The 57,671-nt window shown below is 69.4% G+C and carries 47 protein-coding genes (2 of these 47 only partly in view); 7 read left to right on the top strand and 40 right to left on the bottom strand.

Features of this window, described 5'->3' with window-relative positions; all coding sequences use genetic code 11:
* From P8T65_RS47005 to P8T65_RS46940, 14 genes are all read right to left on the bottom strand, one after another.
* Positions 1–1,771, bottom strand: the 5' portion of a protein-coding gene (locus P8T65_RS47005; RefSeq protein ID WP_316732100.1) for a hypothetical protein. It extends 2,291 nt beyond the left edge of the window; only the first 1,771 of its 4,062 coding nucleotides appear in the window; the start codon lies at positions 1,769–1,771; the stop codon falls past the left edge of the window.
* Positions 1,764–2,045, bottom strand: coding sequence for a hypothetical protein (locus P8T65_RS47000; RefSeq protein WP_316732099.1), 282 nt, complete (start codon positions 2,043–2,045; stop codon positions 1,764–1,766). Before P8T65_RS47000 ends, P8T65_RS47005 begins: the two co-directional genes overlap by 8 nt.
* Positions 2,046–2,047: 2 nt before the next feature.
* Positions 2,048–2,587 (bottom strand): hypothetical protein, encoded by a 540-nt coding sequence (locus P8T65_RS46995; protein ID WP_316732098.1) that lies wholly within the window; start codon positions 2,585–2,587, stop codon positions 2,048–2,050.
* A gap of 190 nt (positions 2,588–2,777) precedes the next feature.
* Positions 2,778–3,725, bottom strand: a complete 948-nt coding sequence (locus P8T65_RS46990; RefSeq protein WP_316732097.1) for a hypothetical protein — start codon at positions 3,723–3,725, stop codon at positions 2,778–2,780.
* On the bottom strand, positions 3,722–4,612 hold the full coding sequence (locus tag P8T65_RS46985; RefSeq protein ID WP_316732119.1) for an AAA family ATPase: 891 nt from the start codon (positions 4,610–4,612) through the stop codon (positions 3,722–3,724). Before P8T65_RS46985 ends, P8T65_RS46990 begins: the two co-directional genes overlap by 4 nt.
* Positions 4,613–4,842: 230 nt before the next feature.
* Entirely contained in the window at positions 4,843–5,439 is a 597-nt protein-coding gene (locus tag P8T65_RS46980) for a hypothetical protein (protein WP_316732096.1), read from the bottom strand.
* Positions 5,440–5,519: 80 nt separating this feature from the next.
* Positions 5,520–5,912, bottom strand: a complete 393-nt coding sequence (locus P8T65_RS46975; RefSeq protein WP_316732094.1) for a hypothetical protein — start codon at positions 5,910–5,912, stop codon at positions 5,520–5,522.
* Entirely contained in the window at positions 5,909–6,349 is a 441-nt protein-coding gene (locus tag P8T65_RS46970) for a hypothetical protein (RefSeq protein WP_316732093.1), read from the bottom strand. Before P8T65_RS46970 ends, P8T65_RS46975 begins: the two co-directional genes overlap by 4 nt.
* Positions 6,346–6,594: a hypothetical protein gene (locus tag P8T65_RS46965; RefSeq protein ID WP_316732092.1), complete on the bottom strand. Its 249-nt coding sequence runs from the start codon at positions 6,592–6,594 to the stop codon at positions 6,346–6,348. Before P8T65_RS46965 ends, P8T65_RS46970 begins: the two co-directional genes overlap by 4 nt.
* Positions 6,595–6,635: 41 nt before the next feature.
* Positions 6,636–7,166, bottom strand: coding sequence for a hypothetical protein (locus P8T65_RS46960; RefSeq protein WP_316732091.1), 531 nt, complete (start codon positions 7,164–7,166; stop codon positions 6,636–6,638).
* Positions 7,166–7,495 (bottom strand): hypothetical protein, encoded by a 330-nt coding sequence (locus tag P8T65_RS46955; RefSeq protein WP_316732090.1) that lies wholly within the window; start codon positions 7,493–7,495, stop codon positions 7,166–7,168. The genes P8T65_RS46960 and P8T65_RS46955 overlap by 1 nt, the downstream gene beginning before the upstream one ends.
* Positions 7,496–7,514: 19 nt before the next feature.
* Entirely contained in the window at positions 7,515–8,381 is an 867-nt protein-coding gene (locus P8T65_RS46950; RefSeq protein ID WP_316732089.1) for a hypothetical protein, read from the bottom strand.
* Positions 8,382–8,390: 9 nt separating this feature from the next.
* Positions 8,391–8,903 carry a hypothetical protein gene (locus P8T65_RS46945; RefSeq protein WP_316732088.1) on the bottom strand — a complete coding sequence of 171 codons (513 nt, stop codon included), beginning with the start codon at positions 8,901–8,903 and terminating at the stop codon, positions 8,391–8,393.
* Positions 8,904–8,979: 76 nt separating this feature from the next.
* On the bottom strand, positions 8,980–9,462 hold the full coding sequence (locus P8T65_RS46940; RefSeq protein WP_316732087.1) for an IPT/TIG domain-containing protein: 483 nt from the start codon (positions 9,460–9,462) through the stop codon (positions 8,980–8,982).
* Between the two features lie 86 nt (positions 9,463–9,548).
* Between P8T65_RS46940 and P8T65_RS46935 the strand changes: the two genes are divergently transcribed.
* Positions 9,549–10,202, top strand: a complete 654-nt coding sequence (locus P8T65_RS46935) for a hypothetical protein (RefSeq protein WP_316732086.1) — start codon at positions 9,549–9,551, stop codon at positions 10,200–10,202.
* A gap of 3 nt (positions 10,203–10,205) precedes the next feature.
* On the opposite strand, the gene P8T65_RS46930 is transcribed toward P8T65_RS46935, so the two are convergent.
* The 12 genes from P8T65_RS46930 to P8T65_RS46875 form a co-directional block, all read right to left on the bottom strand.
* Complete coding sequence (locus tag P8T65_RS46930) at positions 10,206–11,453, bottom strand: hypothetical protein (RefSeq protein ID WP_316732085.1); 1,248 nt, start codon at positions 11,451–11,453, stop codon at positions 10,206–10,208.
* Complete coding sequence (locus tag P8T65_RS46925; protein ID WP_316732084.1) at positions 11,450–11,719, bottom strand: hypothetical protein; 270 nt, start codon at positions 11,717–11,719, stop codon at positions 11,450–11,452. Before P8T65_RS46925 ends, P8T65_RS46930 begins: the two co-directional genes overlap by 4 nt.
* 103 nt (positions 11,720–11,822) lie before the next feature.
* Positions 11,823–13,118, bottom strand: coding sequence for a phage major capsid protein (locus P8T65_RS46920; RefSeq protein WP_316732083.1), 1,296 nt, complete (start codon positions 13,116–13,118; stop codon positions 11,823–11,825).
* A gap of 161 nt (positions 13,119–13,279) precedes the next feature.
* Positions 13,280–15,445, bottom strand: coding sequence for a 2'-5' RNA ligase family protein (locus tag P8T65_RS46915; RefSeq protein WP_316732082.1), 2,166 nt, complete (start codon positions 15,443–15,445; stop codon positions 13,280–13,282).
* A 58-nt stretch (positions 15,446–15,503) separates the two neighbouring features.
* A complete protein-coding gene (locus P8T65_RS46910; protein ID WP_316732081.1) occupies positions 15,504–15,680 on the bottom strand; it encodes a hypothetical protein in 177 nt (58 codons plus the stop codon).
* 6 nt (positions 15,681–15,686) lie between these two features.
* Entirely contained in the window at positions 15,687–16,262 is a 576-nt protein-coding gene (locus tag P8T65_RS46905; protein ID WP_316732080.1) for a hypothetical protein, read from the bottom strand.
* Positions 16,263–16,314: 52 nt separating this feature from the next.
* Complete coding sequence (locus tag P8T65_RS46900; protein ID WP_316732079.1) at positions 16,315–16,548, bottom strand: hypothetical protein; 234 nt, start codon at positions 16,546–16,548, stop codon at positions 16,315–16,317.
* 12 nt (positions 16,549–16,560) lie between these two features.
* Positions 16,561–35,430, bottom strand: a complete 18,870-nt coding sequence (locus P8T65_RS46895) for a DEAD/DEAH box helicase family protein (RefSeq protein WP_316732078.1) — start codon at positions 35,428–35,430, stop codon at positions 16,561–16,563.
* Between the two features lie 53 nt (positions 35,431–35,483).
* Positions 35,484–35,696 carry a hypothetical protein gene (locus P8T65_RS46890; RefSeq protein ID WP_316732077.1) on the bottom strand — a complete coding sequence of 71 codons (213 nt, stop codon included), beginning with the start codon at positions 35,694–35,696 and terminating at the stop codon, positions 35,484–35,486.
* Positions 35,693–38,131, bottom strand: a complete 2,439-nt coding sequence (locus P8T65_RS46885; RefSeq protein WP_316732076.1) for a phage portal protein — start codon at positions 38,129–38,131, stop codon at positions 35,693–35,695. The genes P8T65_RS46890 and P8T65_RS46885 overlap by 4 nt, the downstream gene beginning before the upstream one ends.
* Positions 38,131–38,496, bottom strand: coding sequence for a hypothetical protein (locus tag P8T65_RS46880; protein WP_316732075.1), 366 nt, complete (start codon positions 38,494–38,496; stop codon positions 38,131–38,133). The genes P8T65_RS46885 and P8T65_RS46880 overlap by 1 nt, the downstream gene beginning before the upstream one ends.
* Before the next feature lie 54 nt (positions 38,497–38,550).
* The gene (locus tag P8T65_RS46875) at positions 38,551–38,931 is read right to left on the bottom strand and encodes a hypothetical protein (RefSeq protein ID WP_316732074.1); all 381 of its coding nucleotides are present in this window, start codon (positions 38,929–38,931) and stop codon (positions 38,551–38,553) included.
* A 679-nt stretch (positions 38,932–39,610) separates the two neighbouring features.
* Between P8T65_RS46875 and murC the strand changes: the two genes are divergently transcribed.
* Positions 39,611–41,068, top strand: coding sequence for a Mur ligase domain-containing protein (gene murC / locus P8T65_RS46870; RefSeq protein ID WP_316732073.1), 1,458 nt, complete (start codon positions 39,611–39,613; stop codon positions 41,066–41,068).
* On the opposite strand, the gene murF is transcribed toward murC, so the two are convergent.
* The 8 genes from murF to P8T65_RS46830 form a co-directional block, all read right to left on the bottom strand.
* On the bottom strand, positions 41,065–42,453 hold the full coding sequence (murF, locus tag P8T65_RS46865; RefSeq protein ID WP_399103548.1) for a UDP-N-acetylmuramoyl-tripeptide--D-alanyl-D-alanine ligase: 1,389 nt from the start codon (positions 42,451–42,453) through the stop codon (positions 41,065–41,067). The genes murC and murF overlap by 4 nt on opposite strands.
* 24 nt (positions 42,454–42,477) lie before the next feature.
* Entirely contained in the window at positions 42,478–43,137 is a 660-nt protein-coding gene (locus P8T65_RS46860) for a C39 family peptidase (protein WP_316732071.1), read from the bottom strand.
* 31 nt (positions 43,138–43,168) lie between these two features.
* Positions 43,169–44,122 (bottom strand): pyridoxal-phosphate dependent enzyme, encoded by a 954-nt coding sequence (locus P8T65_RS46855; RefSeq protein WP_316732070.1) that lies wholly within the window; start codon positions 44,120–44,122, stop codon positions 43,169–43,171.
* Positions 44,123–44,180: 58 nt separating this feature from the next.
* Positions 44,181–45,155: a D-alanine--D-alanine ligase gene (locus P8T65_RS46850; RefSeq protein ID WP_316732068.1), complete on the bottom strand. Its 975-nt coding sequence runs from the start codon at positions 45,153–45,155 to the stop codon at positions 44,181–44,183.
* Positions 45,156–45,398: 243 nt separating this feature from the next.
* Positions 45,399–45,599 carry a hypothetical protein gene (locus tag P8T65_RS46845; protein WP_316732067.1) on the bottom strand — a complete coding sequence of 67 codons (201 nt, stop codon included), beginning with the start codon at positions 45,597–45,599 and terminating at the stop codon, positions 45,399–45,401.
* Complete coding sequence (locus tag P8T65_RS46840) at positions 45,596–46,588, bottom strand: hypothetical protein (RefSeq protein ID WP_316732066.1); 993 nt, start codon at positions 46,586–46,588, stop codon at positions 45,596–45,598. The genes P8T65_RS46845 and P8T65_RS46840 overlap by 4 nt, the downstream gene beginning before the upstream one ends.
* Positions 46,585–47,166, bottom strand: coding sequence for a hypothetical protein (locus tag P8T65_RS46835; RefSeq protein WP_316732065.1), 582 nt, complete (start codon positions 47,164–47,166; stop codon positions 46,585–46,587). The genes P8T65_RS46840 and P8T65_RS46835 overlap by 4 nt, the downstream gene beginning before the upstream one ends.
* 175 nt (positions 47,167–47,341) lie before the next feature.
* Positions 47,342–47,959, bottom strand: coding sequence for a hypothetical protein (locus tag P8T65_RS46830; protein ID WP_316732064.1), 618 nt, complete (start codon positions 47,957–47,959; stop codon positions 47,342–47,344).
* A 227-nt stretch (positions 47,960–48,186) separates the two neighbouring features.
* Between P8T65_RS46830 and P8T65_RS46825 the strand changes: the two genes are divergently transcribed.
* Complete coding sequence (locus P8T65_RS46825) at positions 48,187–49,428, top strand: helix-turn-helix transcriptional regulator (protein ID WP_316732063.1); 1,242 nt, start codon at positions 48,187–48,189, stop codon at positions 49,426–49,428.
* 3 nt (positions 49,429–49,431) lie between these two features.
* On the opposite strand, the gene cutA is transcribed toward P8T65_RS46825, so the two are convergent.
* From cutA to P8T65_RS46795, 6 genes are all read right to left on the bottom strand, one after another.
* Positions 49,432–49,767: a divalent-cation tolerance protein CutA gene (gene cutA, locus P8T65_RS46820; RefSeq protein ID WP_316732062.1), complete on the bottom strand. Its 336-nt coding sequence runs from the start codon at positions 49,765–49,767 to the stop codon at positions 49,432–49,434.
* Between the two features lie 463 nt (positions 49,768–50,230).
* Positions 50,231–50,614: a toxin Doc gene (locus P8T65_RS46815; protein ID WP_316732061.1), complete on the bottom strand. Its 384-nt coding sequence runs from the start codon at positions 50,612–50,614 to the stop codon at positions 50,231–50,233.
* 3 nt (positions 50,615–50,617) lie between these two features.
* Positions 50,618–50,857, bottom strand: a complete 240-nt coding sequence (locus P8T65_RS46810) for an antitoxin MazE7 (protein WP_316732060.1) — start codon at positions 50,855–50,857, stop codon at positions 50,618–50,620.
* An 82-nt stretch (positions 50,858–50,939) separates the two neighbouring features.
* Positions 50,940–52,214, bottom strand: a complete 1,275-nt coding sequence (locus tag P8T65_RS46805; RefSeq protein ID WP_316732059.1) for a hypothetical protein — start codon at positions 52,212–52,214, stop codon at positions 50,940–50,942.
* A gap of 437 nt (positions 52,215–52,651) precedes the next feature.
* Positions 52,652–53,722, bottom strand: coding sequence for a hypothetical protein (locus P8T65_RS46800; RefSeq protein ID WP_316732058.1), 1,071 nt, complete (start codon positions 53,720–53,722; stop codon positions 52,652–52,654).
* The gene (locus P8T65_RS46795; protein WP_316732057.1) at positions 53,719–54,120 is read right to left on the bottom strand and encodes a hypothetical protein; all 402 of its coding nucleotides are present in this window, start codon (positions 54,118–54,120) and stop codon (positions 53,719–53,721) included. The genes P8T65_RS46800 and P8T65_RS46795 overlap by 4 nt, the downstream gene beginning before the upstream one ends.
* 399 nt (positions 54,121–54,519) lie before the next feature.
* Between P8T65_RS46795 and P8T65_RS46790 the strand changes: the two genes are divergently transcribed.
* The 4 genes from P8T65_RS46790 to P8T65_RS46775 form a co-directional block, all read left to right on the top strand.
* Positions 54,520–54,747, top strand: coding sequence for a hypothetical protein (locus tag P8T65_RS46790; RefSeq protein WP_316732056.1), 228 nt, complete (start codon positions 54,520–54,522; stop codon positions 54,745–54,747).
* Positions 54,747–55,088: a hypothetical protein gene (locus P8T65_RS46785; RefSeq protein ID WP_316732055.1), complete on the top strand. Its 342-nt coding sequence runs from the start codon at positions 54,747–54,749 to the stop codon at positions 55,086–55,088. The genes P8T65_RS46790 and P8T65_RS46785 overlap by 1 nt, the downstream gene beginning before the upstream one ends.
* 216 nt (positions 55,089–55,304) lie before the next feature.
* On the top strand, positions 55,305–57,260 hold the full coding sequence (locus P8T65_RS46780; RefSeq protein ID WP_316732054.1) for an FtsK/SpoIIIE domain-containing protein: 1,956 nt from the start codon (positions 55,305–55,307) through the stop codon (positions 57,258–57,260).
* 48 nt (positions 57,261–57,308) lie between these two features.
* Positions 57,309–57,671, top strand: partial view of a hypothetical protein gene (locus tag P8T65_RS46775; RefSeq protein ID WP_316732053.1) — the 5' portion only. 90 nt of this gene lie beyond the right edge of the window; 363 of the gene's 453 nt are visible here — the first part of the coding sequence; it begins with the start codon at positions 57,309–57,311; the stop codon falls past the right edge of the window.

Genomic DNA, 57,671 nt, shown 5'->3' with positions numbered 1-57,671 from the left:
CCAAGCCGCGCAGCATGTTCGATACGCCGCTGATCACCTTCAGCGCCAGCATGGTGGCCAGGAAGTACGCCAGGGCGGTGTTCGCGCCAGGGACGACGCTCATCAGGCCGTTGAAGATGACCAGCAGGCCGTTGAAGACCACGAGCAGCAGGCCGAGCCCGCTCGCGGCCCCGGACAGGTTGCCGATGGCGGTCGCGAGGTTCGAGACGACGGCGACGATCGCGGGACCGACGGTGTCGCCGAGTGCGTGGAAGAAGGTCCCGAGGGCAGGCATCAGCTCAGTGCGGATTTGGCGGATCAGGTCAGTGACGCCGCCGTCTTTGGCCGCACGGCCGAGTCCGCGAACGAAGTCCCCGACGAGCGCGTTGAGTTCGTGGAAGGCGGGAGCAGCGTCGGAAAAGAACTGCTGCATCACCTTCTGGCCCGGCTTGGAGTTCGCCCACCGGTCGAAGCGCTTCATCGCGCCTTCGAACCCGTCGAGCAGGGCGTTGCCGGAATCCATCGCGGCCCGGCCGACTCCGCCGAGCCCCTTGATCAGGCTGCCCGTGGACCGGCCGAGTTGGGCGGCCTTGTCCCCGGCGTGGTCCAAGAACTTGGCCAGGCTGCCCGTTTCACGGCCAGCGGCGACCGAAGCACGAGCCCACTGAGTGCCCCTCTCAACTGCGTCACCGACTCGCTGGACGAAAGGGCCGGACGCCACCAAGAAGTCGGTGGTGGCGTGACCGAGGTTGGCCAGGCCGTTGGTCATGTTGCCGACGACGTGCGAGTTCGTCGCGGCGATCTGCTTGAAGTCGGAGCGGAAGACGCTGGACTTCATGAACTGGGCGCCTCGCTCGGCGAGGGAACCCATCTGGGAAGCAGAGTCACCGAGGGCGTCTTCCAGTAGCGGGAAGACGGACTTCGCCAGTGGCTCAATGTCGTCGGCGATCTTCGAGAAGAAGCGTTCGCTGACGGACATCTTGACCTTGTCCCAGGCCGGGGATAGGGACGAGACGGCCGAGACGGTCTTACGCGCTGACTTCGAGAGCCTGTCGAGCGCCTGGTCCAGCTTCTTCTGCTGCTCCTCGGTGACCTTGCCGTCGGAGGCGAGTTGCTGCTGGGCCTTGAGTGACTCCTTGAGGGCGCTGCCGAAGCCGCTGAAAGCGATCTTGGCTCCGATGGCGGCGCTGCCCGCCGCGGCGATCAGTCCCGGGATGGCGCCGAGGACACCGACAGCGGGCGCGGCCGCGGAGACGAGAGCGGTCAGCCCGCCCGCGTACTGGCCGAGCGCGGCGACGGCTGGCTGGACGAGCGAGACCAGGCTGCCGATGAGCGCCATGCGCATGATGCGGCGGCCGCGGCCGCGCCCAAGCATGCGGATCGACAGGGGGACCTGGACGGGGTTGGCGTCCGCCTCGCCCTGGGCCCGGGTGAGCCACGACCGGACACGACCGAGGAAGCCGCCACCGTTGGCGCCTCCGCCGTCATCGCTGTCGGTGCGCAGCGGCACACGGACATCGCTGCGTGAGGCGAGGCGGGCCACGGCCTCCAACTCCTCGCGGAGCCGGTCCCGGTCGACGCGGACGCCGATGGTCGCCTTGACGCCGGCAGCCGCCTCGTCGACGGCCTTCTTGAGCTTCTTCCGCAGGCCCTTGTCGTCGACCTTGACCTTGACCTTGACGGCCAGGCCCTCCGCGGCCTCTTCGACCTTGGTCCGCAGCTTCTCGGCGAACCCTTCGAGGGAGGCGACGACGGGCACTTCAAGGCGGCCGGCCTGCATGCCCTCAGCCACTGCGCACCATTCCTCGTCTGGCCGCGGCCGCCAGCATCCTCTGGTGGCCGCTCATCGGCTTCGTGGGCTGCTGCGCCTCCTGGGGCCCGCTCTCTGCCGCGACTTCGCTGCGGTTGTAGGGGCGGGTGATCGTCCGCGGCTCTTCGCGGCGGTGATCGGAGGCGAGCAGGGAGATCTCCTCCACGAGCTGCGCCAGGAGCTCGGTGTGCACGGTCCAGCCGTCGATCGGGGACGACTTAGTGCGTGACTCCTCGGGCAGGCCGTCGAGGAGCACGATCAGTCGGCGGACTCCGAGGAAGCCGCGGTCTCCGGGGCGGAGCCAGACTCCTCGGGCGTCGAGCTGGTGGTATCGGCTGAGGTCGGCTTCGACGTCTCCCCATCGGTCTCGGAGGAGTCGGCCGACCCGAAGAGCTTTCCCAGGTCCACCCCGTAGACGCGGACGAGACCGATCGTGAGTCGGACGTAGTCGGGGACCGAGGGGCGGACCGCGATGAAGTCGGCGAACTGCTGCTCGCCGAGGAGCACCTTGTAGGTCTCCTTGACGACGTTGAGGAACAGCTTCGGCAGGCGCGGGCGCCGGAACAGGAGCTCGATGATCTCGTCGACCGCGGACCGGCCTTGCGCCTGTACGAGGTCGCCGAGCAGGCCGACCAGGTCCAGGTCCTCGCTGAGGATGGGATCCAGTGCGTCGGCGGGCAGCTCGGCCGGGAACAGGAACTCGGCGTCCTCGGAGAACTTCACGAGGATGCCGTGCGGGAACTGCGCCTCACGGCGCGGCGCGGCGAGGTCGATGACGTACTGGTCGGCGGTGCTCATGGGTGTCCGGTCCTCCCGGTGGGGGTCAAAGCACCGGGAAGGTAGAAACCCTGATCGCCTTACGTCGCGCGCTCGCGGAATGGCGGTGCGGGCTCGTGTCTCACACGTGAGACACGACGCGGGGAGACGGAAGGGCCCCGTGTCTCTCTCGGCGAGAGGCACGGGGCCCAGCGTGTGCAGGGGGTGCGGGTCAGCTCCGCTTCTTGCCCTTGCCCGCGGGCAGTTGGCTGACCTCTTCCAGGACGTCGACGAACGGCTTGAACTTCGCCAGGAGACGCTTGGCCTCAGCGGGGTCGCGCTGCAGGAGTTCGCGGGCCTTGGCCGGGTCGAGCGAGCTTGTCACCAGGTCCCACTTCTCGACCAGCGTCTTCCGCTCGCGCTCCGACTCGCTCAGGTCGTCGAGCGCCAGGGCCTCCGCGTCGTTCCAGCCGAGCTTGTCGATCGTCTCCTGCAGGCCGGCGGGCGTCTTGATCTCGGAGTTCGTCCAGACGGTTCGGACAGCTTCCTGTCCTGCCGCCTCGTCGTCCTTGCCTTGGGAGCGCAGCACGGCAAGCAGCTTGGGCACCTGCCGGGCGCTCAGCTTGTCCGGGGCCTCCGCGCCGAGGGGTTCGAGCGCCTTCATGACCGGGTGCTCGTTGACGATGCGGTACCCGTGCGCCCGCGAGATGCCCCAGCGCTCCGCGAGGTAGTCCTTGAACTTGGTGAAGGGCTTGCCGGTGGTTTCCGACACCATCTCCAGGTACAGCTTCTCGCGGCTGATGGCGTACAGCGCGGGGCTTGCCTTCTCCACGAACCGGTTGTCGGCGGCGACGACCGTGTCCTTGTAGAGCTCCTTCTCGCGGTGGACGATCCGCTCGAAGTACGCCAGCCGCTCGGCCTTGGGCGCGTCGGATGCGGGCTCGTCCTCCTCCGCGGGCTCCTCAGCGTCGGCCACGGCTGCAGCGGCGGGGACAGCGACTTCCCTCTCCGGCTCCCTCGCTGCGGGCACCACTTCCGCGGCGGGCGGGGCCGCCGGCTTGAGCTTGAGAAAGCCGAAAACGTCGTCTTCGCTGCCAGCCGCGGTTCCCAAGAACGCGTCCTCCAGGGAGCCCTTCTCGCCGGCGTCCGTCTCGGCGCTGTCGGTGTTCGCGGTGGTCATGCGGCGATCATCTCCAATCGGCTCCGCATACGCAGCAGGAGCGCGGTCGTCAGCTTGTCGTGGGCCTCGGCGAGGTTGCTGATGGTGCCCTCGATCTTCTTGTCCTCTGCGCGCTTGAGGGCATCCAGCTCCCACACGGACAGGCCCAGTTGGCGGGCGATTTTCGCTGTCCTGGAGGACGCGTGAATCGTCTCGTTGAAGACGTGCGTGCTCTTGCCCAGGAGGCGGCGGGCCTCGTCGACGACTTCCTTGTGGATGCCGGAGGACTTGTTGGGGGATCCGAAGTGGACGACGCCGAGCAGCTCAAGCATCTGGTTGACCTGCTTGGCGGCCTTGAAGGCGTCGGAGATGTCGTTCAGGGCGTCTTCGAGGCTGCAGACGTCCATCTTCACCGGTGCCACGAGCCAGCGGGAGGCGCACAGGCACAGCATGAGGACGTTCGGATTCTCCGGCGGAGCGTCGATCCAGACGACGCCGTACTGGGAGAGCAGCGGCTGGAGGCACTGGGCGAGGCGGCAGAACGCCGCGTAGGGGCCCTCGCTCTGGGCGATTTCCAGGAACAACGTGTTGATCTGGCGGAGTTCCTTGCCGCCCAGGACAACGTCCAGGTTGGGGCGCACACCCTTGATGGGCTGCAGGGGGGTGCCGTTCCTCAGCGCCTCGTAGAACGCCGTGCCCTTGTCGCCCTCGTCCATCCCGAACTCTCGCCGCAGGTTGCCCTGCCCGTTGGCGTCGATGGCCAGGGTCGGAATTCCCTTGGCAGCGGTCTTGGTCGCGTTGTTGCCGGTGAGGGTGGTCTTGCCGACGCCGCCCTTGCCGCTCGCGAAGGACGTCACATGGCTGAAGAGTGTGTAGTCGATGCCGAGAGCCTCGGCCGACATGGGCATGATTGACACGACGGCTGCCCCTTCAAGGCACGGCGGATAAGTCGCTCGCATTCTGCCAGGCGGATGGTCGCCAGGATGCGCAGACCCAAGGGACTGGATGCCCGGCTGCGCGTTGCCCGCGGGGAGCGCCACACGGTCGAGTGACGACGAAGGCCCGTGTCTCACATGTGAGACACGGGCTTCTGGGAGCGCGATCGGGGCCGTGTCTCACTGTGAGACACGCGACCCGGCTACGCGGCCGACGCGAACGCGGGGTCGTTGGTGAGCAGGTACCAGGCGTCCGAGTCGTCGCCCCCCTGCACCGCGAGGCGCAGCGGGAGCACCGACTCCTTCGCCTTCTGCAGGTCCTTGCTGACGCCCTCCATCTGCATGGTGCGCGGCATGACGTACCGGTAGGACTTGCCGCCGTCGATGACCTCGACGCACGCGGCGACCTCCGTACGGCCGCCGATCCTGGGCGGCGCGAACCGGTAGTGCTTCGGGCTCGCCTCAGTGCCGCCCGACGGCGTGATGGGGGTGATGGAGCCACCGCCATACACGGCCTGGAAGTTGCGGCCGGACCACTGCTGCAGGTCGACCTCCACGGTTGCAGAGTCGGACGTCTGGAAGGTCCGAGAAGGGAAGTCCGTTTGCGCGGACTTGACCTGCTCGAAGCTGGGCTCTTCGTTGAACTTCAGGGAATCCTCGGTGGTCAGACCGACGCTGTACCAGCCCGTCGGCATCTCGACGGTGGCGTCGGCCGGCGCGACGGTGCCGACCGGTGCGAGCCATACCCGGGTTCGCGCGGGAACGACGATCTGTGTGGCGTTGGTGATCTCGGCCGCCATGGTGGTGCTCTCCTCGTGGCCAGGGGATTGGGGCCGGGCCACGATGGAGACAGCGGGCAGTTAACGTCGCGCGCTGAGCCTCACGCTGGATTCGCCAACGACGCCAGGGATAGGCCCGACACCGGCGGAACGGGGAAGCGGTAGCTGTGCAGCGCGGCCTGCAGCATGATCGTGATCCGGCGTCGGCGGAGACGTTCCTCGATCCGCTTCCGGGCACTGCCGCACGCGGGGTGCGGCGGGAAGCGGAGTACGCGAAGCTGCGCCACCACGTCGTCCCAGTGAGGGCTCAGGTCGATGTTCACAGTCTTCGACATCGGCAGTGTGGGCAGCTCGAAGTCCGGCTCGTCGACGACGAGCGCGATCTGCAAGTCGTCGACCGTGCCGAGAGCCACCCACGCGTCCGGGTCGGCGTCCGGCGGCGTGTAGGCGGGAGCGATCTGGACGAGGGCGGGGCCGGGCTGCGACAGCGTCACTGCAACTCCTGTGGCGGGTGGATCGTGGTGAGGAGACCGAAGATATGCCGCGGCTGTCCGTCGACAAGAGGCGAGTCGATCAAGACGCCGGACGGGCGGATGGCGCTGACGACAGGCTGACCAGGCACGGCCGGCTGGTCGACGAGCTCTTTCGCCGCCAGAGCGCACACGAGGGCGATGCGACGTAGGGCGTGTGGGCCGGGCCAGCCGGACGGATCGCCGTACACCTCCAGGGTCACCTCCGGCTCGGTGGCCCACTCCAGAGTGCGCAGGTCGCCACCGGCGCCTGGGGCAACGCGCAGGTGCGGCCAGGGCGCTTCGCGTACACCGGACACCCGGCCGGGCCCACCGAGCGCGGCCGTCACCCCCGGGTGCTCGGAGAGCCAGGCCAGGACGACCGCGACCGGGTCGACGTCTGCGATGTCGGTGCTGGTCACTGGCTACGGGTGCGCGCGATGTAGCCGCTGCCGCGGAGCTGCCGGGCGTAGTCCGGGGAGACGTGGGCCTCGTCGCCGGGCTTGACCTCCTTGCCGCCTACCCGCAGGTGATGAGCGAAGCGGACCTTCTCCGGGGCCTGGCCGACGCGCAGGGGCGGGCCGATGACGGTGACATCCTGGTCCTCGGTGGCGGCCGGTTCCGTGGCGGCCGCGGTGGTGGTGGTCTTCTTGGTGTTCGTGGTCATGGCGTGCAGGGTGCAGAGCGGTGCCCGGTAGTGTCGCGTCCTCACCTCCGTGCGGCGACCGCGGCGGCGGCCCGCGCCATGTAGAAGGCGCCGACGGCTTCCAGGTTGCCCGGGTAGACGGTTCCAACTTCCGCCTCGACGACGAACTTTCCGGAGGCGACGACCTTCGCAGTGACGGTGCTGCCGGTGATGACCGGGGGCAGGGTGCGGATGTTGCGCGAGATGCCGTCCGGGATGGTGTGCACGCTGCACCGACAGTTCTTGATGTTCGCGACGGCTCGGCTGCTCTCGTCCCGCGGTTGCTTCATGTACGTGAGGGGGCCGACGCCGCGGTGCTTGCGGTCCCAGTCCATGCTGTTGATCTCGAAGCGCAGGTTGTCGGGCCGTTCCTGGCCGTGCGCGGCCGCGTGCGTGGGGCGGACGCGATCATCCGCAACGGTGATCCACTTCTTCGTGGGCGGGGCGAACCGCTTGGCGGCCCGCTCTACCTCTCGCGCGACTTCGTGGACGTGTGGCGCGACCATCATCGCGACCATGCGGTCCAGTCCGGGTGTCGGATGGAACTTCGCCATCAGGGAACCTCCGGGGGGTTCTCCGAGGCGACGACGGCGATGTAATCCGCCGCGCCGTACCCCGGAACGCTCTTCAGGAGCGCGGTCACCACGGTCCACGTCAGGGTGCCGTCGCTGAGCACGTCGCCAGGCTTCAGCGGCCACGCCGCAGGGTCGACGCGGAGCGTCCACGAGCCGTCGATCTGCTTCGCGGCCGCGCCCGGCCACGTGCCGCGTGGGACCGGCCGGGCGTCCGGCGGAGGCGGAACCGGGGTGCCGAGCGCATCTCGAGCCCAGGGATGCGCCTGGACGTACGCGGTCAGCTCCCGGTCTGCCAGGACCACGGCCATAGCTGTCCTCCTCTCCCGGCTACCAGCGGCGCCGGTAGCGCCGACTGCCGTACGGCCACGGGTTCGCGGACGCCGTGGCGATCGTCCGATACAGGCGTGGCCGGTAGCCGCTGAGCGAGTCCAGCAAGGGCGGCGCTCCCACCTGCCCCGCCAATGGAGCCGAGTCGTACGAGATCGACTGTCCCTCGGCGGACACCGACGTCACCCGGCGAGTGCCGGACTCCGGTGCGGTGGGGTCGTTGCGGATGGCTTCGGCTGCGTGCGCGACCACGTACCGCACGATGGGCTCCTCCGTCGCCGCGTCCAAGCCGACGAGGAGATCCACCGTGAACGTCCCGTCCAGGTTGTCGACATGCCCTATCACGGTCACGACGTCGTCGAACTGCTGGATCGGCCAGGCCTGCGGGTCGTTGAGGGCGTACCCCCACAGCGGTGTGACATCGAGCAGGCGGCGGGGCGTGGGGACCAGCGGCCGCCCGAGGTAGCTGGACACGTCTGCCTGCGCGGCCCTGATTTTCGTCCAGTACCGCTCACGCAGCGCAGCGGTCAGCGGCAGGGTGACACCAAGTTCGTCGGCCATCTCCTCCGCGGAGGCGATGAGGCCCGTGCCGCGCGGCAAGTCGACCTTGACCATGCGGTCGGTGGCCGTGACGCCTGCGGACGGTGTGAAGGTGACGGCGCACCAGTACCGGCCATTGGCCAGCGAGTCCGGGAGCGTGAAGCGGTACACCGCCTCACGGAGACGGGCAGCCGGGCCGGCTGTCGCTACTGGGGACCCGGTGCGCTCGGGGCTGTCGTACAGGTCGATGCGGTCGACGCTGCCGCCGGTTGTCGCCGGGTCGCAGATCGCTCCGGCCCACACGGGCCGGTAGTCGTACGCCGTCACTAGGGCCTCCTACTCGGCGGCCGCGGCCGGGTCGAGCTGTTCGCGCAGGCGGGCCACGATCCGATCGGCCTGGGATCGCTTGAGCTCCACGCCTGCCGCGACCAGGAGGCGCGTGATGGGGGTGTTGTAGGTGCCGATGCCGGTGTGCTCGACCAGGCGGACGGTGCACTGGGCGCGCTCCCCGTACGTGCCGACGGTCAGGAACACCCCGTCCGGGTCGGTGGGGATCTCGCCCGTGGCGTCGTCGACGATGCGGCCGTCGAGCTTGGCGGGGAGCAGTTGCTGGGCGGTGCTGAGCGTGTCCAGGTCTGGGGCCGGTTCGAGCGGTGCGGCCGGCGGTTCGAGCGGTGCGACGTCCGGGACCTTCGTCTCGACATCGGCTACGGGGGCGGCCTTGTTCTCCGGCGCGGGGGGCGCCGCGGTGTCGGCGGCGCCCGTCTCCTGCACGGTCTCGGCGGTGGCTTCCGCGGCCGTGCTGTCGCTCTGCTCGGCGGGCGTGGTCTTGCGGTTGCGGGGCGGCACAGGGTCCTCCAGTGGGTCAGGCGTTGGCGGAGGAACCTTGGACCGCCCCGCGCTCTAACGTCGCGCTGCGGGTAGATCAGGCGTACGTGTAGCCGCCGTTCTTGGTGACAGCGCCAGCGTCGTCACCAACGACGACGTTGACGGCTCCGGCTGAACCGGCGGGGGTGGTGACCTGCAGCTTGCCCGACGAGAGGATCTTGAGGTTCGCGCCCGCGGTGGCGCCGAACTTGACGTCGGCGACTCCGTCCAGGTTGGTGCCGGTGATCGTGACGACGGTGCCGCCGGCGGCCGGGCCGGTGGCCGGGCTGATGGTGGCGATGGCGGCTGCCGGATACAGGGCGTCGATCTGCGACTGCCGCAGGATCGCGCCCGCCTTGTAGCGCAGAACCTTGATCGAGCCCTCCGGGACGCCATCCCGGCTGTCGTTGGGGCGGGTGCCCTGGTCGTGCGGCCGCGTCTCGTAGACGTCGGCGGTAACCTTCATCAGGGGGTCGTTGGCAGCCGTGGCGGGGAAGGCCGACTTGGCGATGCGGGTGCCAGCCGCGTTGTAGATGCCCATGGTGGGTGTCCCTTCGTCGAAAAGTGCAGTGCGACGAGCAGAGTTACGCGACAGATGGGGCTTGAGTCGCCCTTACTCTGATCACCATGGGGCGGAAGAAGAGCGGCAAGTACGCCGCAACCAAGTTCAAAGAGACCACGCAGCGCATCCGCGACTACCTCGCCGAAGTGGATCAAGCCGGGTTGAGCGATCAGGCCATCACCTGGGCCTACGAGGCAGCGCTGATGAAGACCAACGTGGCCTTCGAGCACCTGATGGAAGAGTGCCTGATAGTGGCCCTGAACAACGACTCCAAGCCGTTCAGTGACGCCACCAGCATCACGTTCCCGAAGCACATGACGGAGAAGGTTTGCCAGTACCTGGTCACAGGCGGCAAGTTCTTCGACTACAGCGGCCGCGGTGGACTGCTGGGCGACATCGGGAAGTTCACCGGTGGCAAGGCCGCCAAGCACTACCTGTACGTGGCCGTGCAGAACCCCAAGTACCACCACGCCCTTGAGTTGTTGATCGCCCTGCGGAACTACGCCGCGCACGAGAGTCCGCAGAGCAAGCAGACCATGCGCAAGGCGATCGTCGCCTACCGGCTGGGGATCACTTCTACCCCGGACAAGAAGCAGCTCGATGGCACGAATGCGCCCACGGCGGCAGGTGCATGGCTAAAGGCCCAGGGACGCTTTGGGTACATCCTCGACCGCTTGGACGCCTTGGCGGACGAGATCCACCAAGGCGCCCCCTACTGACGATCAGAGGATGCGGAGGTCGTCCCAGCCCTGGGATGTGACGGAGAAGACCAGCAGGCCGGGCTGGGAGACTTCGCCGGACCGCATCGCCCACCAGTCGGAGCCGTTGTCGAGCGTGGGTGCCTGCACCCACAGGCGGCCCGCGCCGAGCTGCTGCGTGCGGAAATGGTGGTAGTGCCCGGAGACGAGGATGCGGGCGTCTGCGATCGGCTGACGGCCGAAGGTCTGGGCCCTCCACCAGTCCCCAGCCTTGTCCGGGCGGGAGTACTGGTGGCCATGCGCCAGGCCGACGATCGTCCCGGCCATGTCCAGGGACACGGTGTCGCGCCACGGCTCCGGCATCACAAAGGAGACGTGCCCGTAGGCGTCGGTGTTCTTGGCGTACGCGTCGGCGATCTGGCTCATGACCTCGATGCCCCAGTCGTCCTGGGGTGGGCCCACGGCGTCCTTGCCGCGCCTGACCCTCGCGTGGTTCGACCCGCAGGTGGCGGCCACAACACGGGGGAAGGTGCTGGCTAGCCGGTCCAGTCCCTCGAACGTCAACCGCCGGTGCAGCCGGACCATCTGGGTAAGCGTCAGGTCGTTGGTGAAGGCTTGCGAGGCAACGTTTTCGAAGCCCTCGATGCAGTCGCCGGCATCGAGCCAGTACGCCGTGTCCGGCGCCCGCCCGATCTGCGCCAGGTCTCGAAGGTGGTCCTGCAGCCGGTCGAACCGCTCGGCGACCCGGCCGACGAGTTCCTTCGTTCCCCCGTCCCGGCCCACCTTGCCGACCTGCGGGTCGGCGTACACCACGGCGAGCGCGCGGCCGCTCTCGGCGCCTGGCGTGCGCGGCTTGCGGCGGCGCCGCATCACGTCGCGGACCAAGGCGCTCAGGTCTTCTGCAGAGGACCAGCCGGGGACGGTCGGCTCGACGAGGTAGCGGCAACGCCACACGGGGCGGGTGACAGCGTCCTCGCCCTGGGCGTCGCGGTGCCAGGCGGCCGGGTCGTGACGGGCCTCAACGAGACGGACGCGGTAGCCGTCAGGCACGGCCAGGCCGAGTTCCTCCACGCGGGCACGCCATCCAGCCTCGTCCTGGGGCGGCGGCTCGGCGGCTGGCGCGGTGACGAGCATGGCGCCGTCCGGTTCCCAGCGCACGCCCGGCTCCCATCCCTTCGGCGCGGCGGCCGCAGGGCGGGTGATCTCGGGCGGGGTGGCCTGGGCGGGGCTGGCGGGCGCGAGCAACGCGTCCAGGTGGTCCTCAAGGCTCATGTGGTGCACCTGCATCCGTTGGAGGCGCCTCGTCGTCGATGCCGCGCGACGGCCGGCGCCTGCACGCGGTGCCCGTTGCCGGTCAGGGCATCCGCGATCTGCGTGGCGGAGACCGTGCGGGTGTCGAGCAGGTCGCGGAGCTTCTGGGCGGTGCTCTCGTCGAGCGTGTCGAAAATCGCGCCGACGCTGCAGCGCGGTCCGCGTTGCGCGGATGGCTGGTCGGTGAGCTGGGTGAGGGCCGCCATCAGCCCGTTCGTGTCTGCCACGGCAGTCCTCGCTCTCGTGCTGGGAAAGGAGTGCGGGGCCGGACCGTGTGGGTCCGGCCCCGCAATGCGTCTCCGAATACGGGCCCGGGTGGGGCCCGGTCGGTTACGCCGGCGTGGTCCAGGTGCCGATGACGAAGGACTCGGGCCGGGAGACCTCCAGTGCGACCCGCTCGTCGGCCCGGAAGGTCAGCACGCCACGCTCGAAGTTGTCGGCGTTCTCGCTGCTCACGGTCACGGAGACGTTCTCGCGGTCGTAGAGCTGGGCACCCATGCCGAAGCTGCCGAGCAGGTACTTCTCGTCCGGCATCGCCGTCGTCTCGACGACGTTGATCCTCCAGACCTTCTTCTGCGCGCCCACGGCGACCTGCAGGGCGACGCGGAAGGCACCGTTGTCGTCGGTCTCGACCTCGACCTCCTCCCACATGCTCGGCGAGAGGACGACACCGGTCGGCTCGTACTCGGCGAGCAGCGACCGCGTCATCGCGCGGCGCATCTGGATGGAGAACTTGTCGGTGTTCTTGCCCGTGTACTGCTGGACACCGGGCGTGTTGAACAGGCCGACGATGGAGGTGCCGTCACCGCCCTGGCTGTGGAGCAGGTCGTAGTCCTCCGCGAATTTCACGCCCTCCACGAGGCGCGAGTTGATGAAGGTCCGCAGGCGCGGCTCGTCGCTGAGGATGTTCTTATGCCCATCGAGCAGGTGGGCGATCTCGGCGATCGGGAAGGCCACCGGCTCCAGCTTCAGCTTCGACCGCGGGGCCTTGCCGAAGACGTCGGTGTCCAGGCCTGTCGGCGCGGAGACACCGTCGGCCGCCCTGCGCTCCGGCACCTGGGCCGCGTTGTTGACCCAGCCGGTCTCGCGGATGCCGAGGAGGACCGCGGACTTGGTCTTCGCGGAGGGGAAAAGGTCACGGATATGCCACTTACGGCGCTGCGACTCGGTGATACCGAGGTCCTGCACGGAGCCGAGGGCCTGGTGGGTGTGGGTTCCCGCGGAGAGGGAGAAGATCGACTTCCCCTCGATCTCGGCGCGGATGTAGGGCCGCTCCTTGAACTCGCTGGCCGCCGCCCGCTTGTAGGCCTCGGACTCGGTGAACAGCTCACCGAGGCTCTTGGCCTCCGTGCCGCGCGGGGCGCTGCCGTAGAACTGGCCAGCCGCGGGGGTGCCCTCGGGGGCGTTGATGTACTCGTTGAGGTTGTCGGCGCCCTGTGCGGCGTCGATCAGCCCCTTGATCTCCTGGGCGTCGCGGACGACCTTGACGTACGCGTTCCTCTGCTCGGTGCTGACGACGAACTTGCCGCCCTCTTCCTTGAAGGTCGACGCGATGCGGTCGGCCTCCGCGCTCTTCTCCTGCAGCTGCGTCTGCAGGCTGCTGAGCAGGCTCTTATCGGTAGCCATGGTGGTGTGCTCTCCCGGTGCTGGGCGTGGCGATGGACATGCGTCGCTCGCCCGGCCAGCACCGGGACGACCCGAAACGCGCGGGCATTGGAGAACACGGGAGGGGTTAACGTCGCGCGCTCAACTCGCGGGCTGTGCGCGCGACGTCGACAGCACGTCTATCAGGCGCGCAGGGCGGCGAGTTGGGCCTTGACCTCATCGGGGTCCAGGACGGCCCGGTCAGTCTCCTTGAGGGGCGTGTAGGGCTCGTCGTCACCCTCGTCGGTGCCCCACTGCTCGGAGTCCCCGTCGTCGTCCCAGAGGTCGATCGGCGGTGTCGACGTCTCCTCGCCGCCGTCGGCGTCGTCCTCCAGGTCCTCGTCGCTATCGTCCTCCAGCTCCTCGTCGGCATTGGCCGGCGCTTCCTCGTCGGGAAGGAAGTCGTCGTCCAGGCCCTCGTCTTCGCCCGGGGCCGGCGGCTGCTGCGCGGGCATGGGGGCGCCCTTCTTCGCGAGGGCGGCGAGCAGTCGTTCCACGCTCGGCTGGAGCGTCACGACCTCGTCGGGGGTGGCGTCGGAGACGGTGATCAGGGCTGTCGCGTCGTCGAGAGCCTGTGCGGACGGCTTCATGAACCGTGCCTCGATCTCCTCGTCGACGCTGGCGGCCCGCTCCCGGCCGTCGACGGGAACCGCGACCGTGGCAAGCTCCACAGGCTGAGGGGTGCCGAGATCCACGTCGAAACCGTCGACGGTGTACGGGACGGCGTACGTGCTGTTCTCGCCCTGCTTGCAGACGACGACGATCGCCCGGTCCGGGTAGGTCGCCTCCACACTGGTGAACCCGTCTTCCCCGCAGTCGAATAGGGGCCGCGCGGCCTCTGCGATGCGGTTGCGGAGCTGCTCGTACGAGTAAGGGGTCGATGCAGGCATGGGAGTCTCCAAGGGGAGGTTCTTCGCTTCGAGGACGGCCGCGCGGGCGCTCTTGCTCTCCGCGGCGTGAGTGGCGGGGTAGATGCCGAGGGCGTCGTGATGGCGCAGGTTGCAGTAGCCGCGGGCGTCCTCGGGGGACATGTGCTTTCCGGCGAGGGCAACACAGCGGTCGAAGTCGCCGCGGCGGCCCCAGCCGATGCGGGCGGCGCCTTCGCCGTGTGCGTACCAGTCGCGCAGGTGCTCCGCGTTGCCGCGGTTCCGGTCCAGTCCGCTGGCGGCCTTGGCCTCCAGCCGCACGGCGGCCGCGGTCTTGGCCTCCATGCTGGCCTGCATCGTGTCCGCATCGACCGGCGGCCCGGACAGCGGGATCGGGGTCCGCTTGGTCCCCTGCACGACCACTACGTCGTCGAAGCGGACGGGTATCTGCGGGAACGGCGCGACGCCGGGCAGCCGATATCCGAGGGTCACGTGTGGGGTGAAGCCGTGGTCCTCGCGGAACTTGTCGGAGAACACCGACAGACGCAGAGCTTCGGCGATCCGTGTGCGTAGTTCGGTCAGGCCAGCCACGTCGACGGGCACCCACGTGACTTCGCCGTCCCCGGTGTCCGGGAAGCGGCCGATGCCGCCGATGTTGCCTTCCAGAGGGTTCGCGTCCGTGAGGGCGCTGCGTACCAGGTCGGCCAGGTCTTCCGGGTGCCCGCCGAGTGCGGCGGCGTCCCCCAGGTACGCGAGGGTGACGTGCAGGTCGCGAGGTGCCGTGCCTTCCGGCTGGGCGATCCTCTCCGCGGCGTCGCGCGGCAGGTACAGGGCGATCATGGCGCCGCGGTCGACCTGCTGTTCCGCGTCCTTGTAGTCCAGCTCGATCCCTGACCAGGTCGCCTTGTGCTCGACTCCCTCCCCGGTCAGGGCTGCCGACTTCACTTCCAGACTCCGGGTCATGGGGTGCGCGCCGTGGAGGACGGGACTGACCTCGTACAGGTCCAGGGAGTGGATGATCCGCACCCCGTCGTGCCGCTTGCTGGCGCCGCCGGGCGGCACCTTGTAGCCGATGGAGAACTGGGCCTCGCCGTGCTCGTGCCACTGCTTGACCTGCTCGTACACGTCGCGGCCGCGCTGGGTGCGCAGGTTGAATTGGACGGTCGCGACGAGCGCGCCGGCCTCCTTCGGCCATACGGCTCCGCCCGGGATGGACGCGAACCGCGGGTCGCCGGGCTTCCACTCCTCGACTTCCAGCACGACGCCGATGGGGTCCTTCCACTCGTGGTGGAACACGGACTTCACACGGCGGGTGGCCAGGGTCCTGGCGAAGGCTCCGGGCAGGATGAGGTCGCTGACCTCATCGACGACGCCGGTGACGGCGAAGATGGCCCGTACGGTGCCGTGGCGGATCGACGGCTTACGGGGTGGGGGGCTCGGCACGGCGGGGACCTCCAGGGCGCGGGGTGATCAACCCGCGCACCGTGCCCCCGCCAGCGCCTTACCGTCCCGCGCTGTCCTCCTGGGCCTGCTCGAAGCCGAGGGTCCAGTAGCGGGCCTTGAAGCGCTGCTCGGGGCTGTCGGCGTCGGCGTCGTAGGGGCAGTCCTTAACGGTCTTGCCGGCGGCGGCTGCCTTGTGCGCTTCCTGGGCGACTGCGAGCGCTGTGCTGCGGTCCATGGCCATCTACTTGCCTCCCTTCTGCTTCGGCTTCTTCGCCCCGGGGAAGGGCGCGTCGTCCTCGTCCTCGTCTGGGGACTCTTCCATATCCGGGTCTTCCTCGTCGGCGTCGGCGAGCGGGTCGGCCTCCGGATCGTCGGTTTCTGCGGCGTACGGGTCGGGGGTCTCCTCTTCTGCGGGCGCCTCCTGCCCATCCGTCGGGGCGTCGCCTGTGGGGTTCTGGCCGGGGGTGGTGCTGACGCGCTGCATCTGCGCGCCGTCGACGTCCAGCACCCAAGCGCTGTCGTCGCTGTACCGCCACACCTGCCCCGTGGCGTCGCGGACCCAGCCGGTGAGGGTGCCGTCGGGGGCCCGGTCCAACCAGGCCTCCTCACCGTCCTGTCCGGTGAACGCGGCATAGGCGTTCGCCGGATCCGTCTCGTCCCCCTCGTCGTAGGCGTCGCCCGCCCACGGGCGGGAGTCGTCGTGTGCGGGCGGCTGTATCTCGCCCGCGGCGGGGTCGGGCGGGCCCGGTGGCCCCCCGGGGGCCGGCTGGGTGTCGGGCAGGGCCTTGATGGCGTAAGCGAAGCGAGTAGTGGTCACGCGCGGAGGGTGAGGGCCGTGGCTGGCTTGTGTCCCGGCCACGGCCTCCACTTCACGGCCGCTGGTCGATCAGACGGGTGCGCTGCCGGAGCAGCGCAAGAACCGTCTGCGGATCGCCGGGGTCCACGTCGCGGCGGGGCCCGAGCGGGCCGAGCAGCACCGGCTTCCCTGTGTGCTGCTCGACCAGCGCCCGGATCCGCGCCGAGCCGATCACCGGCCGGTCCGCTCGGCCGGTGATCTCGACGTCGTACGGGCAACCGTCCTCGAGGACTCCGGTCGCCAACATGCGGGCCTCCTTCTACCGAGTGGCGAGCAGGCCGAGGAGGAACGCCCGGAGGTCGTCGTCCTCGTACCAGTCGCCGTTGAACAGGGACTGCAGGGCCCGCGGCAGGATCACGTCCGCCCGGCCCGATTCCGCGCTGCTGAACAGCCGCGCGAACAGCTCGTCGACGCTGGATCGGCGAGCCCCGACACGGCCCGTGTGGGTGCGGGCGTATCGGTATACCTGCTGCGCGGCCAGAAGGTCCGGCTGTACCTGCTGCAGGTGGGCCAGGAGCGCGTACGCGGCTGTCCCGAGGCCTTCGTCGCCGAGATCGGCGACAGAGACCGTCCGGCTGGCCGGGTCGTACCCGCCGACCTCAGCGCTTCGCGCGGTCACGAGGCGCCGTTCGGTCGGGTCGAGCCAGTCCCTGGGGACGAACCGCTGCACGTCGGTCAGCGCGCGGGCTGCGTCGCTGTCGCTGTCCGGGGACACGATCAGCGCCGAGGCGCCTCCCGGGCCCATCTCGCGCACCGAGGCCAGGGCTTCGGCGACGACGTCGGGCATCGCAGCCAAGTACGCGGCGCGGAGCCGGTCCGCTTCCGTGCGGGCATCGGCGGCCTCAGCGCGGGCGGCTGCCAACTCCAGTGCGTACTCCGGGTTCACGCTGTGCCCGACGGGGCGGGCAGCGAGATCCCGGGCCCGACGCTTGGTGGTGTCCGCGTACGCGGAGGCCAGGCGCAGGCTGGTGTGCGGGTCGTCACCGAGCTCCGGCCGGGCGGTCGCGAGCCGGGCGTTGATGTCCCGGTCCATGTCGACGCCAGCAGCTCGCAGCGCGGCCAGGTGCCGCATCGCGGTGGCACCCGGGCCACGGTCGGCAGCCCGGTCCGGCGCCCAGCGCATGCCGTCCTGCACGGCCGGGAGTTCCCCGGCGGCCAGGGCGCGGCGGGTGGTGCGCTGGTACCAGCGTGCGCGCCGCGACGCCTGTCCGAAGCGGCCCGGGGCTGGCAGCAACCGCGTCCAGTGCGCGATTCGGTCGGCGAGGCTGTCACCGTCACCCGGGTTCGGGAGGTCGGCGCTCTGCGCGATGCGGTGCAGGCGCCGAGACTCCGGCCACGCCTTCACACGCGCCACCAGGCGTTCGCGGAACCGGCGGAAGGCCTCCGAGTTCCACACCCGTCCAGCGGCCTTCAGCAGGGCCTTCACCATGGCGACGATGCGGCGTGCGATCCGCATGAGCAGGGCGAGCACTTGCGGCAGGAGGGCGCGCTGCTGGGCGGGCGGCAGGTGACGCAGGATGCGGCGGGCAGTCGCCTGCCGGGTCGCGTCCATGCGACCGGCGAGCACCCGGCCCAAGCGCAGCGCATCCTCATCGCTCAGGCCGTCGCCGAAGGCCTGCCGCGCGAGAGCCATCAGCGCGTCGTCGACGTGTCGGCCGATCGTCTCGCCGGTCTCACCGGTACCACCCTGCCGTGCGGCCGGCGCACCAATCTGGTCGGGGATCATCCGCAGCAGGTCCGCCGCCCTGTTCGCCGTGTCCTGCTCGCTCTCCCCATCGAGCGGCTCCAGGTCGTTGATGGTGCGCAGCACCGCCTTGACCGCGGCCGCGCGGGCGCGAAGTCGCTCGGCCTTGAGCCGCTTGAATGCCTCCGTCCGCTCGGGTCCGGTGATGCCGGCCGTGTCCAGGGCGTCGACGGCGTCCTGACGGGCCTGCTGCATGGGCACCAGCAGGGCTTCGGAGGTGACCCGTTCGGCGACCTGCTGCCTCAACTGGTGGATGCTGCCTGCGGGCTCCGTCCCGGCTATGGCCGAGTCGACGACCGCACGCGCCACCCGGTTGGGGTGCCCGGCGACGACGGCATCGGCGGACGGCGCCGGGTTCGGGTCGCGGGGCGTGTCCGCTCCGTCGGCAGCGGGCAGTTCGGGAAGCTGCCACAGCGGCTGATCCCCGGACAGGGTGCGCGAGTGCTGCGCCCCGTTGGCATCCTGCACGGTCACCTGGCGGGCCCCGCCGAGGAGGTCGTCGATGCGGACGACCGTGTACGGGGAGACGTTGTTCTCGTCGTCCTCGTCGGGCAGGGCCACCGTGTCACCGACACCGAGATCGTTGACGGTGCCGGGCGTGGGCTGGGCGCCGTCGTCCGCCGTGGTGCGGCCGGCCGCCTCGTCCAGGTGACCGGCGGCGCGGCGGGCCGCCCGACCCTCCGCGGTGTCCGGTGTGGACGTGGCGCGCAGTGCATCGGCGAGGGCAGCCGCCTGGCCCGGGGTGACGGGCAGGTCCTCTCCAATTCGGGTCACGGCCTGCTGCACGTCCGGGTCGTCCGTAGGCGCCGTGCCGTGGTCGGCGATGGCGTCCCGCTCCTCCGGGGAGAGCTGCGGGTCCACGGTGTCGCCGATGACCGGGTCGACCGCCTGCGGCTCTTCCAGGACGCTCAGGTCAATGTCCTCGCCCTCGCCGTCAGTGGCCGGGGCCTGGCCGTCCTCGCCCACCAGGCGGGTCACCGGAGCGTCCGCCGTGGCGTCGATCTGCGAGGCCTCCCCGGTGCGGGTGTCGGCGACATCGAGCTGAACCCGGTCGCCGTCGGTGTCGCGGCCGACGACCGTCACGGTGCGGGGGCCGTCCTCGCCGTTGTCGACGATGACGTCACCCTCGTTGAGGGCGCCGGCCGTGGTCGGTACGACGTCCGCAGTGTTCGGGCTGCCGTCGGTCCCGCCGTCGCGGACTTCGCCGACGGTGCGCAGGTCGGTGACCGGCATGGGCTTGATGCCCTCCCGGGTGGCGACCTGGGCAGTGTCCCCATCGACTCCTTCGACAGTGCCGAGCATGTTGCCGTCTCGGTCGCTGACCACGTGGCCGTCGCGGACCCGCTGGCCCTCCGACGTCCAGCCGGTGGGCCGGGCGGCGCCTCCGTCGGTGACGGTGACCGACGTCGGGGCGAGGCCGGTCTCCTGCTCGTCGTCGCCGAAGCGGACGGACACGGTGGACGAGTTGGCGCCGGTGACCACACCGTCCCGACCATCGTCGTCCTGCACGAGGCTGCCCGGGAACAAGCCGCGGCCGGAGCTGTCGGTGGCGATGCGGTCGGCGATGTTCCCTGTGAGGACGTCGCCCTCCGCGCCCGTGATGAGGGAGCTGTCGGCCCGCTCCCGCTCGTTGTCCGGCTCGCCCGTAGCGCGGGCGGCCGACGCGTCGAGCGGCGTCCACACCGGGGAACGGTCCCCGCTGCTGCCGTCCCGGGTCTCCGAGACCAGCGTCATGAACATGTCGGTGCTGCGGCCCTTGCGCGAGACCGCCCGGCGCTGCGGCGCCTGAATGACGTACCCGGACAGGGTGCGCGGCTTCCCGGCTCGGGTGGTGCCCTCGATGCGGACGACGTCACCGAGTCCCAGGTCGCTGACGCTCACCCACTCCGCGGTCCGGCCGCCGATCGGCTCCGGCGCAGGCCGCTCGTCGGGCACGTCGGCGTCCGGCGTCGGCACGTCCTCCGGCGGCTTCGGCGCCTCGGGCGCCGCAGCACCAGCATCCCTTCCGACGGCCGGCTCCGGCACAACCTCACCGGGGCGAGGTCGACGCATCGCGCGGGCACGCACCGGGTCGTCGACCAGGGTGAGGGGCTGCCCGTAGCCCACGAGCCTCCCCACCTTGTTGCCGTTCAGGTCGTACACGCCGCCTTCGCCGTCACGCGCAGTCTCAGCGGAGTAGTCGCCCAGGACGCCCAGCGGGAAGTCGAGGCCCTGGCCCACCGAGGTCCGGGTGAGGAAGGCCGGGCGATCGTCGGCGATGACGCCGCGCTTGATCCGGACATCGCCGTACGCCTCACCTTCGACGGTGGCAACCTCATCGCCCACCTGCACGTCGTGCGGGCTGTAGACCGGGATCGTGTACCTGTCCTGCTCCTGCTGGCGGCGCCACGTCGCGTAGTGCTCGTCAAGACGCTCCTCATCCATGAGCAGCAGTCGCGCCTGCGTACGGTCGTAGAGACGGTCCTCCTCGTCGAACTTCCCCATCAACGCCTTGGCCACAGCCACGGCCAGGTTCTCGCCGTCAGGGCCACGGAAAGCACGGGCCCTCTGCGGCGCGTCCGGGGCGTCCCACGGGAACGGGTTGCCGTCCCTGTCTCGGATGCCCTCCAAGGCATCGGTGTAGGCGATGGCCTGCTTGCGAGTGATGTTGTACGGATCGAACAGGGTCTCCATTGACCCGGGTGCCAGGATGCGCCACTGCAGACCGCGCCGGTTGTTGTGCTTGAACGGGCCGATCGCCAGGCGGCCGCCGGGGCTCAGTTCCAGCTTCTTGCTCTTGGCGACCTCGTCCAGGCGCTGACGCATGTCCCAGTTGCCGCGCGGGCCGGGCTTGTCGAGTTCACCCGTGCGCAGGTGTTCCCGGAGGGCGGCAACGTCGGTGAAGCGAGGCTTGGACGCGTCGAACGTCTCCTCGTCGACGTCCGTGTCCGGCTCGTCGGCGTCCACCTCCGGCGCGGCAGTGGTGTCGGCGCCTTCGGTGTCGGTCTCGCCGCGGGCGGCGCGCTGCTCCTCCTCCCACTCCCACCGTTCGAGGCGTTCCTGTAGTCGGGCCTGCTCGCGCCACTGGTTGTAGGTGACGCGGCCGCCGTTCTGGTCGAACCACTCGATCAGTTCGTCGGACGCGTACTTGCGCCAGGCGTCGTTGGCCGAGAGGAAGCCGCCGTTGAAGACATCGTCCTCGCTGTAGCCCTTGCGCTTGCCCTCCTTGTTCAGCATCGAGCCGCCGCGCATCGCGTTGTCGGCCCGGTTCCGGCGCTCCTCGTGCCACAGCTGGTACGCGTCACGCATCTGCTGGTCCTTCGACGGAGCCTTCGGCCGGACGATCTCCGGTGCGACGTCCGTCTGCCCGAAGCCCAGGGCCTCGTCCATGGCCTTGTTCTCGGCCTCGCGCTCCGCCGGGGTCGCCGGAGGCTCCTGGGGCAGGTCGCGAAGCTGATCGGCCGGCGGGAACCGGCGGTCCATCTCGGCGGCGTAGCGCTCCCAGTCCTCCGCGTTGAAGTCCTGGTGCGGGAGCGACTCCAGTTCGCTGTCGGTCAGGACCGACAGGTCTGCTGGCAGCGCGGAGGGCTCTTCCCGGTCCTGGTCGGCCTCGTACGCGTCTCGTTCGGCGCGCATGGCCTGCATCAGGTTGCGGTCCTGCCCATCGCGCCAGGCACGTACGGCTGCCGGGTCCAGGTCGCCGGACCAGTCGAACGACCTGCCGTCCGCGGCGGTCAGCCGCTCGTATCGGTCGGCGAGTTCGCGGGCCTGCGCCCCGCTGTACGCGCTCACCGAGGAGTTGCCGGCCCCGCCGAATCCGGCGCCGGTGCGGGCGTGCGCGAAGTGCCACAGGGCCGGCTGACCGTCGGCCAGGGCCTCGTGATCGTCGGTCCACATCACCAGGCCGCCGCCCGAGGACCGGGTCAGCGTCGGGTTGTCCGCGAGGCGGCCCAGGAAGTCCCTGTGCTCCGGGGTGTTCATCCCAGAGGGGAGGTGGCGACCGGAGCGGTAGTCGTCCCTCAGCCCGTCGAGATCGCTGGAGTCGTCACCGTTCCCGCCGTCGCGGTTGTCGCGCTCCGGGATGTGCGGGATGCGCGGGCGGCCAAGGTCGTTGGCGTGCGGCCGGTTCCGTTCGCGGTCGCGTCGGTCCCGACGACGTCGGCGACGGTCGCGGCCGCGACCGCGCTCGTCCGCCTCCGCTCCGCCGTCCTCGTCCGAGGCACTTTCGTCTTCGTCTTCGTCGCGGTCGGCGTCCGAATCGGCCGCTCCGCCGTCTCCAGTGCCGGTGTTACCGCTCGTCTCGTCGGGTCCGGCTCCATCAAGATCCCGACGACCACGGTCACGGCGATCATCGCGCTCCTGGTCGTCCTCGTCTTCTCGCTCCGAGTCCCTTTCATCGTCCCGGTCTCGCTCGTCGTTCGACTCCTCCTCCTGGCCGTCGACGACATTACGGTCGTTGTCGTCCTGCTGACCGGCGGCTGTCTCGATGTCGCGCAGGCGCGGCAGGTCCTGCTCCCGCATGTCGCGGGCGAAGGCGCGAGCGGCCTCCTCAGCAGTGTCGTACCGGCCTTCTCCGCTCTGACCGCCCGGCCGCCACCAGTAGTAGCGACGGCTCTTGCCCCGTTCCCGGCCGAGAAGCCCCTCGATGTTGCCGCCGACGTAGATGTTGCGCGGCCCGCTTCCCTTCTTCGGCTTGTCCAGCCAGACGTCGTCACCGAGGTCGTCAGCCCAGTCGGGCAGGTCGGAGTAGTAGCGGTCGCTGGCGTCTTGGGCGTCCGGCGCGTTGGTGTCGCTCGTGTTCTCTTCGGGTTCGCCGTTCTGCCGAGCCTGGCGCTCGTCGTGGGCGACCACGAGCCCAGCCGTGGCAAGATCCTGGCCGTGCCATACGCGGCGCTCCCCGTCAGGGGTCACGCTGACGTACTCCAGCACCTTGTCCCTGTTGGTGTTGTCGATCCGGCCGACCACTACCCCGTCGACCCTGACGGTCCACTCCCTGTTCAGGCCGGGCTTGTCCTCGTCGTCAGCGGTGACTTCAGCTCGGGCCACCAGCGCCTTCACACGTTCGGGGCCACCGAGCTCGTACGTCTCGTCGTCCTTCGGCAACTCCCAGTTGATGAAGGTGTCCGTGCGCACCCGCACTCGCGCCTTGCTGACAACGTCCTTCTCAGGCTTCTCCACGAGCACGACCCACTCATCGGGCCCCACGGTGTCGCGGCCGTAGTCGGCGTCCAGGTTTACGGAGCGGATGGCGCCCTCTTGGCCATCGCGGTGAAGGTTGATGACGTACTGCGGCGTGTCCATCCCGTCGAAGCCGTCGGTCGTGCCTTGCCGCGGCTGCTTCACCGTGTGGAAGATGTTGCCCTTGCGGAGTTCCGAGCCCCGGGCCCACCGCATGCCCTTGGGCAGCTCTGCTTCGCCGATCTTCAGTTCGCCGGTGCCGGTTCCGGCATCAGCGACAGGAACCATCGGAGCGCCGATTGCCTCCCGCCGCCCGTTCTCCCAGTGCATGCCAGCCCAGTTCGAGCTGTCCTCCTGCGTCGCCCACCCGGCGAAGGCGGACCAGTAGGCGGATCCGTCCGCGACAGCAGCCTTGAGAGGACGAATGGCCTCGGGGAACTCACCGCGGACCCCGTAGGCAGTCTGGTCGGGGTTGTCGCCTCCGACCACGTTGACGAGGAAGTCTTCCGCCTGCTGGTCAGACAGACCGTGCTCTGCGGCTCCGGAGCGGGCACGCGCGATCTGCTCGCGTACTGCCTCCCGAACCTTCTGCACCCGCTCCTCGGTCAACTGGCTGTGCAGCTCGCGGGCCTTCTTCCGACCGTCCCGGGTGGCGATGTGGGCCACCAGGATGGGGCGGAGGTCCGCACGCAGCTCTTCACCCATCTCCCGGACTGAAGAACGCAGATCGTCTGCCAGGTCGGCAAGGAACTGGCGTCCCTCCAGCGGCACCGCTTGCAGGCTGCGACGGGTGTTCTCGTCGTACTGGGCCAAGGGCTCGACGTTGGCCATGGTGGAGATCCAGAACCTGACGTCCCACGGATCGGCGGAGGCCGTCCAACCGTCACCGTTCTCGGCCACGGCCCGGTCGAGATAGACGTTGCGCACGTCGTCCGGCTGCGGTTCCGCCCACACACCGGCCCAATCCCGGATCGGTGTGGCACGACCACTACGGTCACCGGGGAAGCTCAGCAACGGCTTGTCGTGCGAGTCCGCGACGACGAGAGCAGCGGCGTGCGCCGGGTTCTCAAAGTCCGCCTTGCGCGACCACGGGTCACCGACGGAGCCGTGTGCAGCATGGTCCGCTCGCCACGCCTCGTCTCCCGAGTCGTTGCGCAGGACAGAGCCGATGCGCTCCCCGTCGAGGAAGACGTCCCGCCGAACCTCGTCCCTGTGGAAGTGGAACTTGGCGGGGATGACGTGTTCTTCGCCAAGTTCCACCGGCTTGCCGTTGTGCTCGCCGACATGCTCCCGGGACCCCCCTTCGGCATCGCCAGCGGGCACATCCGGGCTCGGCTGCTCAGGTTCGTCAGCCGAGGGGGCACCAGTCTGTGTTGCTTCCTGCGACCGGTACGGCTTCGCCCACGGATCCGGCTCGCCCGGACGCGGCAGCGTCGACAGCGAGCCTTCAGCGATGTGCGCCTGGTGCCGAACGTTCTCGGCGAGACGGCGCAGCACGCGCTGCCGATTGCGTCCCTCCTTCGTCTTCGTGTCCTCCGCGTCCGCGGCGGCATCGACCGCCGTGGCGAGCCGGCGCATCTGCGCCATGGTGATCCCTATGGACCACTTGTCCGCCGCGGTGCGCAGCTCGGCGTCGTCGGACTTCTTCCAGTCGGCGACGAGCGCGCGGAGCTCACGGACCTGCGCGTCGGGCAGCGCCGAGTACCTGATCGCGGCGACGACGTCTTCGGGCGCGATGTGCCGGAACGGCTCCCCACCGAGCATGGTGCGGTCGCTGCGGGCGTTCATGGCGACCATGCCAGCCATGAGCTCGGCGGCGCGGATCGGTCCGCCCTTCTTGTCCTCCTTCCAGCTCGTGCTGCTCTTGATGCCGCCGCGGGCGTCCTGCCCGTACCAGGTGGTGCCGCGGCGACGGATCCAGCCGAGGACGTCGCCGTCTTCGTCCAGGACCTCGCCGTGGCCCTCGTCCAGGTTCAGGTTGGCGAGACGGGCGTTGTCGGATCGCAGCTCCAGGCCCTCCGGTGACTGCGCCGCGGCCAGCTTCTGCTGCTGCTTGGCGTCCGCGCTCGTGTCCTCCGGCTCCGGGACACGCTCTTCGCCCGGCCGGGAAAGCTGGTCCTCGGGGTAGAGCTGGTAGGTGCCGTCCTCGTTGACCAGAACGCCGTCCGGGCCGTAAGCAACGACGTACCCGGTCCCCTTGGGCGTGACGACCTCGTCCTGCGAGGCGTACTTCGGGACCGGCTTCTCGCCGGAGGCGTCGCCCTGCGACGCGTTGGTGGTTTCGTCCGGCGCGGCCGGGGCCTGCTGGTCCTCGAAGCCGGTACGCGCCTGCTCGTCGAGACGTCGGGCAGCGTCGTCCTCGCCCTGCCGCTGGTCGCGGGTGGCTCGGTGCCGGGCCAGGAAGGTGTCGAGTGCCCCGACCAGGTCGCGCAGCGGCGCGTCCATCGCTTCGCGCTCAGAGCGCAGCAGCGACCCCTGCAGGTCGATCGCCTGCTCACGGGCGTCCGTAAGTTCGCGCTCGGCCCCGTCGAAGTCGTTCTCTTCCGGGTCCAGGGCGGCGACGGCGTTTATGACGCCGCGGCGGATACGGCCTACGGAGTCGGGCATCTCCCGCGACCCCCAAGTCTGCGACGCCGCAGCGCCCAGGCGGGTCTCAGCGGCGTCCACCGGCGCCAGACCGTCGCGCCACTCCTTGTTGCTGGCGAACGGCTGAGCCGAGGAAAGCTCGGGGCTGGACGGCACGTCCTGGGGCTGAGGCGTCGACTGCGGAGTATCAGAGCGGTTCGCAGTGCCGGCGTCTCCCAGCCGCAGTTCGTCGGCCGGACGGTAGAAGAGTTCTCGGCCTTCCTCCGTGACAATGCGGATGCGGCCACGGCCGGTCCTGTTCGGCGGCTCGGCAACAGTGTGGGCGCGGCCGTCGGCGTCGGTGAACCGGTCGTTCTGCTTCAACTGGTCCGCGCGCCGGATCTCGGCCTCGCGGAGATCCTCGGTGTCGCGGCCTTCCGCGTCAGCGAACATGTCCATGGTGCCGAACGCATCGTCGGGCCGGTCCAGCGGGTTGTTCGGGTCGGCTGCCCGGTTCGGGCCAGTCGGCGCGGCCGGCGCGGAGAACAGGCCGTCGTCTTCGCCGCCGTCGCCCTCCACCTGGTTGCGGTTCAGGTCAGCCCAGTTCCCGCCGGGGCCGCTGCGCTGCGGCGTCGGCTTGGGCGCAGGCTCGCGCTGGGGACGCTTCCCGGCCTTTCGGTCCTTCTCCGCCTCCAGCGACGTCAAGCGGGTCTTGGCGGCGCCTTCGAGCGGGCCGTACGCCATCTCGTGCTCGATGAGCGCGACGATTTCGGCCTGCAGGTCTGCCGGGTCCATGGTGCGCGGGCTGGCCGTGCCGACCGGAGGCTCCGGGGTGTCGTCTCCGCTGTCGTCCGGCTGCGGAAGGTCCGGCCTGTTCGGCGGCTCCGAAGACCCGCCCGATCCCGCACCACCGCCGGCCTGGCGGATCGACTCCAGGTCCTCGTCGACCTGGTCACGGTCGAGAGTCACCGTTCCGGCTCCGCCGGCGCTTGAGGACTCGCTGCGCTCGTTGACCGTGGTCGCGCCGGAGCGCTTGCGGGGAGCACGTTCGGCGCCCGCGGGCCGGATCGCGGCGAGTTCCCGGTCGACGTCGTCAGGGTTCAGGGTGACGGAGTCGTCGGCGACCGCGTTGAGGGCGGCGGCCGCGGCCGCTTCGTCGATCTCCTGCTCGCGCTGGTCCTCGATGCCGAGCTCTTCCTTCAGCTCGGCGACACGGCGCCGCGCCTTCAGATAGCCCTTGTCGTTCGGGTCGACCTCGCGGCCCTTGTACCCCTTCATCTTCTCGTTCGCGGTGATCAGGTCCGACAGCAGCGCGACGCGGCGCTCCTTGGACCGAAGGCGCTCTCCGTACGGTGAGGTGCCGCCGATGCCGCGCTGCGCGCGCACCCGTTCGTCCTGGGCGACTTCCAGGGTGTGCTCGGCGTCGGCGATGGCCTCGTCGAGGTTGCTCAGGCGGCGTTCCAGGGAGGCGAGGATGCCCCGGCCGGAGGCTTCGTCGAGCTGGCTGGGCATGTAGACGCCACGGGTGTCCGGCTCGGCGGGGTGCTCCCAGCTCGGCCAGTCGAAGCGGACCTTGGCAACGCGGTTGCCGAACTGGTCGTGACCGATTTCGACGTGGAAGTCGTGACCGCCGAGGTGGCCGACGGGCACCCGGACACCGTCCTGCAGATGTATGTTGCGGGCGGCGGCGCGGACACGCTGGGCGAGGTCGTCGTAGGCGTCAGCGCGCTGGTCGTACTCCTCGTCTCCGATGCGGATGCGGAAGTTGTCACCGGAGACGTCTTCGCGGCGGGCCAGGGCGTCCCGCCACGCCGGCAGCACTTCGGCGAGGTCGCTGATGATGCCGTCGGCTGCCGCGACCGTGCGGCGGCGAGTGTCCTGGTCGCGGTGCCAACGGCGGTCCGCGCGCTGCAGTTCGACGACATCGGCGCCCGCCTGGGCATAGTCCATGACCGTCATGTCGCCGGTCGCGATGGCCTTCATCTGACCGAACGACACGGCGATGTCGCCGATGTCCTCCATCTCGCGGGCGTCGAAGTCCTTGCGGTCCATCTGCGCGATGAACCCGGCCTTGCGCTCCAGCGTGCCCAACTTGAAGGCGTCGAACGTCTCCTCGGTGACGTACGAGAGGATGCGCACGTCGTCCGCGGTGCCGGGGATCTCCGGCATGTTCAGGTTGCCCTGGCGCTCGATGCGGCCCTCGCGCTGCGCCATGTCCGCCGGCCGCCACGGGAAGTCCATGTGGTGCAGGGCGACGGCACGCGTCTGGATGTTGGTGCCGGTGCCCATCTTCTCGGTGGAGCCGATGAGCACCGCGATCTTGCCGTTGCGGGCGTCCTCGAACAGCTTGGCCTTGGCCTTGTCGGTCTTCGCCTCGTGGATGAAGCGGACCTTGTTGGCCGGAACGCCCGCCTCGACGAGCTGTTCCTTCATGTACGCGTAGCCGTCCCACGCGTTCTTCGCGGTCGACCCGGGCGTGCCCGCGTCCATGAAGACGATCTGCAGGGAGCCAGGCAGCTTCTGCGGGGTGTGGTCCTTGTCGGAGACCGGGTAGATCCGGTCCTTGTTCTCCTCGTAGATCTCGGCGATCTTGTGGACGGCGGCGTCGATCTTGCCGCCCTCTTCGCCGTGACCGCCGACGAGCCGCATGTCGATCGCCGCGCGGGAGGCCAGGCCGATGGCCTTGAGAACGCCGCCCTGCTTGTGGATCCACGGCTGGCTGGGCAGCGCGGTGACGAACGCCTTCTGCTCGGCGGAGATCGGCACGGTGACGATCTCGCCGCGCTTGCCGTCCGCACCAGTGCGCACCTTGGGGGTGGGCAGGTTGAGGTCGGCGGCGGTCTGCACGTCGACGGCGAGCCGGTACATGCGCAGCAGTTCGGCGGCGTTGTGGAAGCGCGAGAACCGGGCCTTCATCCGGAAGCCGGACCCGTCGGGGGCCAGCTCCAGGTTCTGCACGATCTCGCCGAACGTGGCGGCCCAGGAGTCGAAGTCGTCGACGCCGGCGTCTTCCAGGACGTCGGGGCGCAGGAACCGCTGCATCACGTACGCCTCGGTCACCGAGTTGGCGATCGGCGTACCGGTGGCGAGGGTGACGACGCGACCGGACTCGTTCCGCTCCCGCAGGTACTCGATCTTCATGTGAAGGTCGGAGGCCCGCGCGGACCCGGAGATGGCGGCGCCCTCGATGTGCGAGGCGGTGGCCAGGTTCTTGTAGCCGTGCGCCTCGTCGACCATCAGGTAGTCGATGCCGGTGTCCTCGAAGTGGACGGTCCCGGCGTCCTTCTTCGCGGCCAGCTTCTGCTTGAGCTTGGCTTCCTTCTGCTTGAGCGTCTCCTCCAGGCGCTTGAGGGTCAGCGACTTGCCCTCACGCTGCTTGGCACGCTTGATCTCGTCCTTGAGCTTGTCGAGCTCCCGGCGCATGTACTTCTCTTGGGCCTCCGCGCGCATGGGGATCCGCTCGAAGGCGCCCTGCGTGAGGATGACGGCGTCCCAGTCGCCGGTCGCTGCCTTGGCGATGAAGCGGCGGCGCTTCTTGCCGGTGAGGTCCGCAGAGGACGCCGTGAGCAGCTTGGCGTCCGGGTACAGCTCCAGGTACTCGCGCCGGAACTGGCCGAGCATGTGGTTGGGGACGACGATGGCAGGCTTGCGGGCCATGCCGGTGCGGCGCAGTTCCTGCGTACCGGCGACCATCGTGGCGGTCTTGCCGGCGCCGACCACGTGGGCCAGCAGCACCGACTTTTCGCTCACGATTCGGCGGATCGCCGCGTTCTGGTGCGGGCGCATCTCCCACTCGGCGTTCGCGCCGGGCAGGGCCAGCGGAGAGTCGTCGAACTCCCGCATCACCAGGTTGTTGAAGGTGTCGTTGTAGACCCGGGCCAGGCGCTTGGTGCGCTCGGGGTCCTCCCACACCCACTCGGAGAACCGCTCGGCCATCTCCTTGGCCTTGGCCTGCGCCTCGCTGGTGGCCTCGTCATCGGTGACGGTGACCTTCTTGCCGCCAACCTCGACCGTGCGGGTGACGACGATGGTGCGCTGCTCCAGCAGCGCCTTGGCGATCTCCGGCGCCGGCTTGGACTTGGTGCCCCAGTCGGAGCGGGCGGCGATGCCGGTGGTGGGGCCCTGCACCTCCCACATGGAGGCGCCTCCGCGCTCGGCGCGGACAGCCTTGGTGCCGAGGATGTGCTGCAGGAACGCCGTGACGTCCGTCTCCGGGATCCACGGGGCGCCCATCTTGACCTTGATCTCGGACGGGTCGAGATCGCGCGGGATGACGTTCTTCAGGGCGGCGACGTTCGCCGCGAACCGCGGGTCGGCGGCCGCGGCCTTCTCGGCGAGCGCCAACTTCTCGCGGACGTTGCCGGACAGGTACTCGCCGCGGGAGACGAGCCTGTTGGTGCCCGGTTCGTCGAATGCGAGCGGGCCGATCTCCTCGCGCAGAGCCTGCAGGTCGGTGCGTCCCAGGAGACGGGCGATCGTCGGCAGGTGCAGTTCGCCGCCGTCGAGCTCCTGCGCCAGGGCGATGGCCTGCTCGGGGCTGTCGGCGCGGTCGGAGATCTCGCGGGGCGCCAGTACCCGCTGCTGGAAGATGTCGGCCTTCTTCGCCGACTTCGCGGAGTCGTCCCACTTGTCCAGGCCGAACACCACGGCGGAGGCCGGGTCGTCCTCGAAGAGCTGCAGCGCGGACGGCTGCTTCCACGCGTCCGGGACGTCCTTCAGGCCCTCGGCCTTCGCTCGGTCCTTCGCCTCCTGAGGGCTGAAGAACCGGGTCTGGCCCGGCTTGTCGATCGGGCCGTGCTGCTTGACGTAGGCGTCGTACGCCTCGTTCAGCTCCTGGCGCAGGGCCCGCATCTGGTCGGTCTCGCCCGTCTCGCGGGTGGAGCCCTCGACTCGGAGGAGGCGGTTGGCGGTCTCCCGCAGGCTGATCAGCTTGCGGAGCTGCTCCTGCTGGGTGGGATGCACGTCGAGAGGGACGACCGCGCCGTCCTCGACCTGCGTGAACTTGCCGTCGTTGAGGATGTGTACGGCGCCTTCGTGCTTCTCCCCGGCGAGCTCTAGGTGCCGGTCGACGGCGTCGATCTCCGGCACGTACCGCATTCGGCCGTTGCGCTGGGAGTGGAACGAATTCCGGAGGATGCGTTCCAGGCCCGCCTTCAGCGCGGGGCCGGCGTTCTTGTCGCCGACGACGGTCAGGTCGTGGTCGGAGAACTGACCTCGGCCGGTGGTGAGCTGCCCGAGGATCATCTCGGGGTGCTGCTGGAAGTAGTCGTTGACCGCGATCTCGTGGCCGTTGACGGTCGTCTTCGACGACCGGGTCCATGACATGTCGATGTCGTGGGTGTTCTCGTCGCCGAAGCGGCGGCGGAAGACCAGCACGTCCGTGACGACACCGGTGCCGGCGGCGTCCTGGTGAGCGCCGGCCGGGAGACGGACCGCGCCGACCAGGTCGGCCATGTAGGACATCTGGCGGCGGGCGGTGTCGTCCTCGCCGTCCATGGTGTAGCGGCTGGTGACGACGGCGACCAGGCCGCCGGGCCGGACCTTCTGCAGGCTCTTGAGGATGAAGGTGTCGTGGATCGAGTGCTTGTTGTCCGGGTTGACCTGGGCGTCGTACATCGGAAAACGGCCGAAGGGCACGTTGCCGATGGCCAGGTCGAAGTACGAGTTCGGCATGCGGACGTCGCCGAACGAGTCGTTGATAATCCGGGCGTCCGGGTAGAGGAGCTGCGAGATCGCCGCGGTGGTCGGGTCCAGCTCGATGCCGGTCATGCGCGCGCCCTCGGGCGCGGAACCGATGAAGTTGCCGCTGCCGGAACCGGGCTCCAGGACGTTGCCGCCGTCGAATCCGAGCTCGCGGACCAGGCCCCAAAGGGGCCGTACGAGTTCGTGGTCCGTGTAGTGGGCGTTGAGGGTGTTCGCCCTCGCTGCGGCCCACTCCTCGTCGCTGAGGAGTTCCCGGACGGCGGTGCGCTCCTCGGCGAACGACTCCCACTTCTTCAGGGCACGGGCGTACTTGGCGGGGTCGGGGTTGCCGTCGGCGTCCCGGAAGGCGCCGTCCGTCGGCTCCGGCTTGTCCGCGAGGACGATCGGCAGGGCGCCCCAGCCGGACCAGCGGGCGAGGATCTTCTGCTCGGCGGGCGTCGCCGGCCGGTCCTCGGCCTGGATCTGCCGCAGCGTCCGGACCGCCGCGACGTTCGCGCGGGCTCGGGCCTTCTCACCCGACGGCGCCAAGTCCTTCTGGGACGCCGGGCGGAAGGCCTGAGCGGCTACAGCCTGCCGTGATCCGGAAGCTCGGCGCTCTCCATTCCGGGCTCGGCCGGCAGGAAGATCTGCTCGGTCATCACGATCTCCCGGGCCTGCGCCATCGCCTGCGCCCTGGCCGCCACCCGGTCCACGAACTTCTCGCTGGTCTGCCTGCTCAGGATCTGCTCCGCCCTGGTCCTGATCTCCTCGCTCGCCTCCATCCCGAGCCTCGCGAAGAACTCCTCCCTCTCCGCGTCCGTCCCCAGCTCCGCGTACGCCGTCGGCCGGTACGTCTGCCAGTGCTTCTCGGCGATCCGCCCGAGCTTGTTCATCGCCACTGTTGTCGTCTCCCGTGGTGGTGGTGTCGGGGGCGGACTGATTATCCGTCCCGGGCGTGGAGGGGGCGTTGGCGGGCTTCGCCGGGCGCTCCTTCTTCTTGTCGCGGCGGTCCTTCAGCGTGGCGTCCAGGCGCTGCCCATGCCGCTCGGCGCGGTCGCGGATCGCTTCGAGGACGGGGCGGGCCTTGCCGTACGGGTCCCGGCCCGGCTCGTCGTCGAGCGTGGCGAGGACGGCTTCGGCGGACTGCTGCAGTTCGCGGCTGGCCTGGATGCGCTGGCGTATGCCGGTGGTGGCCGCGAGGCGGCGGAAGCTGGTGTTGAGGTCGGCTGTGAGCTGCCGGTCCTGCCCGTTGCTCAGGTCGCGGGCCAGGTCGGAACTGTTCCAATCGCTCTGAAGGGCGGCGATCTCGTTCTTGGCCTGGACGTACGTCTTGCCCTCATCCCCGTACGGGGCGTCCGCAGCGTCGTTGCTGTCGTCCGCGTGCGGCGTCGGCTGGGCCTCGGGGTCGCGCTGCTCGTCGACGGTGGCCGGCGCCTCTGGTCCGTTCGGCTTGTCGTCCCTCCCGCGGTCACGGTCGCGCTCAGCGATGAGGTCTGCGAGGGCCGCTTCCCGGGTGCGGAACGGCTTCTCGGAGCTGTAGCGGCTGCCCTTGCCGAGCCGGTTCCACTTCCAGGCGCCGTTGCTGCCCTGCAGGCTGGCGTCGTCGCTGTCGTCACCGTCGATCGTGACCGGGTAGCGCCTGCCGTCGAACGGCTCGACGCGGGCACGGCGGGCGTTGTCGTCGGCGTACTTCAGGCGGTCCCGGCGCTGCATCTCCTCCAGCGCGTCCTCTGCCCGGCCCTGCGCCGCGGCCATGCGGTCCCGGTCGCTGAAGTCGGCGTCGTGAAACTCCCGGTTCGCCGCGATGAAGTAGTCCTCAAGCTCTGCGTCGTCGAGGGACTGCAGGTCGGGGGCGCGGGCGGAGTCCGGCGCGTCAACGCTCGGAGCGTCGGCGGCCGGAGCCTCGGGCGCGACGGGAGCGGCGGGGGCCTGCGGCGCGGCGGCTGGGGTGCGCAGGCGGTCTTCGTCGCGGCGCACCTCGATCTGGCGGCCCTCGTCGGCGAGCCCACGCACCAGGCCGTCGACGGCCAGGGCCCGGGTCACTGGGCGAGTGTTGGAGGTGGTGACGTACGCCTTGGCGCCGTCGGACCACACGAAGCCGGCACGGCGGAGCCGCTTGTGCATGTCCGCGTCGCTCCGGTCCGCGCCGTGGACGACGGCGCGGCTCGGCGAGTACTGGACCCACATCGGATCCTTCTGGTCGTCGGGCTGGCCAGCCAACGTGTGCTGCCGGGCCGCGTTGACCGCGAAATCGGTCTCCGTGCGGCCGCTGACGTGCCGGTTGCCGACGTCGCCGACGTACGCGGAGCGGCGGGTGCTGCGGTCGAACACCGACTGGCCGGTGGTGATGCGCTTGCCGTCCGGGCCGTACACGTTGGTGCCGTCCTCGCCACGGGCCATGCGATAGCCGGGGAAGCTGGCGAGTTCGGTGGCGTCGTCGGGGACGTCGTTCTCGTGACGGCCCGGCTCGTGACGGGTCCGACCCGAGGTGACTTCCCGCATCCGCTTCCCGGCGGGCGAGTCGAGACGTGCGCCGATGCCGTCGCTGCTCCAGTCGAACGGCTGCCCCTGCTCGTCGCGGTAGTCGCGGTAGGCGTGGGCCCGCGCGATGGCGTCCGGCTTGCCCTTGTCGGAGGCCAGGATGGCGATGGGTACCGAGGTGCCGGCGTGGAAGACGGTCCAGCGCTGCTTGCCCTCCACGTCCATACGGCCGATGAGGAAGCCATCGACGACCTGCGGGTCCGTGACGAGGTCGGCTCGCTGGCGGGCGACCGCCTCGCGCTGCTTTCGCTCGTTGTGGGTCTCGCGGAGGCGCGGCACGTCCGGGTTCGTGCGCCAGTGGTCGAGGACCTGAGCAACCGTGGTGAGCCGGCCTCCATCGCCCTCCTGCGGGGCGGGGGCCTCCCGCCGCTCGTGTGCTGCCTGCTGTTTCCCGCTGCCGTCCGGCTGCTGGTCCTGGCCCTGCTCCTGGCGGTCGTCCTCGCCGAGTTGCGGCTGCTGGGCCTCCGGCCGCGGCTGGGCCTGGCCCTGGTCCTCGTTGTCGCCTTGGCCAGTGCCGTGCTCGCGGCCGCGGGCGATGACGGCGTCAATGCCGTCCCGGCCCTCAGCCATGTCGAGCCGGTCGGCGATGTGCGGGGCATCCCAGTTGAAGGGGCGGCCGCGCCGGTCGCGGGCGTTCTCCAGCTCGTTGGCGAAGTGCAGAGCGTCCGGCTTGGAACTGAATCCCGCCTGGTGCGTCATGATCGTGCCCGACGCGACGTGGTAGACGTCCCACTTGCCCTTGCCGTGCCGGGTGACCAGGAAGTTGCCGTTGGACGAGAGCTGCGACGTGCGAGCGAAGTCGAGTCCGTGGGCGGAGGAGTACGAGTAGGTGTCGATCCGGACCTGGGCTCGTTCCTGCTTGGAGGCGCCGCGCAGGTGGACGCCGTTATGGGTGCGCGGCGGGCGCTTCCATCGCTCGTCTTTGCGGCCCGACTCCAGGTGGTTGCGGGCGGCGGCGACCGTGGAGAACCGGGGTGCCTTCTTCGGCTCGTCCTCGTCCTTCGGTTCCTCGCCGTCGTCCTCGCCGATCGGCTCGCCCTCGTCGTCCGTGTCGTGCGGAGCGTCCGAGGAGTCCGGGTCGCCGTTGTCGTCGGCGTTGAGGCCGTCGCCGCGGCGCGGGTCGGCGTCGCGACGCTCCTCCTCCGCTTGGACCTTGTCCTTGCTCTTGGTGGGTGCGGAGCCGTCCGGGCGGGCCACCATCGTCAGGCGCGACGTCTGGATGGGGCGCTGGTTGTTGCCGTCCAGATCGGAGACCTGCACCTTGGTCTGCGACAGGGCGCGCACGACGCGGGCGAAGCCGCCGCCCCAGATGCGAGCGATGCCGCCCGTTTCAACGAAACGGCCCTTCGAGTCGCGAGGGTGGAGTTCCTCCCGCCACGGGCGGCGGGCGCGCTTGGTCTCGAAGACTGAGGCGAGAGCGTTGATGATCCGGTTCGGCATGCGGCGGACCATGCACAGCGGTGATGCTTAGCGTCGCGTCCTCGCGCGGGCGGTCACATCGTCTCGGTGAGGATGTGCAGCAGGAACCATCCGGAGAACCCGAGCCACCCCACGGTGAAGGCCGCACGACCTGTCTTGGAGGTCCGGATGCGGAAGAGCTTCCGAGTGTTCTCGCTGAGGGTGTCGCCCTTTCTCCGGTTGATCAGTGCCCAGGTCTCGAACAGGGCGAACAGGCAGGTCCACAGGATCCAGACGATCCAGCTCACGGTGCTTCTCCTTCGGGTGCGGTGCGGTAGCGCAGGCGGCAGCGGCAGTTGGCGGTGAGGGAGCGGGGGGCGAGCGGATCGCCGGGGAAGCGCACCGGCCAGCCCTCCATCTCGAAGGGCTGCTTCACCGGCAGCGTCAGGCCCTCTGCAGCGGCGTGAGCCGGACGTACCCGGTCATCGCGCCGTGTCTGCCAAGTCCGCTGAATGCCGGGGCTCGTGGCCGCTGCGACGGCGTCGACGGCGCCGTTCACCGTCGCGGTGGCGGCCGACTCAGCGATGCTGCCGATGACGTGCGTCGACTCCTCGCCCTGCAGCATCTCGCCGACAGTTCCGACCAAGGCGTCCAGGGGGGTGTCGGCCCGCTGCGCTTCGTCGAGTATCAACTCCAGCGCCCGGTGGAAGGCCAGCATGGTGTCGGCGGCGACGGTCGCCGCGGTGAGCACCGCAGCGCCGATGCCGGACGACGCCCCGCCGCCGACGCTGCCCCCGAACGCGTCCGCGGCGTCTGCAGCCCTCGCGCTCGCAAGGCGGGTCAGGACGGGCGTGAGGGTGGCGATGACCTCGTCCTGCCACTTCTCTGCCCCCACGACCTTGCCCATGTCCATGGGGTTGCTGCCGCCGCGGGTGTCGGCCGGCCCGTCGTCCAGCCAGTAGGGAGTGCCCTTCCGCGCCTTGGGAGACCGCAGCCGCGCGGCGATGACTCCCTCCTGCCGGGCGAACAGCGCGGTGAGAGCAGCCTCGACAGCACTGCGGGCCTGGTCGAAGTCGTCGTCCCCCACGCTGAACTCGGTGACCATGGGCAGCGCCTTGGACTCCATACGGCGGGCCTCGTCGACGGCGGCCGCGGCGGGGCCTTCCTCGGGTATCCCATCCAGGCCTGTCCGCGCCTCGTCGACGGCTGCGGCAGCGGCGCCGGGCTGCGGGCTCGGCAGGGTGGAGCGCGCCTCGTCGACGGCTGCGGCTGCCGGGCCCTGCGCTCCATCGGGGGAGTGCTGGGGCGCCTCACCGCGCGCTTCGGCCACGGCCTGCGCCGCGGCGCCCTCCGCCGACGGCTGGCCGGGCTGCTGCGGGGCGTTCGGGCCGGGCCCTGCACCCGGGCCACTGCCCTGGTCGGGGCCGCCGGAGATACCCAGCGCAGCGGCGTCGCCCGGCACGAGCGGCACGGGAGCCTTCTGTGGGGAGATCCACAGCGCACGGGTATGCGGGTTGGCGTACGGGGAGAACCCGGCGAGCTTGCGGTATTCGTCGATGCTGATGAGCCCGGCATTCCACTCCTCGCGGGCTTCTGCTCGCCGCTTCCGGCGCGGGAGTTCCAGCACTTCGACGGTCGACGTGTCGTAGCGGAGCCGCATCTCTTCGCCTGCGTCCTTCTCGAACGCGTTGGCGATGAGCTCCAGGTGGCCGAGCTCGGTGTGCAGCCAGAAGCCGAGCTCTTCCTGCTCGGCGTTGTCGAAGGTGCGGCCGCTCGCGTTGCCGGTGACGGACTCGGGTACGCCGAACGCGGCGAGGATCTCCAACTTCGCGTTCGCGGAGGCGTGCTCGTAGTTCATGTCGCGCGGCTTCGCCGCGGTGTCGACGTAGTTCATGCCGCCGGGCCCTGCAGCGATCACCGACAGGTGGCCGGCGAACTCGGATCCGGGCAGGAACCGGGACTCGAGCCGGTCCATCTCCTGGGGGTTGAGGGATGTGGCGTCGACGGCGATTACGCCACCGGGGCGGGCGTCGTTCTTGATGAACGTCACGTTGTAGAGCCGCGACAGGTGGTCCAGGTCGACGCTGATGCCAGCAGCCTCCAGCGGAGTGATGCCGCTGAAAGGGTCGGTGGGGTGCGGGTCGCGGATCCACAGCACCCGCTCGGGCGGCAGTTCGCGGATAACGCCCTCGCGAGTCGTGAACTCGAAGTGGGAGAGGTAGTCGCCCTTGGGGTCCGGGATCGGCAGCACGCGGTCCGGGGGGAGCAGGTCCAGCCGGGTCAGGGTGCCTGCCCGGCTGCGGGTCTTCTCGACGAAGGCTCCGCGCTTGGAGAGCAAGATCTGGGCCGAGAGCCGCTTGCGGAACATCGGTCCCGTCTCAAGCGGATTCGCCTGCCCGTTGAGCAGCCGCAGGAGTGGGTGGTCGGGAAACGTCTCCTCGAACTCGCCCTCCTCGGTGAGTCCACGACCCAGTTCGAGGGGCAGGCGTGACGCGTGCTTGCCGATGGTGTCGATGGCCTTGAACACCCAGACGACGCGCTCGTACCCCTCGGTGACGACGCGGTCCATGTCCCAGCCGTCGGCACGCCCCTCTGTGCCCCAGATGTTCCCGGTGCCGGCGTACATCGTCGACGTGTACGCGCCTCCGGACCAGGAGATCGTTTTGGTTTCCGTCTCGGACGGTTGAGGGGGGCCGCTGGACAGCAGCGAACGCAGCGCGGGGAGGAATCGACGGGCGGCCATCAGCGCACCTCACCCGAGGTCAGCCACAGGCCCGCGCCCACACCGAGGGCGGACACAGCGGCAAGGCCGCCGGCGGGGGAGAGTGACCAGATCAGTGCCAGGGCGAGCACTGCGCCCGCCACGGTGCTGACGGCTCCGACGTTGTACGCCGCTCGTCCGGGCCGGGGCCGCTGGTAAAGCGTCCAGGAGCCGAACGCGAGCAGCACGGCGGCGACCAGGCCGGCGCCGACCAGCCGGTGGACGGCGAACGCGGCAGTGACGAGGCCGATCGTCCCAGCGGCCACCAGGAGCAGCCCGGCGAGTTCGCGGGCGAGCCGCGCCCCGGCGCGGTGACGGCCGGGCATGTCCTTGGGTGTCGTGTTCACCCGGCGGAAGCTAGGAACGCCTCCCGCTTAACGTCGCGTGGTCAGCGGCCCGCCCTACATGTGAGGGCGGGAGACTCCGGCGACGTACGCCTTGAGGCCATAGCGGCTGTAGGTGCCGCCCTTGACGAGCTTGGCGCCAGGAGGCGGCGTCGGTGCCGGCTTGCGCTTCGCTCGCACCGACTGGTCCCCGCCGATCAGGTGGCGGTTGTCGACGAGAGCTTCGCAGGCGTAGCCGGAAACGTCCGCGAAGGGGCGGCGGCAGTTCTTGCAGTATGTGTCCAGTGCGTCGACGCGCTGCTCGGTCTTCGTCTTGAAGGAGCCGCGGAAATCCGCGACGCGGGCGACGGCCTCCTCAACGACGATTTCGGCGGCGACGACCCAGGTGTGGGGGTTCTTGGTTGCGGTAGCGGAACGAGACGAGGACTCGTCGGTCACGTGCAGATCTCTCCCATGAGGAATCCGGGCCCGCTCCAAGGCCGTGGTCACTTCTGGAGACGTGCCTGGGATCAGATCCGTTACGTCAACCTCTCACGCGCAACAGGCCCGGGGGAGCCGCCCCCGGAAAGCGCGGAGCGAAGGAGCGTCTGGACGTAGCGCTCGACTGGCATGTTGGCTGCGGCCGCGTTCGAAGCCAGAGCACGATGCTCGTGGGGCTCCAAGGAGACGAGCACAGTCCGCGCGGGGCCGATTCCGAGTAGGGCTGGCGTATACGGGCGGCCCAACGCCGTCGTCAGCAGGTCGGCGAGGAGCCCAGGGACGGGGGAACGGGGCTTCTCCCCGAAGCGAATCCATCGACTTACCCGAGAGCGGTCAACCGCGACGCCACACACACCCCGTTCCTGAGCCAGGCGGTTGATACGGCGTGCCGTCTCGCTGTTGTTCCATCCGGCTTCGGCCAGAGCGAGCGCGAGCGGGTAGTTCGGCGCCCCCCTCATAGGGGGTCCCCGAAGGTGATGGGACGCGTGTGATTTGGGTGGACCTGTTGCGAATGCATTCGCAACACTGCAGGTCGTAGACGGTGCGAGGTGCTACGCGGGACGGTTGCCGTGCGCCCAACAGGAGGGCGCGCATTGCCAGTTGAGGCGGCTGGGGCCGCCTTGGAGGAGGCAGTTTCATGGCAGAAACCGCAGTCCCGCGCATCGCTGAGGACGTACCGGAGGACGGGTCGGTCGACCTGAGCCGCGTGCACTTCGTCGGCATCGGCGGCAGTGGGATGCTGCCGGTGGCCCGTGTGTGCGCCGAGCGGGGATTCACCGTGTCCGGCAGCGACAACCGGACCTCGGAAGGGCTGAAGCCACTGGTTCGCCTGGGTGCTTCCGTGCACAGCGGCCACGCCGCCGAGAACGTTCCGGCGGACGCGACCGCGGTCGTGTTCACCCATGCGGTCGGTGAGGACAACCCGGAGATCCGCGAAGCACGGAGCCTCGGCATCCCCGTCATGCACCGGTCGAGGGCGCTGAACTCGCTGATGGCCACCCACCGCACGCCGATCGCCGTGATGGGGACGCACGGCAAGTCGGGCACGACAGGCATGCTGGCGTTCACGCTCGCCCGCATGGAACAGAACCCGTCGTACGTCATCGGCGCCGACCTCGAAACCCCGGGGAGCGGTGGACGCGACGGCGGGACGACCGGCTTCTTCGTGGCGGAGGTCGACGAGTCGGACCACACGCACGTCGGCATGGCCATGCGGGTGGCGGTGATCACCAACATCGGGTTCGACCACCCCGAGACCTACGGTGAGGCGATCGACCACGTCGACGCCTACGAGAAGTGCGTCCGGGGCGGGCTGCACAAGGACGGCACCCTGGTGCTGGACGCCGACTCGCCCGGCGCCCGCGAACTGGCTTCCAGGCTGGCGATGGCCGGCGACGGGCCGCGGGTGATCACCTTCGGCATGTCGTCGGCCGCGGGCTGGCGGCTGGTCGACGTGTCCAGCGAAGGCGGACGCAGCAAGGCGGTGCTGCGCGGGCCGGGGGGCCGGGACTTCGACCTGGCGCTGCGGGTGCCGGGCGCCCACCAGCTCCTCAACGCGGCCGCGGCCCTCGCCACGCTCCACGCCCTGGGCCAGGACTGCGACCAGGCCGTGGAGCAGCTGCTGTACTTCGACGGGGTGGCGCGTCGCATGACCTCGGCCGGAGAGTCGGCCGGGGTGCGGGTCTACGACTCCTTCGCCCACCACCCCGACGAGGTGAGCGCGGACCTCGCGGCCGCGCGCTCCCTTGTCGGTTCGGGCGGCCGGGTGGTCACGGTGTTCCAGCCGTCCGGCCAGTCGCGGCTCGACGCGTTCGACGTCGACTTCGCGAAGGCGCTGGCCGGATGCGACGAGGTGGTCCTGACGGACAGCACCAGTGGCGTCAACCCCGCGACGCTCAGGATCCTGTCCGCCCGGATCAACAAGGAGGGCGGCAGTGCCCGGCACCAGGTGCTGGACCGGGCCGAAGCCGCGGCGTGTGCGGCCCACCTGGCTCGGCCCGGTGACGTGGTCGTGCTGATGGGGCCGGGCGACATCGTGGAGTCGGGTCAGGTTCTGCAGGCCGAGCTCGGCGAGCTGGATCCCGCAGCCGCCTAAGCCTCCGCGGAACTGGGGTCCAGTTGCAGGAGCCGGTCGGCGAGTTCCTGCAACTGGACCCCTCGGCTTGCCTTGACCAGGACGACGTCGCCGGGCCGGAGGATCTTGTGGAGCAGGTCCAGGGCGGTGTCCTGGTCGGGCAGGTGAACGGCCTTTCCGCCGGCCTTGCTCACGCCCCCCTGCATCCATCCGGCTTCGTCCCCTCCCACCAGGATGATCTGGTCCAGGTCGAGTTCGGCGGCGTACTGCCCGATCTCCTCGTGCGCGGTGCGCGTGTCCTCGCCGAGTTCGTTCATACGGCCGAGAACGGCCACGGAGCGCTGGTCGCGGCCCCCGGTCATGGCAGCCAGGGCGTTCAGGGAGTGGCGCATCGAGGTGGGGTTGGCGTTGTAGGCGTCGTTGACGATCGTCACGCCGTCCGCTCGGACGTGGCTCTCCATCCGCCACCTGGAGCGGGTTTGGGCTCCGGACAGGCGGGCGGCGATCTCGTCGACACTGAGTCCGGCTTCACGGCCGACTACGGCCGCCGCGAGGCTGTTGTGAACCTGCACCTCGCCGATGAGTTGAAGCTGGACCGATGCGGAGCCTTCGGGGGTAACGAGGCTGTAGGAGGCGCGTCCCTGCTCGTCGGTCGTGACGTCAACGGCGCGGACGACGGCGTCCTCACTGAGACCGTAGGTGACGACGCGGCCCTTGGTGCGGTTCTGCATCTCCCGCACGAAGTCGTCGTCGGCGTTGAGGACGGCCAGCCCTCCCTTGAGGAGTGCTTCCACGATCTCGCCCTTGGCCGTGGCGATGTTCTCGCGGCCACCGAACTCGCCAACGTGCGCGGTCCCGACGTTGGTGACGACGCTGATGTCCGGCTGTGCGATGAGGGTGAGGTCGCGGATGTCTCCGATGTGGCGTGCGCCCATCTCCAGGACCAGGTAGCTGGTGCTCTCGTCGGCCATGGTGATGGTCAGCGGGAGGCCGATCTCGTTGTTGAAGGACTGGGGCGTGGCAACGACGTTGCCGGGAAGCACCTGAGCGATGAAGTCCTTCGTGCTCGTCTTGCCGGCCGAGCCGGTGATCGCCACGACCTGGGCGCGGCCGAGCACGCCGTTGAGGAGGTAGCGGCCGAGGATTCCGAACGCGGCGAGTACGTCGTCAACGACGATCGCGGGAACGCCGACGGGCCGGGTGACCAGGGCTGCCGTGGCGCCCTTGTTGACGGCTGCCTCGGCGTAGGCGTGTCCGTCAAGGTTCCGGCCCTGGAGGGCGATGAACAGCGCCCCTTCGACGGCTTCGCGGGAGTCGAAGACGGCGGGGTGGGTGATCTGCGCTTCAGGGTCGAGAACGTCGGCGAGACGGCCGCCGACGACTTCGGCGATGGTGGTCAAGGACATCGGATGCAACGTAGTTCTCCCTGCTCAGGCGGATGGTCGAGACGCTACCGGGCGGACCGCGGTGGCCGGGGCAGCCCTGCGTCGTACGGAGCGGCGTGGGTCCAGCGAGATGCCTCTGCCGCCGAAGAAGGCGGCGAAGCGGTCCGGCGACAACGCCGCGGTGAGGGACTCCGGGGTGTGGCCGCTGGGGTTCCGGAAGTGGATCTTTCCGTCTTGGTGGCCGATGGCGAGGACGAGATGCCCGCCCTTGCGCTCCGGGTCCGCTTCAGGCCGGCGGATCTCCTTGGAGACGGACGCCATCACCATGTGGCCGGTGTCCAGAAGGGCGAGGAGGCCGTCCAGGTCGAGGTGGCCGTGCACGGCTGCGGGAACACCGTGCGTCTGTTCTACGTAGTCGACGAACGGCGCGTAGAACAGGCCCTTGATGTCGGTGCCCGTCCGTACGTACGCGCCGTAGTGGCGCGCACCCGCGAGCAAGCTGAACAGGTTGAGCGAGTAGCCCTTCTGGTGCAGCAGGACCATGCGCAGGCAGGCCATTCCGCACATGTGCCGACACCAGCGGGCGTAGAGGCTCTGGGAGGGTGCGCCGGTCGTCTTCCAGGCGGGATCGTCGCCCGGGTCGTGCCCCTCGTAGGCGATGCGGCCGATGAGGTCGGCGGTGGCGTACTGAGTGACAATCCCCACCGGGTCGTGGAGGGGGCTGGGTGTCGACGGGTCAGTGCAGCAAGGCGGCGGCATGAGCCGGTGTCTCCATTCTGGTCATCGCGTGGTCGAGCTGGGCTCTGTAGATGCCCCAGTCGACGTTGCCGCCGGAAACGACGACGCCGACGGGGCCCGAGGGAAGACGATCGAGGGATTGGAGGAGGCCCGCGAAGGCGACAGCTCCAGACGGTTCGACAACGAGCCGGAAGTAGCGGAAGAGGTACGCCATCGCCGCGGCTATCGCCTCCTCGGGAACGGTGACGAGGTCGGCAAGAAGGCGCCGATTGATCTCGAAGGGGATGCGGGCAGGCTCGGAGTGTCCCAGGCCGTCGGCGATGGTCACGGGCGGCGGGATGGGGATGAGCCGCCCCACGCTCAGGGAGCGGAGCGTGTCGTCGGCCGAGGCCGGCTCAACTCCGATGACCTTGACGCTCGGGTCGTGCCCGGCGGCCGCGACTGCGGTGCCAGCCGCGAGCCCGCCACCTCCGACCGGGACGAGGAGCGTTGTCAGGGTCGGAATCTCTTCGAGCATCTCCCAGCCGACCGTTCCCGCACCGGCGATGACCCGCTCGTGGTTCGCCGACGGCACGATCACCAACCCGTTCTCGTAGGCGAGTTGGTGGACCATGGCGTCACGGCGTCCGGAGCGCCGGTCGTACGAGAGGACCCGGGCGCCGAGGTTCGTGATGGCTTGCCGCTTCACCTCGGGAATGTCGTCTGGGACGACGACCACGGCCGGCACCTCGAAGAGCTGTGCCGCTCGGGCGAGGGCGGTGGCGTGGTTCCCGGAGGACGCGCCGATGACGCCCCGGCTACGGTCCTGTGGGGCGAGGGCGGCCAGCGCGTTGTACGCGCCGCGGAACTTGAAACTACCGGTCACCTGCTGGTTCTCGGCCTTCACCCACACGCGACGGCCGAGCTGTTCGTTGAGGGCCCCCGACGTCAGCATGGGCGTGCGCGAGGCCACCTCGCGCAGCGTATCGGCTGCATTCAGGACGTGGTGGATCGAGAGCACAGCCGCCGCCTTACGGCCGGGCGCGGCGGTCGACGTCCGCGCCGCGCAGGATGTGGGTCAACAACTGCTCGTACGAAATCCCCTCAGCCTGTGCCATGCGGGCAAGGTTCCCGTTCCTCGACAGGCCCGGCAGGGTGTTGACCTCCAGCCACCAGGCCAGGCCGTCATCGCCGACGACGAAGTCGTGCCGCGAGTACGAGTGGCAGTGCAGAGCACGGTGAGCGGCGACCGCCTGGCACCTCAGGTCGTCGAGCGTGGTGGGGCTGACGCGTGCCGGGCAGTAGTAATCGCAGTCAGCGGTGCCGCGCTTCGCGGCGTACGAGTAGATGCCGTTCGGCGTCACGGCCTCCAGCGGGGGCAGGACGTGCACCGCTCCGGCACGGTCCTCCAGGACCCCGATGCTGACGGCCCGGCCGGGGTGGAACGCCTCGGCCATCATTTCTTCGTCGCCGATGTGCGTAAGCGCGGAGGTGAGGCTCTCCATCGACGTGACGACCTGAATGCCGATCGAACCTCCTTCGCTGACCGGCTTCAGGATCGCAGGGAGCCCCAGCGCGCTGATGATGCGGGCCGTCTCGCCGTCGGGGAGAACCCTTGGCTCAATCCGGGTTCCGACGGGGACCCGAACGCCGGCAGCCGACACCAGCGTCTTGGCGTGGACCTTGTTCATGCCGACAGCGGAAGCCAAGACCCCCGAGCCGGTATAGGGGACGCCCAACGTCTCCAGAAGTCCTTGAAGACGGCCGTCTTCCGCACCTCGACCTGCTATGGCAAGGAAGGCCTTCTCGCCCTCGGCCAGACTGTCGAGCATGTCTTCCCACGGCCCGGAGAGGTCGATGACGCGTGTCTTGACTCCCATCTCGTCCAGGGCTTCACATACGGTCCGGCCGGACAGTAGAGCGCGGTCCCGTTCACGGGACCATCCTCCGGTGATCACTACGACCGTTGATCTGTGCTCGGTGGGGTCGAGAGGGGGGATGAGCATGGCGTCTCCGTATTCCAGTGGTCAGTGGTGCGGAGTGGAAGGGCATATTGCCGCTCGCCGCTCCTCGTTGGGGCGCTGAGCGGATTCGTGAGGGGCACCCTCCGGCCTGCTCGCGTCGAGCGACAACGAGCGGGCCGGAGGGCAGGGTCCGTCTCCTGCCCATGCCGGGGGGGAGTTGCAGGAGACGGACGTCTGTGCATCAGCTGGACCCGCCTGACGTCTGCTGGTGGCGGTACCGGGAGGTCAGGCGGAGAGCTCCCGCGGTGTCATGAAGTAGGCGAGCGCCTGGGCTTTGAGACGGTCGAGACACGGCGCGCACGTCATGAGCGGAGCGTGCTGGCCCTCCCACTGCACCGGGCCGAGCCAGGTCACCCACACGCCCGTCCCCCGGCATCCGAGCCAGCAGTCGCCGATGACCCATCTCGGCCCGGTGCGCAAAGTCACGTCTTCTCTCCCCCCTGCCGGCTCCACAGCCGACTGGCGCCGTAGACGGACGCGGCGGCCACGATCGCACTGAGCAACTTCGAGAGGCTCGCCGGGGCGGCCCAGTTGACGAGCACGAGAAGGTTGAGCACGAGGTGCCCGATCACCAGGGGGACGACGCCCCCGAAGCGCCGGTACAGCCAGACACGGCCCCCCGCGTAGAAGGCGATAGCGAGGGCGACCGCGCCCATGTACGCGTGGAGGGCGATCTCGACGAGACAGACCACGGCGTAGATCTGCCAGGCCGGGCGCCGGGCGGCGGACAGCAGCGTGACGGCTGCGGCGACGATCACGACGTCCTCGATCGCCACGGTCGCGGTGAAAGCGAGAACGCCGTCCACGACCGATGCCACGCCGATGGCGGAACGCTGGTCCAACCCCACGATCAGTGCCTCGTTGATGCCGACAGCTCGCAGGCCGGCCACTGTGTGGGTGAACAGGAAGCTCCAGATCGCGCAGATCAGGTAGGACAGCGACGTGACCATCCAGGTCCGGCGGCGCTGCCCGCCGTCCGCGAGGGGGAAGCCGTGGCGCAGCCGGACCCCGTGGGCGCGGCACACCTCGACGGCCAGCCACGCCAGCGTGCACCCGTACACGGCGTTGCCCAGGTGCTGGGCCAGCGTGGTGGAGGCCGGAGCCGTGGTGTAGAGGAAGAAGAGGCTGCTCAGACCGAACCCGAGCAGCCGCGGTATGCGCTGCCGCTGCGAGTGCGCGGTGGTTCGGGCCATGATCAGCCCGGCAAGCCAGAGCGTCACGATCAGCGCGCTGCCGAACCGGACCCACTCGGGCAGCACGTCCGGCGCGGCCTGCACGACCCGCGTTACTCCAGTCGACAGCGCCGTACCGGAAGCGAGGGCCAAGAGCCCGGCGGCCGACAGGAGCAGCCCACGACGCGCCGGGGTGTTCTCGGGGGCCTCAACGATGACGGGCGTACGGCCGGGTGACGTCATGCGTCCGCCGCCTCTCTCACGGCCGGGCCCACCAGCAGATCGTCCAGGTCCACGACCGTGACGTCTTCGAGGGTGGCGGCCAGCTGGCCGCCGAGCATCCACTTCATGCGCCAGTCGCCGTGGAATACCACCTTCACCGTGGACTCGACCGGGGCACCGTTCTCCCCGCGCTGGTAGACCATGCCGTGCACGCCGTCGCCGGACACCCGGCGGGCTCGGACAGCTGCGACCTTGCCCCTCAAATGCGGGCACAGCTGCACGGCCAGGGGCACGCACGGGCGGCACAGCGGCGGATGCGTCGTGACCTCCCGCTCGGGCCAGTTCTCCACGCCCCGGTAGTCCTCCAGCAGGTACAGCCGCCCCTGCTCGTTCTCGTCCGAGGGGCCGCCACACACCTGGCACAGCTGCTTGCGCATCGCGCGCCTTTGGCGCGGCCCGTGGACCGTGCGGAAGTCGGTCGTACCGTCGCCTTGGCGCAGCGCCCACCGCTGCCACAGCACCCCGGCCGCGTCACGGCCCAGGGTGTAGCCGTTGTGGCCGACACTGTCTTCGAATGCAATGCCGTCTTTGGAGATCACGAGGGCGGGCTGCGGTAAAGCCTCAGCGCTCCACGCGGCGATGCTGGGGACGGGGAGACCTTTGTAGGTGAGGGGGGTGAGGAGTCGGGACATGTCTCTCTCGCGGTACGGGGTGGAGGTGGAAGGCGTCGACCGCGCGGCCGTGTGGGGATGGATACGCGGGGCCGACGCCGGTCTATGCGCGGAAGGCCGATGGCGGGATGCTTCCGGTTCCATCGGCTGTCGCCAGCCTGGATCGGCCGACCGAGACGAGCTGGGACACCGCATCCGGGACGGCAAGGGTGCCAGGGCCGTCCATCGGCACGCACCAGTAACAGCGCGTGCTCTCCGGCTCGGTGACATCGGGCCGCGGCACGCCGAGGAAACAGCCGCGGCCGAGGAACTCCGCTCTCAGAGGCCGACGGGAGGCCAACCACTCCGGGCGCCTGCCGGTGCTCACCGGCACGAGCACGTAGTACCGCTGGGCGTACTGGTCCATGAATACCGGAGCGCCGGGTAGCGCCTCCGCAAGGAACCCGTCGACCTCCCGCGTGTTCTCGGTGGCCGCGGCGGCGCGTACCAGGTCAGCCGAGATGCGAACCGCGCCGAAGAGGCCGCCGCAGCGCAGGAGCGCGATCCCGTCCCGCTCCCGCCAGGCCGCCTGGGCCTGGGACGCATCCTGTGCTGCCGCCAGGAGCCACGTACTGGCCGCGAACGCGCGGTCGCGGGGCGCGTGCACCAGCACACCGGACGCTGCCTTCGCCTGCCGTACCTCGACAGGGCTGACGGATTCTGGATCTCTGGGGTGGGGCATGAGGACTCCCTGGTCCACGGCTGTGCTCGGATACGCACTCTCGACTAGGCCGGAGGGCAGCAGCGCTCAGGAGCGAGTGCCTCGCGGATCGTGGTGATGGCTTCACCGTTTCGCGGGCCCGAGTCATCTGCCAGGGGAAATCCGAGGGGGAAAAACTTGTCAAGGGGGAAACTGGCGGGGGAAGTTGCGGCCATGATTGGTATCCACACGACGACGAGGTCACACTCATGGCAACAGACGAGTTCGCCGAGCTACTGGTTCGACTGCGGAAAGGTGCTGGCCGAACGCAGGACGAGCAGGCAGACGCGATCAATACTGCCTCGGGCCGGGAAACCATGACCCGGCGTGAGATCAACCGCTACGAAACCGGCCGGAACATCCCAACGAACCACACGCTCGTGTACATCGCGGTGGCATGCGGCATACCCCCTGAGTTCCTACAACGGGAGGCCGCAGCCGCCCGCGCGCGACGGAGGCATGCCCGCCGCCAAGAGGAGGAACAGGACGACGTGAAACGCCGCACGCTACTTGGAGGTGCCGTCGTTGGCGCAGCCGCCGCTGCCGAGCCATGGGAACGCCTCGCACACGCCCTGACCAAGGGCAGGAAGATCGACTCAGAAGGGGCTGCTAGCCTCGTTGATCGTGCAGGTGCCCTGCACGTACGCGAGGGCAACCTGACTGCGCTCCAACTACAAAACGAAGTAGAGGGACACCTAGACGCGATTACGGCGGCGCTGCCGCGCGCTGGTGAGCACGAACGGGTACTGACGGTCGCAGCTGGCGAAACGGCCGCCCTGGCGGGATGGGTCGCGTGGGACTTGGGCGACGATGAGCGAGCGCGTTCGTACTACGAGGTCACCATGGACTGCGCGAAAGCTGCCGGCCACCCCCCGCTGTGGGCGCTGGCACGGGCTTATGCAAGCTACGGACCGGCCAGCCCAGAGAAGGCCGCGAAGGTGTTGGCCGAGGCCGCCCAGCATGTTCGCGGCCCGGGTAACGCCGCTGCTGCCGCCTGGATCTATGGTCGGCTTGCGGAAGAAGCGGCGAATGCTGGCGACGAGGCCAACGCCCTCCGCGCGCTGGACCGCGCCCGCTTCGCGTACGACTTCGCCGATCACACCAGCGAGCAGGCGTGGGTGCGCTTCATGACTCCCTACCGGATGGATTCCCTGGCGTTGTCGGTGTACGGGTTACTCGGGCGGCAGGAGCTAACTGAGACTGCTGACCACGCAGTGGGCCGGCTGGGCAGGGAACTGCCGGAAGCCGGAGTTGTCGTGCTGGGCGACTTGGCAACTGCGCTGCTGCGCGGTGGCGACATCGACCAAGGCGTCTACGTGTCACGCCAGTTCGCCGCGGCTACCGAGGTCCGTCCCACCACCATGGGGCGAGCCCGCGCCCAGGCCGTCGCTTCCCAGCTTCCGGAACGTGAGCGCGAACTCGCGCGGCACTTGCAGCAGTTCGCCGCTTAAGGCTTACTCCGGGGACTGCGGTGTGGTCTCTTCTGCGACCCACGCCAGGTAGGCCGCAGACCCACCGGTCACCGGGAGGGTGATCCACTCAGGAACCTCGTAGCCGTGGTTCCTGGACACCCAGGCTTCCAACTCTGGCAGCCGCTCTGTGGTCGTCTTGTACGAGATCCGCCACTCCCGGGCCGTTTCGATGGCGCCCTTCCATCGGTACACCGCAGTGAACGGCTGGTCGATATGGGCGCACGCCGCCAATCGTTTCCCCACAGCACCGTTCGCGAGGGCCTGCGCCTTCTCCTCGTTGTCGATGGTCGTCTGAGCAATTACGACGTCGCTGGCCATTCAACTGCCCTTCCAGATAGGTGTGTCACGACACTACCCAGCGTCTTCGAGGTCCGTGTTGACGGCCCGTGGCTCACGGGCTTGCGCAACGGAGGCGTGGGCCGGGCCGCCGTACAGAGGGACCGCGTTGAGTGGGTCGCGGGTGCCTACGCCGTGGCGCCGGCCATGGACGGTGTCCGCAGTGTGGGAACCGTCCGCACACCGGCCAGCCTTGTTCCGTTCCGAGAGTGGCACGCCCCGCTCGGCCATGTCGGTATTCGCCCCGGCCCGCCAGGAGTGAGAGCGGACCTTCTTGCCGTCGATGAAGGGCACGCCGACCTGCTCGGCAAGGAGCTGGAGCCGTTCGTTGAGCGATCCCGGCCGCATTCGGTTCCCGCGCTTCCGGGTCTCCGGGTACTTCCGGAGACCGCCCTTCACCGTGACGGAACCTCCGTACAGGAGACCCGCGTTGAGCGCAGCGCGATCAATCAGGAATACGCAGGGAGCGCAGCCGCTCGGCGATGGTGAACGAGTCAAGCCGCAGAGCGGTGATGTCGGCGATCAGTTCGCGCCACGCCTCGAACTTCGTGTTTACCCGCACCCCGTGCATCCCCAGGTACGCCACGGCCAAGCCGAAGCCGTACAGCTCGTTGCGAGTGGGCAGGGGGCGGAGGACAACGCACTCCTCCAGCATCACGGCCGCCCGCCAGAAGGCATCCGGGTGGTGCTGGTCATGGCGGGGCGGGTCGACCTTGTGCCGGGCGGCCAGGCCGACGAAGACGGAGTAGTCGTTGACCGCGAGGTCGTCCAGCAGCTCAGCCTGACGTTCCAGGAACCACCGGTAGTCGACGTAGTACTCGCCAGGCACAGGTCAGGCCGCCCGCGGTGCCGTGTGGGCCGGCGCGGGGGCCCCGTATTCGGCGTCGAACGCGGCGATCGTCTCCGGGTCGCTGGTGACCTGCCGGAAGATCGCCGCACCCTCGTTCAGCGCACGCTCGTGCCGCTTCTCCTGGGCCACCTGCGCAAGGTAGGTATCCAGCGGCAGCCCCGCCGCGTCGGCCAGGGCCTGCAGCTCGTCTGCGGTGGTGTCGTCGATCTCGATGCCAGCCATGCATCGAGTATGCCGTCTGAGACCACACCGGGACCACCTACCTGAAAATATGGCCCTGACCCTGACGTTTCCCGTTCATCTGTCAGGCCCGCGGCGGAGTGTGGGACGGCGTCTCAGGCGTCGGCCACTGCCCGTACAGCGGCACGGCCTCGAACACGTCGTCCTGCTGGGCGCCAGCCAGGGCGTCCGCGCGGCTGTACGTGGTGTCGGTGAGCTGGGAGTCCGGGGACCAGCGTCCCTCTTCGTTGCGGCGGGTCCTGGAGACTCCGCCGCGCTTGAGGTCGTTGTTGGCGCCCACTCGCAGCGAGTGCGAGCGCACCGGCAGCCCGCCGATGATCTCCTTTCCGGCAGCGGCCGCCCGGGTCTGGATGATCGTGTTGATGGTGCGCCCGGACAGACGCAGGCCTCGGACGGTGGCGTGGGCACGGCCGAGCTGGAGGTCTCCTTTCTTGGTCAGGGCGCGCAGGAAGGGCAGGTGAGGGGCGTCCGCGCCGAGCTCGGCGAGGTCGGCTTTCCAGGCGGCGACGCGGCCGGCGAAGCGCAGGTCGTCGCGGTCGGCGTAGAAGCGCCACGCAGCGGTCTTCGCGTTGGTGGTCTTGGTCTTGGCAACCCGGACCCATACCCCGGGCCGCGGGCCGGTGAGAACCGGGCGTAGGTCGGCGTTGGGCAGGTCAGCGATCTCGATGCCGCGCAGCAGCAGCCGGTAGCCGACGACGAGCGCGGCCGCGTCCCGCCGTCCGATGCGGGTGGACTCGTCGATGGCGTGGAGCACCGGCAGCAGGTGCTCCAGGGTGAGCGCGGCGGCCTGGTCGCTCAGCCCGGCCGGGTACTCCAGGTCGCGGTAGTCCTCGATGATGTCGCGGATCTTCGAGCCGTCCGGGCGTTCGCCCTTGGGGTACCAGGTGAGGATGCGGGACAGGTAGGCCAGCAGGGTGTCCGGGCTGTAGGGGGTCCCGTTCGGCTGACCGGTGTCCATCAGGGTGCCGATGTACTCGGCGATGTGTGCTGCGGTGGTGGAGGGCTGAGCAATCCGCCCGTTGGCTTCACACCAGGCTTGGAAACGGTTCCGCGTGGAGTCGCGGTTGATCCGGGTGTTGCGGGAGCGGCCGCCCGCGGCGCGGCGCAGACGCTCGCGGGTGCGCTCGGAGACTCGGAAGTCATCCTCGGTGAACCCGGAATGCTCTTCGACGCGCGGTGGCAGTTCCCCCGGCCCCAGGATGGTGTTCCGGGTGACTCGGTAGCGGGGTGCGGCGGGCTCGTCTGCGGCGCGGTCCGGAAGGTGCGCGGGGACCTCGTCGTCGACGATCTCGCCATAGACGATGTCGTCCGGGTCGGTCGCTTCCGTCGCTGTCGTCACGCCGGCTCCCCTGGCATCTGTCGGTTTCCCTGACTGCCCCTCACTACCTCGTATTCTTCCACGAATAGGAGGTAAGGCGAGCCTAAGCGCATGATGCTAGCCCGGCCGGGGGAGTAGGGGAGCCGGGCGGCGCCGTACGCCCCGCTGGCGGCCTTTCGGGGCTCCGGTGACCCGATCACCCGCAGGCATCCGCGATCGGCCCCCGTGAGGCCCGTTCTGTCGGTCGCTTTTCAGGTGGTTCACTAGGATTAGCGAACTTTGGGGGATTGGCCGCCCCGGCGGCCGCCGTGCTGGCCTGGGCGCGCGCGTCGCGCCCGATCCCGCGAGGGAAATGCACGCCGACATGCCGAATAGCGTGCCGTCTACGGCACGCTCTAGTTTTACTTACTAATCTGCGAACCTCCCGAACCACATTTGGCGGGTTAATTGCTGCGCAGTCATTGCCTGCAAGCATCGTTTATTTCGCGTGCAAGATGAGTTCGTAGCGTGGAGTCCCAAAGCTGTGAAAGTTGCGGCAAGTGGTCTCGGGCAGGCTGCAGCCACTCAGGGACAGGGACCAGCACAGCGGCGCCAGGGGAGTTGGATGGTGACCGTGGGTCGGCTAGCCAGAGCACTGCTCCTACATCGTTGCGCGTTACTCCCCTGCGCTCACTCAGATGCTCTGTCACCTCCTCAAGCCACCTGCGAAGCCTGTCCTGGCTTCGCCACCGGTACTCGCCGGCCGCCGCACTGCGCTGCTTCCAGGGGGCGACTGCGGTGGTGCGCGCTGGGATGGAATCAAGCAGCACCAGCAGGGTTTCCGACGTACTCCGCGGCAACTTGCCGGAGCAGGAAGGTTGCTCGCAGGAGCAGTGCCTGCAGGTAACCCAGGTGGCATCGAGTCGCTGCGGCAGTGCCAGCACGAACGAGTGCTGCTCGCTCAGCCCCTCGACTTGGATGCTCGGTCCCTGCATCGCAGTAAGCCAGCGCGTCGAGCGGACGTCGAGTTCAGCAGCCAGGCGTTCCCTTCGTTCGGTCAGCAGGTGCGGGATTGACAGCCCAAGCCACCAGGAGGCTGCGGGGCTGCGCAGCTTTCGGTGCGTTGGCTCTCGATCACCATGCTCGGGGAAGAACCAAAACGCCGTCGCGTCATCTTGCGCGCTCAGAACACGCAACGGCGGCAGGCGCAGGGAGAATTCGAAGGGGGTGAACCAATAAGTCCCCGAGGTGGCATTGGGGTCGGGGCTACTCTCTTCTTCAGGCTCTTCGATCTCTGCGGGAACTTCGGAGAATTCCTCGCCGAAGATAGAAGCCGCCTTCTCCTTGATTTCCTCGTCGGTCACGTCTGCGGGCTCGAACGGGCTGCTGAAATGTTCTGCTGCTTCACGTAGGACGGCGAGCGTCAGTGAATGCGGATCGTCGTCAAAATCGCTGGCAATAAGGTCGTCGGGGTGAATTCCGAACTGCATGAGACGAACATCCTCGGACGGCGTGGCGGGGGTGAAGTCGGGACTCTGTTCGTTGGTCATCGCTGCGCCTCCCGGCTCTCCGTGGCGAGGGTCTTGATCTTTTCGGTGAGGCGGTGCCGACGCACCCGTTCCGCACCTGGCTTGATCCCGAGCTGCTCCGCCAACTCCTCGGGCGTCAGGCCCGCCAGGATCGTTGCCGCGTACTCCCGTTCCTTGTCCGGCAGTTGGGCCAGTAGCTCCAGGGCGAAGAGGCGATCGGGTACGGAGGCCGCCGGGTCTCCGCCCCGCTCGTCCGGTGCGCACCCCACCGCGGCGGCCGCCGCCTGCAGGAGGTCGGCCATCCGCTTCCGGGCCCGGAGGAAGTCGATGCCGCGGGCGATGATCCGGCTCCAGAAGAATTTCCGGACTCCCTCAACGTCCGTGAATTCGTGCTTACAGGACTCCTCAGCCAGCTTCATGACGATATCCTCGGCATCCGACTCCGCCAGCCGAAATTTCTGCATGGTGAACCCGAGCAGCTTCCGATATTCGGCCCGAAAGCATTCACTGTGTAGCGGATACCGCGACGATTCCGGCTTCGCCGTCCCATGACTCACAGCTCCTCGGCTCCCGTGCCTTCCGGTCGGGCACGTGCCCGAGTACCACCGCAGGGCGCCCTGCGGCCGCCCCCTTCACCACAACGACGACAGACGGACCCGCCGCGTTACATCCCTCCTCGACCGAGTTTCGAGAGCTGTAATACCTGGCCGCTCTGGCACGTCTCCAAGAGGTGAAGGCCATCAGGCCCCGGGCGGAACACCCGTGTCAGCGGGATCGGCCCAGCCCTTGCCAGGACGCCACATCATCCGGAGCATCCCTTGCCGCTGCCCACGGCCAGCAACATCCCCGACCCAGTCCTGGACGGGCTGTACGAGACCCTGCGCTTGTACCGGCACGGTGCTTTCGGCGTGGCCTGCCCCGAATGCCTCGTCGGCCCCGGCGAACTGTGCCTCGCGCGCCGGGCCGTTCACCGTGCCCGCCGCCGCGCGTACCGGGAGAAGCTGGCCGATGTCGAACTCGTGCCGCTGCTCGCGGCTGCAGCGTGATGGCCCCGCTGCAGCACCTCGACGCCGTGGTCCTGCGCGGCTGCCTCGTACCCGCCTGCCCCGCAGTTTTCGACTGGGCGCAGCCCTGGCCCAACGGCTGGAGAGGGGTCCCCGGGCCGGGAGCCGGCGCGCTCTACGTCTGCCCCGACCACAGCTACGCCTGGGACCGCCACCGGCCGGTGACCCGCCGCTACCCGGATGAGGGTGGTGTCACGGCGGTGTGTGCCTGCGGCTGGTCGACCAGCCCCGCGCCGACCCTCGGAACGCTGGAGGAAGCGTTCCTTGAGCACCTGGTGCCGGAACTCACACGCCCTCTCGTTGCGGCTGCCGCGCTACCCTGATCATCAACACCACAGCCCTACGGGGTTGTTGGCCGGAGTGGGACACAGCGAACCCGCCCCCGGCCGTACACACGACTGGGAGCCCGCGATGCTGCACAGCACGATCTACCCGACCGACGTCCCGACGGCCTCCAAGCTGCCGCTGACGTGACGTGAAGCGCCCCCGACCTGGGGTTTTGCGCTCACTTCCCGTCACGTCACTTCCCGGAGGCCTCCATGTCCCCGTCCCTGGGGCGTGCCCGTGCGACGGGTATCGCCGTTGCCCGCTACACCTTCCGCCGCCGCTTCGAACTCGCCCCGGCGGCCGCCGATCTCGGCCTGACCGCCATGTCCTGGTGGCATCACGTCACCGGAGTCACCTGGCAGGAGCACGCCGCCTACGGCCTCGCCACCCTGGGCGCGGCCGCGCTCGGCTGGAAGGGCCTCACCGCCAAGCACAAGGGCATCGCCAGCGCGGGCGCGGGCGGCACCGTCGTCCTGGCGAACACCTGGGTCGGGGCCGCCCTGGGCCCGTCCGTCCCGTCCCTGATCGCGGCCACCGTCACCGGAGGTGCCGCGTACGCCGTCTACGGGCCGTGGCTGACGAAGCAGCGCAACGAGCGCATGTCCCTGCAGGTGAAGGCAGCAAAGGCCGGAGTCACCGCCGCTGGTCTCGGCACGAACACCGAGGGGCCGAGCCTGACCGGCGCCACCCGCGAGGAGACCAAGCTCGTCAAGGCCCTCGTCGCCATGCTGTCCGTGGCCGAGGTGAACGTGACGTCGCTCGACTACACGCCTTTCGGATGGCGCGCGACGGTCGAGCTGCCCGCCGGCCGCCACACCGCCCCGCAGAAGGTCATCGCGGCCAAGGAGCAGTTCGCCAACAACCTGGGGCTGCCCGGTCGGGTGCGCCTGTCCCGGGGCGAGCACGACAACGAGCTGATCGTCACCCTGTACGAGACCGACCCGCTCGCCGAGCCGATCCCGTGGCCCGGCCCGGCGACGTCGACGTGCCTGGAGCCGGCGGAGCTCGGCGTCGATGCCTACGGCGAACTCGTCCGGATCGCCATGCTCTACAACCACGTCCTCATCGGCGGGGCGACCGACAGCGGCAAGTCGGGCCTGCTCAACGTGCTCATCGCCTGGGCGGTAGCCTGCCGGGACGCCGAGGTCATGCTCATCGACCTCAAGCCGGGCGCGGTCGAGCTGGGCCCGTGGCGGAACTGCGCCCTTGGCCTGGCCGACAGCCCCAGCCGCGCCATGCAGCTGCTCAAGGTGATCCGGGCGGAGGTCCAGCGGCGCGGCAAGTATCTGGGCGATCTCAGCGAGAAGCTGGGCAGGCCGGTCAAGAAGTGGGTGCCCGGCGAGCACGGGCCCGCCTGGTTCGTCTTCATCGACGAGCTGGCCGAGCTCGTGCGGCAGGTGCCCGCAGCCGCCAAGCTCGTTGAGTCTCTCCTGCAGATCGCGCGGTTCGTCGGCATCACTCTGGTCTGCGCGACGCAGTCGCCGTCCAACAAGGTGTTCGGCGGATCCACGGACGGCCGTCAGCAGTACCAGGTGCGCCTCGGCCTGGGCGCCAAGGAGTCGACGACCGCGAACCTCATCTTCGGCCCCGGCGCTCATGGCGACGGCTGGACGCTCGGTGAGCTGGACGCGCCGGGCAAGTTCCTGCGCTGGGACCGGGAGAACCAGGAGCCCGTGGAGTCGCGCGGCTACCTGATGACCTCGGACGACATCGGAGCGATGACCCACCGGTACGCGCTCGACGCTATCGAGGTGGAGGCCCGAGCGCACCCGGCGATCGAGCCCGAGCCGGACGACGACCCGACCCCGCCGAAGCCGCCCACGCCCCCAACTCCGCCGTCCGGGCCGGGTGGCGGTCGGCCGGTCCTGCGCGCCGTGCCCACGTTCCCGGACGGCAGCGAGGTTCCCGACAACCGTCACGAGCTGTGGCAGGCCATGGAGAAGGCAGGGAGCCGCGGCATCACCATCAAGGAGCTGCAGGCGCTCCAGCCGGACGGCGTGTCCTCTCGCGGGGGCATCAGCGACACTCTGCAGGTGTGGGCCAGCAAGGGACACATTGCGCAGTCTGGAACCCGCGACCGCTCGCAGGTCTGGATCACTGCACCCCGCCACGTCGCGAAAGTCGCGGCCGCGGACCAGCGCAGCGATTCAGCCACCGTCAGCGGCTGAATAACTCACCACGGCCCCGCCCCGGCGGGGCCGTGGCATGATCTGCGCATGATCAAGGGGTGGGGGGCCGCCGCGAGCATCACGTTCGCCGTCGTGGCCGCAGTAGGAGTGTCCGGGTGCGGGGGAGATGCGGATGCCGACGCGAAGAAGCCGGCGGCCGCGTCAGCGAAGGCACCCAGCTTCAGCGAGGCCTCGAAGGCCTTCAAGGACGTCGCCGCAACCGCGTACCTCGACGACGTGTGCACGAAGGAAGCCGGAACGTGCTGGGACAAGATGAACACCATCGTGGACTCGGCTCGTGACCTGCGTAAGGCGATGAACGCCGAGAAGAGTGTCGGCCCGGAGTTCTGGACCGAGGCCTACAACCTCATCGACACGATGGAGGAGGGCCTGGCCGTCGGCGAGGACCAG

Source organism: Streptomyces sp. 11x1, from assembly GCF_032598905.1.
Classification (GTDB): domain Bacteria; phylum Actinomycetota; class Actinomycetes; order Streptomycetales; family Streptomycetaceae; genus Streptomyces.
Note: the sequence above shows the minus strand (reverse complement) of the source record. Positions and strands in the feature narration are given on the sequence as shown.

Bases quoted from the DNA above. Each gene is read 5' to 3' on its own strand.
- P8T65_RS46955 (WP_316732090.1), bottom strand. From the start codon at position 7,495: ATGGCCGTGGTCCTGGCAGACCGGGAGCTGACCGCGTACGTCCAGGCG.
- murF (WP_399103548.1), bottom strand. From the start codon at position 42,453: ATGTCCTTGACCACCATCGCCGAAGTCGTCGGCGGCCGTCTCGCCGAC.
- P8T65_RS46910 (WP_316732081.1), bottom strand. From the start codon at position 15,680: ATGGACCGCAGCACAGCGCTCGCAGTCGCCCAGGAAGCGCACAAGGCA.
- cutA (WP_316732062.1), bottom strand. From the start codon at position 49,767: ATGGCCAGCGACGTCGTAATTGCTCAGACGACCATCGACAACGAGGAG.
- P8T65_RS46900 (WP_316732079.1), bottom strand. From the start codon at position 16,548: ATGTTGGCGACCGGAGTCCTCGAGGACGGTTGCCCGTACGACGTCGAG.
- P8T65_RS46785 (WP_316732055.1), top strand. From the start codon at position 54,747: ATGGCCCCGCTGCAGCACCTCGACGCCGTGGTCCTGCGCGGCTGCCTC.
- P8T65_RS46825 (WP_316732063.1), top strand. From the start codon at position 48,187: ATGGCAACAGACGAGTTCGCCGAGCTACTGGTTCGACTGCGGAAAGGT.
- P8T65_RS46965 (WP_316732092.1), bottom strand. From the start codon at position 6,594: ATGACCACGAACACCAAGAAGACCACCACCACCGCGGCCGCCACGGAA.
- P8T65_RS46935 (WP_316732086.1), top strand. From the start codon at position 9,549: ATGGGGCGGAAGAAGAGCGGCAAGTACGCCGCAACCAAGTTCAAAGAG.
- P8T65_RS46985 (WP_316732119.1), bottom strand. From the start codon at position 4,612: ATGCCCATGTCGGCCGAGGCTCTCGGCATCGACTACACACTCTTCAGC.
- P8T65_RS46810 (WP_316732060.1), bottom strand. From the start codon at position 50,857: ATGGCTGGCATCGAGATCGACGACACCACCGCAGACGAGCTGCAGGCC.
- P8T65_RS46830 (WP_316732064.1), bottom strand. From the start codon at position 47,959: ATGCCCCACCCCAGAGATCCAGAATCCGTCAGCCCTGTCGAGGTACGG.
- P8T65_RS46990 (WP_316732097.1), bottom strand. From the start codon at position 3,725: ATGACCACCGCGAACACCGACAGCGCCGAGACGGACGCCGGCGAGAAG.
- P8T65_RS46840 (WP_316732066.1), bottom strand. From the start codon at position 46,588: ATGACGTCACCCGGCCGTACGCCCGTCATCGTTGAGGCCCCCGAGAAC.
- P8T65_RS46920 (WP_316732083.1), bottom strand. From the start codon at position 13,118: ATGGCTACCGATAAGAGCCTGCTCAGCAGCCTGCAGACGCAGCTGCAG.
- P8T65_RS46980 (WP_316732096.1), bottom strand. From the start codon at position 5,439: ATGGCGGCCGAGATCACCAACGCCACACAGATCGTCGTTCCCGCGCGA.
- P8T65_RS46800 (WP_316732058.1), bottom strand. From the start codon at position 53,722: ATGACCAACGAACAGAGTCCCGACTTCACCCCCGCCACGCCGTCCGAG.
- P8T65_RS46940 (WP_316732087.1), bottom strand. From the start codon at position 9,462: ATGGGCATCTACAACGCGGCTGGCACCCGCATCGCCAAGTCGGCCTTC.
- P8T65_RS46930 (WP_316732085.1), bottom strand. From the start codon at position 11,453: ATGAGCCTTGAGGACCACCTGGACGCGTTGCTCGCGCCCGCCAGCCCC.
- P8T65_RS46895 (WP_316732078.1), bottom strand. From the start codon at position 35,430: ATGCCGAACCGGATCATCAACGCTCTCGCCTCAGTCTTCGAGACCAAG.
- P8T65_RS46850 (WP_316732068.1), bottom strand. From the start codon at position 45,155: ATGCTCATCCCCCCTCTCGACCCCACCGAGCACAGATCAACGGTCGTA.
- murC (WP_316732073.1), top strand. From the start codon at position 39,611: ATGGCAGAAACCGCAGTCCCGCGCATCGCTGAGGACGTACCGGAGGAC.
- P8T65_RS46960 (WP_316732091.1), bottom strand. From the start codon at position 7,166: ATGGCGAAGTTCCATCCGACACCCGGACTGGACCGCATGGTCGCGATG.
- P8T65_RS46885 (WP_316732076.1), bottom strand. From the start codon at position 38,131: ATGGCCGCCCGTCGATTCCTCCCCGCGCTGCGTTCGCTGCTGTCCAGC.
- P8T65_RS46995 (WP_316732098.1), bottom strand. From the start codon at position 2,587: ATGAGCACCGCCGACCAGTACGTCATCGACCTCGCCGCGCCGCGCCGT.
- P8T65_RS46795 (WP_316732057.1), bottom strand. From the start codon at position 54,120: ATGAAGCTGGCTGAGGAGTCCTGTAAGCACGAATTCACGGACGTTGAG.
- P8T65_RS46780 (WP_316732054.1), top strand. From the start codon at position 55,305: ATGTCCCCGTCCCTGGGGCGTGCCCGTGCGACGGGTATCGCCGTTGCC.